This is a genomic window from Catalinimonas locisalis (assembly GCF_038039535.1).
GTDB lineage: Bacteria > Bacteroidota > Bacteroidia > Cytophagales > Cyclobacteriaceae > Catalinimonas.
In genome coordinates, this window is record NZ_JBBPHP010000027.1 from 1 (window position 1) to 57456 (window position 57456).

A 57456-nucleotide genomic window follows, 5' to 3' on the forward strand; every position below is an offset into this window, starting at 1 on the left:
ATCAAGTTACCCACATTTCCACAACTCAACAACAACTGATTCTTCTAAGAATATTCATATGTAACAAACCTAAAGGTTCCACGCTGGGCGGGTCTCGCCAGACCGGGTCTCGCCAGACCGGGTCACGCCAGACCGGGTCACGCCAGACTAGTCGTTTAGCGTAGCGTAACGCATGCCCGGATTCCAGCCCTCTTCCATTGACAAAAATCAGCATACCTACTATGAAGTAGCAATAATAGTTTGTGCACTTGTAATGATTAGATTACATTTAATAGAGAGCATACAGCAATGCTTAACAAAGTCGTAACCACCGCTAATCCTACAAGAGCAGACCTATGCAATACAACAAACTACCCTACTTGAAAAGACCAGCTAACTTTCTCTTCCTTATCAGTTTCCTCTTCCTCATGGGTTGCAGCCCTGGAGAAGAAAGCACAGAACAGCCACAACCTCCTAACATCATACTGCTGATGGGAGATGACCACGGCTGGGAAGAAACGGCCTACAACGGACATGCCTACCTGCAAACGCCGGTACTGGACGAAATGGTTGCCTCCGGACTTCGTCTGGACCGCTTTTACTCGGCTTCTCCGGTCTGTTCTCCCACCCGGGGCAGTGTGATCACCGGACGGCACCCCAACCGCTATGGTACTTTTACCCCTAACTGGTCTATCCGTCCCGAAGAAATTTCTATTGCACAAATCCTCCGAGATGCCGGCTATACCAGCGGACATTTTGGCAAGTGGCACTTAGGACCAGTGAAGGCTGATTCTCCTACCAATCCGGGAGCCATGGGCTTTGATACCTGGCTTTCACATGATAACTTCTTTGAGATTGATCCCGTACTTTCCCGCGACGGAGCAGCACCGGTCAAAATGGAGGGAGAGAGCTCGGAAGTGCTCATTGATGAGACCATCCGCTTTGTAGAACAGTCCCAACAGCAGGGCAAGTCCTTTTTTGCGGTAGTATGGTTTGGCTCTCCGCATGAGCCTTATAGCGGACTGGAAGAAGACCTGGCGCGCTATGAGGATTTGCCGGACAGCCTCTCCGAACACTACGTCACCCTCACCTCTATGGAAAGCGGACTTCCGGTGGAGCGCCCTCTGGACTCCGTACTGCAGGAGCGTTATGCGGAAATCACTGCCATGGACCGGGCCATTGGTAATCTGCGTGATTACCTGGCGGAGCAGGGCCTGCGTGAAAATACGCTGCTCTGGTACTGCGGCGACAATGGTGTACCGCCCAGCGGACTCTTCAATTCTCCCCTCCGTGGACAGAAAGCCCTGATGTATGAAGCAGGCGTACGGGTACCGGGCATTATTGAGTGGCCGCAGGGCATACCGGAAGCAAGAAGCAGCGCAGTACATGCGGTGACCAGCGATATGCTCCCCACCCTGGCCGAACTGAGCGGACAGCCGCTGCCCGATCGTCCGCTGGATGGGGTGAGCCTGGTGCCTTTGTTCAGAGGAGAAATGGATGAACGGCCCCAACCCATCTGCTTCTGGGATTTTGAACCCGGCCATATCCTGGCGGGTGATCCTGAGCCATATATTGATCCTGCGCTACAGCAGGGGACTACGCCCCTGGTCAAGATCATGGACGGGCAGTATACCCGCTCATTTCAGAACTTTCATCACCCTGAAATCAGCGAACGGGATTATGCCGGGGAACGGGCCATACTGGACAATCGCTATAAACTGGTCATTGACGGCGAGGAGGGAAGCGGCAAGGAACTGTTTGACATGGACAATGACCCGGCTGAGCAACATAATCTGATCAGCAGTGAGCCGGAGATCGCTAAAAGACTGGAACAGCAACTATTGGAATGGCAGGAATCCGTGCTCAGGAGCCTGACCGGTGCTGACTATGCAGAATAAACTCATTGTCCCAAATCTGCCAAATCTGTAGTGCGTTTGCAACGCGTACCTGCTTCCATCTGGCGCATGTTTGCAACGCCTGTTATTCCTAGAGGGTATCCGAAGCTTTCAGATTCATTCCCACAAACCCGCTCATGTTACCAAAGATTTTTGTAAAGCCCGTATATCGCGTCAAAGAGCGGCAAGAAGTTTTGTAAGGTGGGTAAATTGCTTAGAAAGTGGTATACAAAATTTTGTAATGTACTTTTATCGCTAATGATCGGTCTTACAAAAAATTGTAAAGCGCTCAAATTTCTCCGAACTGCATTACGACAAATTGTAATGTGCTTTTATTGCGCCAAAGTGTAATACAAAAAAATGTAGGGCACGTATATTCCTCCGATTCGGCTTACGAAGCTTTGTAGTATGCGAAAATTGCTACAATTTCAGTTTACAACAAATTGTATCCGGCTTTGGCGCTCTAGAAGGGTATTTAGAAGCCGCTCAGGCGACATCCTCGCTGCTTTCTTCGTCTTCCATCGTTTGTACCGTTCTTGCTGAGTTACTAAGCTTGGGAAATAAACGTTCGGCCCGGATTTTACCCAATTGTTTGCGGGCATCCAGGTAATTGTTCTCGTACAAACGCCGCAAAGTGGCCTGCGCGATTTCTTCTTCCGCTTCCGCCATCTTTACCTGCTTGATCATATCTTCGTAACCCTTAATGGCCTTACGGGAGGCAGTTACCCGATTGCGCAGCTCGGCTGCCAGTGGATAAAGCTCATGGCTGTCGCCCAGGTTCTCCAGCCGCATGGCGAGGCGCTCCACCATATCCGGCTCCTCCTGCAGATTCATGTTGACGATATGACCAAACTTGCCTTCGGGAAAAATCTGGTTCATGATGGCCTGGGCGGGCGATGCCCTGTCGTGTTCTTCGCAACGGCGGAACACCAGGCGCACCTGATCATCCAGTTGGTTATCGGCGGTGAGCAGATCGTCGTAGCGGTCTTCCCTTTCCTCCAGCTTTTTGAGGGTAGATTCATGCTTGTCGCGGAGGGCATTGTAAGGAAGCTGTATCTGATCTATCAGGAACTGCGTGCCCTGGTACTGACGGCAAAGCCGCATGTGACGGCGGGTAGCACTCAGGTGTTTGCGGGTACCATCCCTTTCATAAAGCAATTGAGCCATAGCATATGTAGTTATGTTGGTGGTTATACACTGTCACTACATGAATATAGCATTTCATACGCGTATGATACTACCTATGTAAGGTATTGAACGGAATTCAATGTTTTTTGAGGGGGCTAGGGGGGTGAGTGCTGTATCTGAGTTTTGCCGCTATACTTATCACAGCAGCTAATCTGCACTTTTAATATTGTAGGTATACACTTATATTTAGGTGTGGTATGCTATACTGCATGTATATTACAGTTTATAGTAACATAATTATTTAAGCATAATATTATAAAACATTGACAACAGAATATATTATTAAAAGAATTTATTATAAGTCTCGTATAATCGCTGATTTTGATCTATTTGCTATTAAAAAGCTTATTTCAGGATATAAATATTTTATTTTCTTAATTATCATTACCGATTTAGTTTATTTTCTATCAAAATATTTAGGTATTGAATCTGCAATTACTGTTGAGATCACTATTAAACATATTTTTATTATAAATACAGCTTTAGCTTTTTTTATTTATAGAATCTGGAAGAATTATAATAATCATAAATATAACTTTCCAGAACCCTTAAAATACCTTCAGGATATCAGTGAATATTCAGATGAAGATCTAAGAAAACTAGTTAAACAAGTAAACCGACGTCAAATTTTCATGGAGAGGCTGGTAGGCAGAATGATTGAATATCAGATCATAATACCAACATTTTTAATAATTATTATCGTTTATAAACTTTACGAAGTGTATTCTGAACCCAGTGTAAGGTTTAACTTTAGTTTTATCTTTTTTATGTCTGCAGTTTTATTTTCCGCGATAGGTTTTTTGTTAGGAGCGCGAATAAGTCCAAAATCCTTTAAAAAAGATCAAAATTCTATCATATATAGAGTAAGAAATATCATAATTGACTCGCTTGTTTTTTCAAATTTAAATCCTGGTTCAAATGAAATTAGAAAACCACGTTAATGATCTAATTAACAAGGAATTGGGCAAAATTGACAAATCCCCTTTTAGTACTAACGGTTTTGACAGTTATATTAAAAATGTAACTTCTTATACCATACAATTATTTACTCTTTCTAAATTCTTTGCAAAAAGTCAAGGAACAGAATTTATTACAGAAGGAGTTGTGAAGAAAGCAGCCGAAAAAATTCATAAATCTAGTAATGAAAAAGTTTTAAACCTGATATTATCTTTTGCAGGTCTACTACTTGGGTCGGCTATTTCACATATGGTTACACTTTCTATGAATAGTACTCTAATAAATACAAATAATATGATCTTTATTATGGGAACAGGATTAACAGGAGCTTTTCTATTCGGGTTTTACTTGTTTAAATAAAGAAATGTGGAAAATGCTATCGCCAATAAATAAAAAAACTAGGGCTCCTGCACATAATCAATAAACTATGTAAAGAGCCGTAATTTGAAAGAAAAAGCTATGAGCATTCAGTATTTCACCAACGAAGAAGGAAAACAGACAGCGGTAATCGTTCCCATAGAAGAATGGAAAAAGTTAAAAGCTGAACATGAGAAACTGCTCAATAAATTAGAAGTCTTAGGGGGATTACAGGAAGCCTTAAAAGAAGTGCAGGAAATCAAGGAAGGCAAAAGAAAAAAAGGTAGAACTTTAGGGTATGGACAGTAAAGAAAAATATATCAATCCATTTACAGATTTTGGCTTCAAAAAATTATTTGGGACTGAGTTCAATAAAGAATTATTGATTGATTTCTTGAACCAAGTGCTTGGCGATAGAGAGCGGGTTCAGGATTTGACTTACTTAAATACTGAGAATTTGGGCAATACAAAAATGGATAGGAAAGCCATTTTTGATCTTTACTGTGAAAATGAAAAAGGAGAGAAGTTCATCATAGAATTACAGAATGTGAAGCAGCAGTATTTCAAAGATAGAAGCATTTTCTATTCCACCTTCCCCATTCAAAGTCAGGCACCCAAAGGAAAAGAATGGGATTATTATTTAAAAGCAGTTTATACGATTGGAATTCTGAACTTCAGCTTTCCTGACCAGTATGAACAAGAGCGATTTTTGCGGGAGATTCAACTAATAGATAAGCAAACCCATGAAGTCTTTTATGACAAACTGACTTTTATCTATTTAGAAATGCCAAAATTCAGAAAAGAAGAGGATGAATTGATCAGTCAATTTGACAAATGGATGTATGTATTGAAAAATCTGCACCAATTACAAGACAGACCTGTTAAATTACAAGAGAAGGTATTTGAAAAGTTATTTTCAGAAGCCGAGATAGCAAAACTAAACTCAGAAGACATGAAAGCATATGAAGAAAGTTTGAAAACTTATAGAGATAACTATAGTATAATCGAAACTGCTAAGAAAGAAGGGATTTTAGAGGGAGCATCAAAAAGAGAGATTGAGATTGCTAGAGAATTAAAAACAAATGGAGTCTCAATTGATATAATAGAGAAAACAACAGGATTGACAAAAGAACAAATAGAAAAACTGTAAATCTTGAAACTCTTGTTTGACCCAACGGGAACAGACACAATATTTATCCTCAAAGAACCAAGTAGACTGTAATCCTGGAAATAATTCAAGGTGTCCCAAGCAGCTATCCGTTATCAACACATTACCCAAACCCTACCACCCCTATGAAAACCAACCCAAGAGAAGAACATCCAAAAGCCTCTGCTGAGCATACGAGTGCGGTGCAGTATTATCATGGTACTAAAGTTGATCTGAAGCCGGGAGATATGATTGCCGCGGGCTATCAGTCCAACTACGGCAGCCGGAAGAAGGCAAAGTATGTGTACCTCACCGCCACGTTGGATGCGGCGGTTTGGGGAGCCGAACTTGCCCTGGGCGAGGGTCCCGGCAAGATTTACATCGTAGCCCCCACCGGACCCATAGAAGATGATCCCAACCTGACCGATAAGAAGTTTCCCGGCAATCCCACCAAATCCTACCGTACGATGCATCCGCTTCGGGTAATGGGGGAAGTGAACGAATGGCAGGGGCATGCGCCCGAGCAACTCCGGGCCATGAAGGAGCATTTGGAGCGGCTTGCGGCAATGGGTATTGAGGCCATAGAGGATTGAGTTGGCATGAGGAAAGTAAGGCAGGATTTTTCATCTTTACACCCATAAAAAACTAAGCAGGAATGCAGCGCCTAAGGGCAGCTTGTGCTTTCCCTGTAGCCGGAACGTCAGCAAGCCGCTTGATACATGAAGGAAGCATATCAAAAGTATTATGAGGTCTATCTACAACAGTTCAGTCATTTGCGGACTGAAGAAATAGAATTTCTTCCTACAGGAGGGAGAAGTGCAAACGCAGATGGCCTATGCCTGCTATGGCCTGTTGAGAAGGTATTTCATCAATGACAAAGGCAATGAGATCACTACCGGACTTGTCAAGGAAAATGAATATGCCGCGGATAAGGCATCATTGCCATACCGCATACGCCTAACTTCGCGGTGGATGAAAGCTATATCAAAACGGGAGTCCACTACTTTTCTTTCCTGATCATAGAGCGGGTGAATAACTAAGGAAGGGAAATATCATCAGCGTATGAGTGAGATGCATTGTGCAACTGCTAAAATCTTCTTAATATCATATACATCAAGATGATTAGTAGTGCACCTGTCAAAGCTTTTATGGACAAAGGAAAAAAGATGATTTTAATCATAAGCCTGTCATTTTTAGCCTGCCTGCTCATATTTACGGGAGTGCTGTGGACATTGAGCTCCGGTAAACCAAAACCCTATTTAGACCCAAGTGGAAGTCCAATGGCGGGGAGTGTTTCAGAAAAAGTGTTTATGAACATTGGAGGCGTGAGGCAGGGTATGTTCATTAAAAGCAAAGATGCAAGTCAGCCGGTATTGCTGTACCTGCATGGAGGGATGCCTGATTATTTTCTTACCCAAAAATACCCTACTGGTCTGGAAGAAAATTTCACACTTGTATGGTGGGAACAAAGGGGCTCGGGTATCTCTTACAGCGCCAACATCCCCCGAGAAAGCATGACGCTGGAACAGATGATACTTGACGCGCTGGAAGTGACAAATTACTTGCGCAGGCGCTTCGGCCAGGATAAGATATATCTCATGGGACATTCGGGAGGAACCTTCATCGGAATACAGGTGGCTGCCCGGGCTCCTGAATTGTACAAAGCGTATATTGGTATTGCTCAGATGTCGGATCAGCTCAAATCTGAAAGAATGGCTTATGAATACATGCTTGAACAATACAGAAAAGAGGGAAATACTAAAATGGAGCAAAAGCTCAGGGCGGCGCCCGTGACAGACAGTCTACCTGATACTTACCTTAAACTGCGTGACCAGGCTATGCACGAGCTTGGAATAGGCACTATGCATGGGATGAATTCTGTAATCAGCGGACTCTTCTTACCGTCGTTGGCATTTCGTGAATATACCTTAGCAGAAAAGATCAATATGTGGCGGGGCAAATCTCAATCGGGTGTTAGTATACTATGGAAAGAAATGCTGGCTACGAATCTGATCAATAAGGTGCCTCAACTGGATATTCCTGTCTACTTTTTTTCTGGGATTTATGATTATACAGTGTGTTATTCTTTGTCAAAAGAGTATTTTGAGAAAATAAAAGCTCCAATGAAGGGATTTTACAGCTTTGAAAAATCGGCGCACAGTCCGCTGTTTGAAGAACCTGAAAAAATGCGAAGGATAATGCAGGAAGATGTGCTGAGAGGAGTGAATAGTCTTGCTGATTTGAAATGATATATTAAATAGTAAAGCTTAGCTGCTGATTTGCTCAACACCATGTCTATTTTTCAACAATCATAATGACTTTCTTGGAAAGACAGGTGCCACGATAATACTGCCGGATTTTTTCCAGAGCAGGAATCGGGCAAACCGATAATGAGCTGACAACAAGCTTCAGGATTAAAATTCACAGCATTAATTCACCATTACCTAAAGAATATGGGTATTATCAACTTTGAGACCTTTCTGATCGCGGGTATACTGCTCAATCTTACACCAGGGGCGGATACCATGTACATACTTGGGCGCAGCATTTCACAAGGTAAAAAAGCGGGCGTATTATCTGCTCTGGGTATTTGCAGCGGCGCTTTGATCCACTGTATTTTTGCCGCACTGGGCTTGTCTATCATACTGGCAAAGTCGGCCCTGGCTTTTGAGGTCGTCAAATACCTGGGAGCAGCTTATCTGGTATATCTTGGGTATAAATCCCTGCGCGCTAAAGCTACAAATCTGAAGGTACTGGCCAAGCAGCAGCCGGCAAACTATGCCAAAATCTATGCTTCCGGTATCTTTACCAATGTGCTGAATCCCAAGGTGGCCCTGTTCTTCATCGCCTTTATCCCGCAGTTTGTAGACCCTCAGTACGCAGAGAGTTCATTACCCTTTTTACTGCTCGGCCTTACCTTTCTCACTACGGCTACCATTTGGTGTTTGATTCTGTCGCTTTGCTCGGCCCGGCTTTCGGAGGGCATCAGAAAGCGCCCGAAGATCAAGCTGTGGCTGGACAGAGTCACCGGAGGAATGTTTATTGTATTAGGCCTCAAACTGGCATTGACTAGGAGATAAGCGTTTAATGTTATTTCTCCTGCTGATCTGCTTTAGCTTTAGACTTTGATGGCTTCTCACTTTTGCCATTAAAATCAGGGAGGGTTAAGTCCCGATGGTAAATGGTACGATGAGGGAAAGGGATTTCTATGCCCAACTCATCAAAGCGGTTTTTGAGTCGTCTGAGAAACTCTCTTTTCACCAGCCACTGCTTCAGCGGCTTAGTCTGCACCAGCACCTTGATGATGACGGCTGAGTCAGACAGTGCGTCTACGCCCAGCATCTCCGGTTCTCCGGTGATGAGTTTGCTAAATTCCGTTTCCTGCTTCATCTGATGGGCTACTTCCATAATGACTTCCATTACATGGTCCACATTCTCCTTATAGGCGACTCCCACATCCAGAGCCACCCTGGACCATCGGTGCGTTAGGTTACTTACGGTGGTAATTTCTCCATGAGGGATAAAGTGGGCTATACCCTCCAGATCGCGCAGTACAGTAGTCCGCAGACTGATATCTTCCACCACTCCCGATATCTGGTTGATTTTGATGACATTGCCTACCCGGTATTGGTTTTCGGAGAGGATCATAAATCCGGAGAAGAAATCTTTGACCAGGGTTTGTGCACCGAAGGCAATGGCCAGGGAAAACACGGCTGCTCCACCCAGTAGGACGGAAACATCTATGCCTAACTCGGATAAAACAGCCAGAAACCCAATGAAGAGTACCAGCACCGTAAGTCCGCTGCGTATGGCCCGACTCAGGGTCTCTACCCTTTCTTTGCTATCCTCTTTGGACTTGAAGCGGCTGAGGCTAAGGCCTTTGAGTATGCGTACCGTAAGCCAGCGGGCTCCAGCCCACAGCAGAAAAAGGAGCAGAAGAGTCAGTCCGATACGAGGGCCGGTGTTGATGACAAAAGAATATAATCTGTGGGGAGATAAAGGGCTACGCAGATATTCCAGCCAGCGGTTTTGCCGAGTGATATTCAGGGTGGCATCGGCAACAGCTTCTGCCAGAGGATCTTTCAACACATTCAGATTATCTATACGGGTTTGCAGAGTAGCCAGCAGGACAGTGTCTTCAGCGATATCACTTTCTACGCTAGTCATAAAAGCCTGTGCCTGATTGATTCTATCCTGGATGGCGGCCTGAAGTTGTTCTGCCGAATCACTTGCCTGTAAAGTACTGAGGTTGTTTTCCAATGCTTCAATAGTAGCTTTCCATTGTGTAAGCTGATCCTGAGAGCTTTGTGTCAATGACATCGCAATGGAATAATCATCCTGGTTGATGGAGAGCAGTTGTTCTACCAGAAACCAGGTTTTTTTGGCTACTTCAAATTTGGCTTTCAGTATTTCCAGCTCTCGTTCAGCCTCTACTATGCGCCAGTTATACTCTGTGTTGACCTTGTCAAAAGTGATCTCTTCTTCATAAAGCGTAGTATCTGATGTATTGGCTGAATCTAAGAGTGTGGATTGATTATCATCCTGCAATAGTTTTTTTTCGGTAATTTCCATGACCATGGCGGGAGTACCTTTCATGGCTAAGGAGAAAGCTTCCTGCTCCTTGTTAATTTTTCGTTGCAGTACTTTCATTTGCTGGTGAATAGAGCGTCTGCGTTTCAACATATACGCCAGACCATCCTCCAGTTTTTTCCACTCCTGCTCTACGGTAGCGAGGGCAATACCGGGATCAGGAAGGTTCATGAGCGAATCTAACCTAATATCTGTCTGATTGAACTGTATGGCAGTTCTCTGAAAGACAGGTTCCAGTTGAGCACTGTCCAGTTTTAACTTTCTTAACCTACTCTTGTCCTTGATAATCAATTGACTAAGTCCCAGCAGAAAAGCAATATCAGACTGATTTGTTGCTTTTACGGAAAAAGTATCGCTTTGAAATAGCTGAGCGTTATTATCCTGTGCATTGACCGCATTCAGTGAGTAAAATAGTATGGTCAGGCAGATGCTTAGGAATTTTTTTTGAAGGCTGGGGTAGGTAATCATACAAAAAAAAAATTACTGTTAAACTTGAGGAATGTTATTCAATACAACCACTGTTTAGCTAGGTAGTTTTACTAATTTAGTGAATATATCTTTACCAAAAGAATTGCCGGGAAGAGATAATAACTGTTGTTGCAGTAAAAAGAGATCAGGTAAATAAGCAGGCTGATTGAAAAAATTACTTATTCTGAGTTAGCCAAAAAAATAAGTTTGAGAGCTTTCTTAAAGCGTTGATTGACACATGGTTTCCTGCTAAATTGCTTATGGTTTCTAGATAAACTATTGATCATTTTTGAAATGAATATACCTGTTCCCCCCGCTTTGCTGTTGATTGACATCCAAAAAGGTATGGACGACTTAGCCTATTGGGGTGGTGAGCGTAACAATCCTAATGCGGAAGAACAGGCGGCGAGATTGCTGGCTTTGTGGAGAGAAAAGGCCTGGCCACTTTTTCATATCAAACACAACTCTACCAATCCTGAATCCAGACTGGTGAAAGGTAAACCTGGAAATGAAATCAAAGAGCTTGTTAGACCTTTGAACAGCGAAACTGTGATTGAAAAAAGTGTTAACAGTGCATTTATCGGCACAGATTTGCAGCAGAGACTAGATCAACAAGGAATCAAAACGCTGGTCATTGTGGGGCTGACGACCAATCATTGTGTATCTACCACTACCCGTATGGCAGGCAATCTCGGCTACGAGACTTATCTGGTATCGGATGCTACCGCTACTTTCAACAGAGTAGGAGTAGATGGTAAGCAGTTTTCGGCAGAAATTATGCATGCAACCGAACTGGCCAGCCTAGAAGGTGAGTTTACCAGGGTGCTTTCTACCGAGGACTTATTGAGGTTACTGAAAGCCTGAGAAGAGTACTATTTATAGAAATATGCATCAGGCACCTAAGACTGGTAATTTTTAGAAAATTGCTTTAGCAGAAGAGGGCTGGATTAGGTATAAATCTCTTATCTTAAGTGTTTTGAAAAACTGATTTGACCCACAGTGCAACAAATCACGCTTAGTATGGAGGTTTTTCAGATCACAACCTAAACAACCTATGCTCAAAAAGACAATTAAGTCGCTCCTGCCCGGTATTTTTTTGTTTGGATATACTGTTGGTACCGGCAGTGTGACCGCAATGGCAAAGGCGGGTGCTGACTACGGCATGTCTTTGTTATGGACAGTGTTTTTGTCCTGCCTCATGACCTTCTTACTCATTCATCTGTTTGGCAAATTTACCCTGCTTACCGGAGAAACGGCACTGGCGGCATTCAGGAAGCACATTCACCCTTTGGTAGCTATATTTTTTATCGTTACGCTCACTGCCCATGTTTCAGGGAGCATCATTGGTGTAATGGGAATCATTTCAGACGTTTGTTATGAGTGGTCTAAGTTTTACGTAGCAGGGGGAATCGCTCCGGTATATTTTGCATTATTTTTTATTGGGCTGGTGTATTTCATTTTTTTGCTGGGAAAAACCTCCTGGTTTGAAAAAATTCTGGCAGTCATTGTGGGAGTGATGGCAATATGCTTTTTGCTTAATTTTTTGATGTTTTCACCACCTCTCAGAGAAGTTGCTCAGGGAATGGTACCCAAAATTCCTGATACCGGACCCCATGAAAGTGCTTTTCTGGTAATCGCCTCTATGGTAGGTACTACGGTATTTTCCGGTTTATTTATATTGAGAACAACCCTGGTCAAAGAAGCAGGCTGGACAATGAATGACCTGAAGACACAAAAAAAGGATGCGCTATTTTCGGGTTTTATGATGTTTTTGGTGAGTGCTGCTATCATGGCTGCGGCAGCAGGAACACTGCACACCCAGGGATTGCCATTGATCAATGTTTCGGAGATGATTAATATTCTGGCACCTACCACTGGTACTCTGGCAGTAACAATATTTACTCTGGGCATCATTGCCGCTGGTATATCTTCTCAGTTTCCCAATGCAGCTTTACTACCCTGGCTTCTGGACGATTATTACCAAAGGAAACCCAATCTGAGAAGAAAAAATTATAGATTAATCGTATTATTGCTTTCTTTGCTGGGGCTGATCGTCCCGGTTTTTGACGCCCCGCCCATAGCGGTCATGATCACCTCACAGGCATTTGGAGCTTTAGTGCTTCCCGTCACAGTAGCATGCATCATGATCTTAGGAAACAAGGCTTCTTTGATGAAAGAGCATAAGTTTTCTGTGGCGCTCAATATTTTGCTGGCAGCCATATTGATATTTGCCATCCTCATGAGTTATATGAGCTATCAGGGGATTTTCGCCAGCCTACAGACTCTATAAATTGCACTAACTTTTAGAAGGTGCCGTCCCATATAGATCAAACAAAAGATAAAATTCTCTTTCCTTACTTTTGAAGAGAAGCTATAAAAACTCTAATTTGAACCCAAAAAAATAGCCTTATGAGTCAAGCTAATTGGAAAACAGTAAAGGAGTACGAAGATATTACTTATCGCAAAGCGGATGGCGTAGCCCGCATCGCTTTCAACCGACCGAACGTTCGCAATGCCTTTCGTCCTAAAACCGTAGGAGAATTATTTGAAGCCTTTCTGGATGCCCGTGAAGATACTTCTATCGGCGTCGTGTTGCTGTCGGCAGAAGGTCCATCTACCAAAGATGGTGTCTACTCCTTTTGTAGTGGAGGGGATCAGAAATCCCGCGGACATCAGGGCTATGTGGACGATGAGGGTATGCCTCGTCTCAATATTCTGGAAGTACAGCGACTGATTCGTTTTATGCCCAAAGTGGTCATTGCTGTGGTGCCTGGCTGGGCAGTAGGGGGCGGGCATAGTCTGCACGTAGTTTGCGACCTTACACTGGCCAGTAAAGAGCATGCGATTTTCAAACAGACCGATGCCGATGTCACCAGCTTTGACGGAGGCTATGGCTCTGCCTATCTGGCGAAGATGGTGGGACAGAAGCGTGCCCGGGAGATATTTTTTCTGGGAAGAGACTACTCAGCACAGGAAGCTTATGATATGGGAATGGTCAATGCGGTAGTGCCCCATGAAGAACTGGAAGATACTGCTTACCAGTGGGCACAGGAAATTCTGGAAAAGTCACCTACCTCTATCAAGATGCTCAAATTTGCCTTCAACCTGACCGATGATGGTATGGTAGGTCAGCAAGTCTTTGCCGGAGAAGCTACCCGCCTGGCTTATATGACAGACGAAGCCAAAGAGGGAAGAAATGCTTTTCTGGAGAAGAGAAAGCCTAACTTCAAGGATATCAAATGGATTCCCTAAGGGAAGCACTTAATTGGAAGCGGTCATTTTTGTAGGAATACAGGGGGCAGGGAAGTCAACATTTTACAAGCAGCGTTTTTTTAATTCGCATGTGCGCATCAGCCTTGATCTGCTGAATACACGGAATAAGCAGCGCATTTTTATGGAAACCTGCTTTTCCACCCAGTCCAGATTTGTGGTAGATAATACCCATCCGACCAAAAGTGAGCGGGAAGTGATCATTCAAAACGCTAAAGCGAATGGTTATACAATAATCGGATACTTCTTTGATAGTTTTGTAAAAGAAGCCCTGGCAAGAAACGAGCAGAGAGAAGGGAAAGAAAAAATACCGGTACCCGGCATACTGGGCTGCTACAAAAAGCTGGAACGCCCAGACTATGCGGAAGGATTTGATATGCTTTATTTAGTGAAAATTGTGGACGGTAAGTTTGTCGTTGAAACGCTGGAAAGATGAAATCTACGAGCTTAGCAGGAGCAGAAGAAGAAAGAACGAGCGTATTATAACAAAAATATATCAAGTGTTTTGAAACCAGAAATCAACAACCGGAAAGCCGGAGGACTGACTTTTCATTCTCAACTGCATACTGTAGAGCCTTATCAGGCATTTGGCCGGACGGGTAAAATCATAGGAACTTTCGCCATTCACTAACTGGATTTTGACAGACGGAGGAACAACTACTTTGGTAAGTGTTGAAGAAAGTCTGTAAGGTTTTTTCCCTTCTTTGAGGAAGAAGTCGTTTCAGACAAATCTGATCGCTGGTATGGAGAAAAGTTTGTAGGAATTAAAACTTGCCAGCGAAAGACCTGAAAATCAGGTAGCGCTGGAGTTGGATAAACTTCTTTTCTTATTAGAGCAGCCTGTCTGGCCTAAGTTGTTTAACTCATTTCATCACGAAGTTCCCGCTTCAAGATGTAGTCGGTTTGGGCATCATTGCCCAGCATAAATGTATAAGAGCCAATCTTGCTAAAGCCATTTCTTTCATACAGACGAATAGCTCCCGGGTTTTGACTCCATACCCCCAGCCATGCAAAATCCAGCCCTCTCTCTTCGGCCATTTGGACAATATTATTCAGCATCCATTGACCCAATTGCTTTCCCTGGTACTGCTGGAGCACATAAAGTCTGCATATTTCCAGAGCCTTTCCATTTCCAGAATGTGTGTTAGGCAAACCAAATTTCAATTTGCAGTAGCCAACAGTTTCTCTCCCATTCTTCAAAAAATAGAAATCCGTGTCAGTATCCTGAAGTTCTTCTAAAAGCTGTGCTTCACCAAATGCCTGTTCAAGATATATTTTCATATCCTCTTCAGTATTGACACTGCCAAAAGCATCCTGAAAAGTTTTGATGCTAAGGGCTTGCAGTTCTTTCAGATCATGAGGATTAAGCAGGCTAAGTTGTAAGTTTTGTTTGTCAATTCTGAGAGCGCTCATGTGAAGATAAGATAGCTTTGGTTAGTCAGGAATAAAATTGGATGTCATGCCTGAAATCAGATTTTTATTAAAAGTAATCAAACCTGGATTTTAAGCCATAAAACTTTACGGAATATATCTCCCTAAAGGTTTTATCATACTGTTTAATGATCAAATCAGGGCTGACTGAGTAAGTACAAAAAATTCAGGGAATTCGCTGAAAAAGATAAGTGTAACCTATTTCAAGGTTACATAAAGTCAGGGCACATAGACTAATTTTTAGGAGATTAATCAGGAGATAGATAAGATCTCAAATTGGATGCTTATATTTAGTTAATGTGCTGTTTGTCAGAAGTATAAAGAGTTAGAGTACTCAAAATATGAGTAAAAGGAAGATCAGCTTATCAGTTTATTTAATTTAACCGTAACGCTATGCTCCGCCTCACTTTACCCCTCTTGCTGCTACTTTGTTGTGGCCTTTCCCTGCATGCTCAGTCAAAAGTTGATAGCTTACTCACTTTGCTGAAAGCAGGCTCTCCCGATACTATAAAAATTGATACTTATTTGTCACTGCATCAGGCACTGGTTGTTGAAAATCCTTCCCAATCGGAGACTTATCTGCAAGAGGCTATCCAACTCAGTGAGAAAATAGATGATAAAAAGTGGGTATGCAGATCTTATTTGATGCTATGTCGCTATTCTTGGAAAAAAGGTCAGTTAGAAAATGCAAAACAAGCACTGGGTGAAGTAGAAAATCAGCGTCAATTCTTTAGAGAGGATAAAGTTGAAGCTACTTTTTTTATGGAAAGTGGCATTGTAAATCATCTGGAAGGGAGATACGAACTGGCTGCCAGTTTCTATTTGAAAGCCATGCCTATCTATGAGGCATTGAATGATACAGAGGGAGTAGCTAAATGCTACAATAACATTGGAAATGCGTATTGGGAATTGGAAAAGCTTGATTATGCCCTGGAAAATTATTTCAAAGCGGTAGACTTGTTAGAAAATCAAGAGGAAAAAACCGGAAGCATTTTAGGTAATATAGGATTAATCTACAGAGCTAAAAATGATTTTGAAAAAGCATTAAGTTATTATCAGCGCTCTTTGCAGGTGAACCAGAAGTATGGTCATAAAATGGATGCTGCCATTGATCTGCAAAATATAGGCGTATTGTACAAAAGAATGGGAGATATGGATACCTCTCTCAAATATCTGAAGGAGTCCAATGATTTATCAAGAGAGATTGACGATCAGATTGGTGTGCTATACACTGATCATGGAATTGCCACTATATACGGAGAGTTAGGTCAGTACACTCAGGCATTGGCAGGATTGGAAGAAGCTTTACAACTAGCAAAACAGCTGAACAGTAAAGAAGAAATAAAAAATCTGTATGAAAGTTTTACAAACACCTACGAAAAGATGGGGCAGTATGCACTGGCACTTGAGTACAGGAAAAACTTTGAAGTGTGGAAAGACAGCATTGCCAATGAAAAGCATGTAATCCAGATCAAAGAGCTGGAAGTAAAATACGAAACGGAAAAGAAGGACAAGCAGATCATCCTGCTGGCCAATGAAAAAGAACTTCAACAGAAAGAAGCCGAGCGGCAGGCCGGTCTGAAAAAAGCCTCTATGGCCGGCTTGGTATTGCTAAGTCTATTGACCGGCTTGCTGGTTTACATCTTCCGGCAGCGCCTCGGCCATCAAAAGCTGCTGGCAGCCAAAAACGAAGAAGTGAGAGAGGCAAACTTTAAACGGGAGATGAGCGAACTGGAAATCAAAGCCCTGCGGGCACAGATCAATCCGCATTTTCTCTTCAACTGTATGAACTCCATCAATCGCATGATCCTACAGGGCGAAACTGAGGCGGCTTCCTCTTACCTCACCAAGTTTTCCAAACTGGTACGCCTCATCCTGGAAAATACCGAAGCCACACGGGTGTCGCTGGCAAATGAACTGGCCATGCTGGAATCTTATATCCAACTGGAAGCCCTCCGTTTTAAAGGAAAGATCAATTACAAAATACTGGTAGATGAATCCCTTGAACCAGAAAATACATATCTTCCCTCTATGGTTTTGCAGCCTTTTGTAGAAAATGCGATATGGCATGGACTGATGCACAAAGAAGATCCTGGTACCATCACGATTGCCATTAAAGAGGAAGATGACCGCCTGCTATGCACCATTGAAGATAATGGGGTGGGTAGAGAGAAAGCCCAGGTGCTGAGGGAAAAGTCGGTGTACAAACAGAAATGTATGGGTATGAAGATTACCGAAGATCGGCTGCGTCTGCTCAGTAAAGAGCGTCTGGAGCAGTTGATCAGTATCACCGACCTCAAAGATTCGCTGAATCAGGTGCTGGGCACCCGGGTAGACATTATGGTTCCAATGGCCTAACAAATCATGATACGAGCAATCCTCATTGATGATGAAACCGACGCTCGGGAAGCCCTCAGCATAGCGATAGAAAAGTATTGTCCGGAGGTTGCCATCCTGGGAGTTTATGATCATCCACAAAAAGGCCTCACAGCCATTCAGGAGCTGCAACCTGACCTGGTATTTCTGGATGTGCAGATGCCCCATATGTCGGGCTTTGATTTGCTGCAGCAGGCATCTCCCCTCAGCTTTGAGGTGATCTTCGTTACTGCCCATGATCAGTACGCCATCAAGGCGATCCGCTTCTCTGCCCTGGACTATCTGCTCAAGCCGGTAGATGTAGATGACCTGATGCATGCAGTGGCCAAAGTAAAGGAGCGTTTGCTGCAAAAAAACAGCGCTCCTCAGTATCAGTCAGTACTCAACAATATACAGTACCGATCCAGAAAGATAGACAGACTGGCCGTACCTACGCTGGAAGGCATAGAGTTTTTTGAAACTGATGATATCATTTACTGCCAGGCAGATGGCAACTATACCCGTTTGTTTTTAAAGGACAGTCTGAGCAGACTCATCTCCAAAAACCTCAAAGACTTTGAAAGCCTGCTGGCAAGCTCAGGCTTTTGCCGGGTGCATCATTCCTCCCTCATCAATATGAAGCACATCCGCAAATATGTGAAAGGTGAAGGTGGCTATGTGATCCTTACGGACAATCATCACGTTGATATTTCCCGTCGCAAAAAAGAAGAGTTTTTGGGCCTGCTGAATAAGCTTTAAGCTGCTGAAGGCACTACTATACCCAGCACTTCCAGAAGTTGGGGGTCATCCTTCAGGGCCACCCGGGCTACCTTTGTATAGTCACTTACCCACCCTTGCAAAGCTTTTAATGCTTCATTTCTTTTCTCCGTTGCCGACTGGGCATCTCCGGCATTGTACCTGTTTTGCTGATAAGTATTCGCCAAAGCTTCTGCCATAGCCTTTCCCCGGGCGAGTTCTTCTGCCTTCGCTCCGTGCTTCTTCATGCCAGCCAGCCCTTCTTCCCCCATACTGTTGTAAAAGCTAAATACCTGGCTGCTCCAGCCTGCCCAGTCCTTTTTCCTCAAGCCTTTCAGTTGTAGTTGTGACTCCATATAAGCATCCTTTCGAAAAGCAAAGCGAGCTATCGTCAGATGCTCCATATATAAAGCCTTAAGTTCCTTTATATCTTTCTTCATCCGGGCTGTAAGTGCATTGCGTTTGCTGTAGCAGTTTTTCTTTTCATCCTGCCACGTGCTGAACTGCTCCAGAAGGCTTTGACCTTCCAGCATGCGAACCTCTGAGTAACCGTATCGCTCCATTTGCTGCTTTATCTTAGGATGCCTGCTTGCATTTACAATCAGGGTATGGTACTGTGCCATTCGGGCATCTAGAGATCTTTTTATCATGAGAATTAGAGTTGAAATAAGGAAATAAAAATAGGACTTTGCATGCATTGTAACCTGCTGTTTTGGGCAGTACATTAACATGGGTAATATTTGTACTCCATTTTATCCTTTTCTTTACCTGACACGGTGGTTATCAGGTGTCATGCGGGCTTGCATGATATCTTCTAAGCAGCTGACCATACACATTGCGGGCTAACTTACTATTTGGGAAGCAACTTACCATCCTCTGCGCAGACTTACAGAGTTATAGAGAAGCAGCTGAGTATGCTCTTCGCAGGGCTGCAAAGTACACCAAAGGTAGGTGAACGGCTAAAGTACTTTCATATTTACCACCTGTAATTGAAAAACAACCAATAGTACACCACTACCCGCCAGTTGCACAATGGTGCTTATTTTCTAAATAAATGACTAATACCTTTATCTACATTAAACCCTTAAATGATAAAGATCATGAAAACACTACTCTTAATTTTTGTCTGTTTAGAAACCATCACACTTGTGATTCACAACAATGTAGAAAGGACACTTCCAACTACAGACTTATCTGATAAAACGATTATCCATTCAGTTGAGGTAGACCATACATGGAAACCTGCTAATACCACAGAGGAATTCTTTGAATTAATAAGCAACCCAGATGCAGAAATCATCAGGTCTGTTGACGATTTTTTGAAAAGGACACAACAAGAAGGGACTGTCTATGCCAAACTCAATAAGCGGGTAATTCAAAAGTTTACCAAAGAGTTGAAGTTTAAAAATGGGGGGCTTTCCTCAGCACAATATGACATTATTGAAAAAAGCCTCTCTAAGCGGGACTATGAAATTTTTTGGGAAGGCTTTGGCCTATCCTTAGATTTTGTACAGGCTGATGATCACGGTGGTTATGCCTGTGTAGGAGTGGGTGATTGTGCTGTGAATCAAACACACATTTGTACTAGCAATTGCTAATCAAATTAAGGAGAGCGTCTAACTACATAGTCATGAAATCTGTATGTAAATCCTTAAGCCTGCTCAGCCTGATTCTGCTTAATGGTATGGTTTGGATAGCCGCCTGTGAATCTGATCTGATCACAGGCGATGATGACGATCAGGACAATGATCCTAAACTTCCGGCTGTCTTTGACCCTGATCAAGCTTTGGAACTTTTCAGCTTTGAAGGTGCATGGAAAGTTTCCGGAAATCTTCCCGCCGCCCCGGCTGGTCAGCTCAAAATTAGTGTAAAAGATACCATTTTTATGCCCATTGGTTTTCCAGTAGGCGAACGCCTGGTCGTGAGGCATAACGGATTGTATGATATCAGTGGTTTTTTCATTGCCGTAGAAAACAGTTCCTTTTACTATGATGTTTCGGTGGTAGAAGCCGAAGCGCAGGACTCTACTGATGTGATATATCTCAGCCTGGATGAAACAGAGGGATTTGACTGGGAAGGTTTTCCACTGATCTTACTACCGCATAAGGACGGGATACCCTTAGATGAGTTTATCAGACAAGTGGAAATTGAAAAACCTGGGGAAGATGCAGAATCCATCACCGTCCCTACCAGCTTTTCCCTTGACCTCGTGCATTGGGAATGGAAGGTTACCCTACAGGAAGATCCTGCTAATCCCAGAGGAAGAGGTATTAATGTAACGGCAAAGGGGCTCAAAAAAATCAGCACTTACCAGACAGGAGGGTGCTGCAACGATGACGGTACCAGCACCACCGTGGCTAATGATCCTTATTGTTTCAGTAAATACTCGGATGGTACCCCTAATCTTGTTTGGAGAAGTATTGATGTGTCTCACTTTTTTATGTGGGCTTACGATATTTTATATCTCTACGATGATGGTACTTTCCGGCAGGCCAGTTTGAGCACCCAAACCAATTACCGCCCTTCGCTTTCCGATTTCTGCAACAACGATCCTACCTATGATTTTGATATTTCAAAATTTGTTAATACAGGTACCCATGATTTCACCCCTGGAGCTACTTCTATCAACTTTACCTACAATCCGACAGATCCACCTGTATATGGAAAAAATATTTATGGTGGAGAAATAATATACTCCTCCCATAACATGGCTATTAGTTTCGGTAGTGAAGGAGCAAAATGGTGGTTCTATTACAAAAGACCTTCCAACGGAGTACCTCTTAACACTCAATTGTCATTGGAAGGGTGGGATTAAACAGCCCTCAAATTTCTGATTATAAATATTCAAATTTTAAAAAATTACCATGAAAACTAGAAAAAGCAACCTTTTAAAGGCCCTTGCGCTATGTGCCGGAATGCTCATTCTTCCTGCCTGTGACAAAGATGATGATGAAGATGATATGAAGGATGATAATCCTTGTGAGCAGTTGGAATGTCAGAATGGTGGTACTGCCATCAGAGATGTGGAACTGGGTGGATGCCGATGTATCTGTCCGGCAGGCTATAGTGGAGAAAACTGTGAGACTCAGGCTCAGTAATGAGCCACCTCACACTCCGCCAGCCTTTTTTCTTATCCCTTAAGAAGCTGATGTTTTTATCAGTGCTATATATGTACAATCCTAAAATTTTACAACCATGAAAGCTAGTTGTCAAAGTCTCGTTTCACAATTTATCAACGTAATTGGTGGTTTTATTGATGACTACCAGGAACTCAGGAAAACTGCTGCCAAAATTTTTGTTGACACCATCATTCCCGGAAAACCCGGATCGGAGAAAGAACTGGACAAACTCATTGATCAGGCCATTGATCTGGAAACCAAGTTGTTGAAATCTTATGGCGTAGCCGTAGGGCAGGGTAAGGGTAAAATAGGTCCGAGATACCTCATTATCCCTACCAAAAAAGTAACGGGTGACCTGCTGACCGAAAGAACCTTTGCCGTAGCACCTTCTCTGTTTGATAAGGTAACAATTACCATTAAGAAAACCGGAGGAAAAGCTGGTGCTGACATTGCCGCCTGTGCCAAATATGCCAATGGTGCTCATTTCAATGAAAAGAGGAAGTCCATCGACAAGGGTAAAGATAGCCAGGGAGATTCCGTAAAGTTTGTCTTCACCGACATGGCAGAAAAAGCGCTTACCATTCACCTGGTGCAAACAGGTTTCCCCACAGATACCTGTGACTATTATCTGACGATGGAAGGGGAATTTGATCAGAAGGAAATGGAAAAGTTAGCGCCCAAGGGAGCTACTCATGGAGCCGTAAGAGCATCATAGTATCGGTTAATGGTTTCTTATCCTTTCCTAAACTTATTATAAAGGATGCTGAACGCAAACTATCAATCTATCAATTAGGCATTGACAGAATGGTCAGTACTCTTTGGTAGCAAGCATGAGGAGCATTTATTTCTAAAAAAAAGTAAGAGCATAAGCATAGCGTTTAGCATGCTTTGGGGATGTGAACTTTTAACAACTTAAAAAAAGGCAAGCTTTTTTGGGCTTGCCTTTCATTTTGCTGTAGGGGAAGGAGTCGAACCTCCACGGAGCGGTTAGCGCTTTATCAGCATTTGTACCGTTGTCTCCACCCCCGAGACGGGAGGGCATGTCTGCCAATTTCATCACCCTACATTATAAAATTGATAACGTATCATCAGTATCTTTACAACAAACGTAGTGATTAAGTTCATTTAATAAAAATTTTTTTACAAAAAAGTTAATTTGTTGTAATGGTTAATTATAAATGTCCTTTATTTTGGTTTAAACAGCTTTTATTAAAAATATAATCTTAAAATTTTTTTAGCTTAATGCTCTCTTAATTGACTTCAAAACAAAATTTTTCATTAGACTGTCAGAAGTTTTAATTCCAGTAAGCTTGCTGCTTCATAGGTAGCAAAGCATTTTAAGATATCAATTGAGTATGCGATTAGCATCCGAAAGGCTCATTTACAAAAAGTTTACCCACGCTGAGTTTCCTGCTTATGCAAGCTGGTATATGAATGAGGAGGTGATGAAATACATCACAGGTAGAGCATTGAAGCTTGAGGAGACTAAAGTAAGGTTTGCCAAAGCCATGGAAACCAATGAAAAATATCACGAAGTTGGTCTGTTTAGTGTAAAAAATAAAGATAACCTAACCTTCGTAGGTATCGCCAAACTGGTGTATATGGATGAGCTCAAGGCAGAGATAGGTTATGGCATGTTGCCCGAATTCTGGGGTAAGGGCTATGCTTCAGAAATATTGAGTACGCTGGTAGAGTATGCCAAAGTAGTACTACACTTGAGAGAATTAATTGCCGTCGTTGACCCTGATAATATAGCTTCTCAAAAGGTGCTGGCTAAACAAGCTTTTAGTTTTTTAGAGACTGGGACTGAAAATAATAATCCTGCCGAATATTATCATCTGCTACTGTCAGAGAAAAATCCTTCAAACAATCATGATTCTGCCTAAGTTTGCCTTCTATAGCTTTCTTTCATCAAGCTTTATTTAAACAGCACACGTAAGCACTATATTGAATATTCCGAACCACATTACAGCATCCGTTTCATGAACTATCAGGAGGTAGAAACTATTGCTGCTTTCAGGCAACTATTGCGCAAAACTTCAGTCCTCAAGCAGTTTGCATTTCAGAGTCTGGACTTTAGCGAAGTACAAGATTTGTTGCATCATGTTAATTTTGTCAACTGCATTTTTCTGGGCTGCCATATTCCAGAAGGTATACTCAAATATTTACCAGAAAGTAACCTCATATTCCCTCATCTGAATGTTCCCTATAATTCCTACATCAATAAGCTATATACCAGGGAAATGCTCTATGAAGGCTACGAACTCGGCAGGCCTGATTCTTATGAAGAAACATTTGATCACAGGGTATATACTCATTATATGTCTAAAGGTAAAGAAGCGCATGATATTGGAGAAACGCTGGCTCGCAGACTGCATGATCATTCCGTTACCGATGTCCTGAATGATTTTTTGAAAACGGTAGATGAGAAAAAAGTCATTGCGATCATGGGTGGACATGGATTGAGCAGAAACAGTGAAGATTACTTTGTAATTGCCAGACTTAGTAAACAACTTACAGAAATGGGGTACCTGATGTTGTCCGGAGGAGGGCCGGGTGCTATGGAAGCTACTCATTTGGGCGCCTGGCTGGCAGGTAGATCGTTAGGAACTATAGACGCCTCTATTAAGATCATGTCTAAGGCACCTTCTTATCAGGATAAGCTTTGGCTGGACACTGCCTTTGAAGTGCTACATACCTATCCACGTTCAAGGTACGAGAGTATTGGCATTCCTACCTGGCACTATGGCCATGAGCCTGCCACACCTTTTGCTAGCCGAATCGCTAAATATTTTGCCAATAGTGTACGGGAAGACGGCCTGCTTACCATTGCAAAGGGAGGGGTAATATTCGCACCTGGTAGTGCCGGCACGATTCAGGAGATATTTCAGGATGCTACCCAAAACCACTACCTCAGCTTTGGATATGCCAGCCCCATGATTTTCCTGAATCAGCAGTATTGGACAGAAGAACGTCCTATCTATCCTCTGCTCAAAAAGATGTCGGATGAGGGAAAATATCAGCATATGATACTCGCTATTTGTTCAGACCGAAAAGAAGTCATTAAAGTACTGAAGGAATTTAATACACGTTAAAGTGAATCTATACTCAAGAATGATCTGCAGGCTATTCTTAGTTTTTACCATTAATATCTCTATGAGAAATGCTTACATTGGAAAATAGTACACAAGCTACAATATGGTTTATTTTACCTAAGTGAAAAGCAATTGTTTTTATTAGGTATTATTCCTAAAGCTAATTGTCAAAAATATCTTTATGCCCTATCTTAATCGCAAATAATTTTATTCAAATCATTTTTTTTATCAATCAGCACAGCTCTTCCCCCATGAAAATTCCAAAACAACTTCAAAAAAAAGGTGAGCAATTGGCATCGCTAAAAGTACTTGAAGATGGGTTTACCGGATCGGAGCTCAACTCTTATTTGTTGCATCTGTTTCAGCAGAGGACTGCAAAAGTAAGCCCTGCTCACCTGCTCAGGCAATTTAAGAAAAATCGCTTTGTCAAGATTTCAGATGTCAATCCTCTGGCATACAAAAAATTAGAAATTGAATGGTTAAGCAATGCTGAACAACAAGGGTTTGTATTGCAGACCTTGTCTCCGCTTGCTCCTTTAGGAACTTGCTCAGTAATAGGAGAGGTAAATCAGAACAATGTGGTAAGTGCTTCTCGTGGCACAGAAGCGGTATCCGATGCAACCAATGTATTGGCCTTACAAGTTGCTAAGGAGCAGAAAAGTACTTCTGACAAAAGAGATGTTTTGAAATATGCTGTTACGCATCGGCAGGTAAGAGGTCAGTCTTTTAATAACCCTGCCTTTAGTGCGCATTTTGGGGTTTTCTGTATGGTAAGTGGAGGATACGATACAGGCAGCTTTAGCTTTGAGCTCAAGCAGTTGACTGATCATTTGAAGTTTCACTACACAAAGTTGGCAGAAAAGTTCGGGCAGGAGAGCTTACTTGTTAAGTTTTTTCTGAAAAATCAACAGCATCCCTTTCATGACTTTTTGAATGATCAGCTTCATTCTTTACCCTTCACTCCTCAGCTTATTTATGAAAAAGGAGGGGGTGACTATTATCAACTGATACAATTTAAAATTTATCTTAAGCAGCAAAAAATGGAAATTGACCTGGCCGATGGAGGCCTGGTAGACTGGACACAAAAGCTGCTTTCCAACAAAAAACATCGGCTCTTCATCAGTGGGTGCGGACTGGAACTGGTACACAAATTTTTGAACCATGAAATCTATTAAAAGGACCTTTCTAGTGGGACTTTCTGCTCATGAGGCTTTTCATAAATTCATAAAAGAGTTGGGAGAATGGTGGCCCCGGGAGTATAGCTGGTCACAGGATAAACTGGAGAGCATAAGCATTGAGGCTCGTAAAGACGGACTTTGTACCGAAATAGGTCCCCATGGTTTTCGTGCTGACTGGGGGAGAGTGATAGAAATTGATGTTCCTCAGCTTATCGTTTTCAAATGGCAGATCAGCCCTCAGCGCGTCCCCGAACCCGATCCTTCCAAATCCAGTGAAGTAAGCATTAAATTTGAAGAGGTGCAGTCCGATAGTACAAGGCTCCTCTTTGAACACCGGAATTTTGAAAAACACGGGGAAGATGCTGAGGAATACAGGCAGGCCATGGACTCTGAGAGAGGCTGGGATTATATCCTTGCTTTATTTTTGAAATATGCTGCACAGCATTGAAGTTATTTCTAGTTCACTATTTTTGGATGCACCAAAATTGGTCAGGCTATTCAAGCAAAGTGAGCATTATTTTATATATTATCACGTTGAGGAATGAGAAATATTGATAAGTAGAATTGCCTTATTTATCAAAGAACAACCTATACCATGCGCTTGATTAAGACTTATATTTTTCTTTCAATAGTATTGCTGGGTAGCACAGCTGTTTTTTCTTCCTTCTTTCTTCAGCAGGAGTCAAAACAGACAAGCCGGGAAATGATCATCAAAGCGATCTCAGGCTTACAATATGATACCGTTCGCTTCAAGATGTCTCCCGGTGAGACCATAAAAATTACGCTGATCAACACCGACGAAATGGCGCACAATATGGTCGTTACTGAGCCGGGCAGGAGAGAGGAAATTGTGGATATGGCCCTTAAGTTGGTAAGTGAGGCACAAAGCAAAAATTTCATTCCTGATTCAGAATGGATACTGGCTTCTGCCCCTGTCCTTAATCCAGAGGAGCGGTACAGCTTTACTTTTACAGCACCTGATCAGGAAGGCGTTTACCCTTACGTCTGTACCTATCCGGGACACGGAGCAGTGATGTACGGAGCGATTTACGTAACCAATAATATGATGCCCCCTCTGGCTAATGACGAAAACATTCCTCCCCAGAGAAGAGGGCAGAATGCAGGTAAAGCAATTAGTGAAGCCATACATCCTTATCCCCGTAGTTTTCCTACTATGTACCGAGCCTTTCTGCCCGATACCGGACCGGCCAGCATAGCGGTGGGCATGACCAATCAGTTGAGCTACTGCTGGGATGCCGGAACCTGCCGCTTCCGCTACCTATGGAAAGGTGGCTTTGTGGATATGACCAGAGCCTGGAGTGGCAAGGGAAAAGAACGGGCTGATATTGTGGGTACAGTTTTTTACCGGGAAGAAAATAAGGCGCCTTTTCGGCTAGGAAGCAAAGATCATATTCCTACGCATAAATTTCTGGGCTACCGCATGGACAATAAGTATCCTACCTTTAACTATATGCTGGATGATGTAGAGGTGAGTGAGAGAATTACACCTACCCTGGAGAAGCCAGGTATGAAGCGAGAGATGCAATTCAAAAACCTGAAAGAACCTGTATGGTTTGCCAGGCCTACTCAGCAGGGTGTTGAGATTTATGTTAACAAAGGGAAGTGGGAGGGAAATTTCCTTAAGCTGAGCCCGGAAGAAGCGAGTGAGTTTACCATTACGATCACCGAAAAGAAACCTGAGATCTGATCTATGTACGCGAGATTTTATTTATTCATTGTGGTATTTGGCATCCTGTCTTTCTCCTGTGAAAATGAAGAAGAAGAAGAACGGCTGAGTGATTTTTATACGATTGAAGATATTCCGCTACCCAAAGGGCTGATGCCCGAGGTAGGTGGTATGGATTTTCTGCCCGACGGACGACTGGCAGTAGCTTTCCATAGGGGAGAAGTGATGCTCTATGATCCAGATTCAGCCAGCTGGAAGCTGTTTGCCTACGGCTTACACGATCCTTTGGGTTTGCATGCTCTAAACAATCACGAAATGCTGGTGATGCAGCGGCCAGAACTCACCCGCCTGAGAGATACTAATGGTGATGGAGAGGCAGAGGAATATCTTACTGAAACAGATGATTTCGGTATCTCTGGCAACTACCATGAATTTGCTTACGGACCTATACCCGACGGAAAAGGAAACTACATCATTGGTTTGAATACTGCCTCTAATAATGCGGGAGTGTGGGATGAGACTAGGGGGGCTTACAATCCATTGGGACATACCGAGAAAGGGATGTATTCACCAGTACCTTACCGTGGCTGGCTGATGAAGCTCACGAAAGAAGGAAAGCTTGAACCCCTGGCCTCCGGTCTCCGCTCGCCTGATGGTATCGGCTTTGACCAGGAAGGGAACCTCTTTGTCACAGATAATCAGGGGGACTGGCTGGGTACCAGTAAACTCTATCATGTGGAGCAGGATAAGTATTACGGCCATATTGCCAGCCTGGTATGGAAAGAAGGCTGGGAAAAAGATTTGAGTACTATTTCTGTAAGTACATTTGACAGCATGCGTACCAAAGCGGCCGTACTCTTTCCTCACAATATCATGGCGGACTCTCCCACACAGCCTTTGGTGATTCCTGATAGTATAGACTTTGGTCCCTTCGGTGGACAGCTACTGGTGAGTGAAATGGATTATCCCCGTATCATGCGGGTGATGCTGGAAGAAGTACAGGGAGAATTACAGGGAGCATGTATAAGTTTTATGGATTCCAGCGGACTCACTCTGGGTAACCATCGTATGGAGTTTGGTCCTGACGGAAGCTTATGGGTTGGTAAGACTGCCTATGCCTGGGTAGGAGATAAGGGTATTCAACGTATACGCTACAATGGGGGTACGCCTATGGATGTGCTACGTATGAATGTAACGTCCAATGGGTTTGACCTTACTTTTACACGTCCGGTAAATCTTAAGCTGGCTTCTGATCGCAATAATTATCGCATCAATCGCTACTACTATCAATATCATGCGGACTATGGCTCACCTCGGACCGATGAACAGGCAGTCAAGGTAGATCATGTGATGATTTCAGAAGACAATAAGAAAGTATCTCTGGTACTGGAGGAAATGGTGGCCGGCTATGTGTATGACCTTGAGATTAATAGCCTCGCCTGTGACCAGGGCGTTCCCTTAATCAATAAACGTATGTTTTATACGCTCAACAATCTGCCTGACTGATAGTGCAGGAAAAGTAGCTGCGGTTTTTTTTAAAGATTACCTTCTGGCAAGAGCTACGATATCCCGCACTTCCAGAATGTGTTTTTCGTAGCCCTTTTGGGTAGCATGAATCATGGCTTGGCCAAGCTCCTTGAGTGAGCAAATGTATTTGGGAGCGATTTTTCTTAAGATAGGCGTGAGCCAGTTGATGTACTTATAGTATTTGATATTTTTCATACCCTTAGTAGGTTCCAGAAATCCCGGGCGAAAGTTATATACTGCTTTGAAAGGCAGTTTCATCAGGTCGTTTTCTGTTTTCCCTTTTACCCTGGCCCACATAATCTTTCCCTGCTCTGTACTGTCAGTACCCGCCCCTGATATATAGCAGAATGTCATCTCTGGATTATGCTTTGAAAGTATCTTTGCAGCATGCATAGTAAGCTCGTAGGTGAGATGATAATAATCAGCTTCTTTTTTGCCAACTGAGGAAACGCCCAGACAAAAAAAGCAGGCATGGTAGCCAGTAAGCTGATCTTTAATAGGAGAAAGGTCAAAAAAGTCAGTATGAATAATTTCTTTGAGTTTGGAATGACTTACTCCACAGCTTTTTCTGTTGATCACCAATACTTCTTCTACAGCTTCATGCTGTAAACATTCAATCAGCACACCTTCGCCAACCATGCCGGTAGCGCCAGTGATGATAACTTTTAGATGATGCTGATCAGGGTAATCCATAAAACCAGTGATTAGAGAGAGGGATTATGCATGCTTCCTCCTGCCTAAGATACGCTTTTTTTGCTTTATCATTTTTTTCAACTTTCTCTTCTTGAACTTACCAAGAAGAATGATCACAAGGATGATCATAAAAAAAATTAACCATCCGATGATTATGATATTAGAGAGACTCATGTGACTTATTAATGCACTTGCTCTCCATTTTACGTAAGAATACACTCACAAGACAGTAAATGTAATGTAGTTTAGTAAATTAAACTATTGCAATATTTTTTAGGCTATTAAGGAGTTAATCGTTTTTGTATAGTAATAATTTGTCTCTCTTAAATTGCATCTAAATCCATTTCATGAGAGTGAATTGAATGAAATAAATTCATGATCATCCTTTTGAGTCTTTCAAGGTTAAATGATGATTTTACTGCCTTTCAATTGATATTAATCAAAGTATAAACACTTATTTATTTTTAGGTTTTGACAGTGTTCAACTTAAAAACCTATACCTTACAAAATAATACTAAGGTTTTACACGTAGTTCTCTTATCCATTACAACTTAACAGAACTTCAGGTATGATACGCTCAATCTTTCCAATAGCTGCTTTTTTACTTTTATGGATACCCAGTTCAATCCTCTATGCCCAGGAGAGTAAGCTTAATTCCTTTGCAATAGAAGGTAGTATTAATGCTGATACGGGTACGCTAGTATTAATGCCTTTATATGATACAGACTTCTACCCTGAGGATGTTGAAAAGGTTCAGGCCAGAGTCGAAAATAATAAGGTTCACTTCAGTGGAAGTATGCCTTATCCCATGGGCTTTACCCTGCAATATGAAAATAGCTATGCTTCCCGGCTCTTTGTCGTAGAACCCGGACAACAATCCATTACTATCAATCTTGAGGCGAATAGAGAAGTGCCAGAAGTAACTAACCAGGCAATGCGAGAATATCAAAATGATTATTTGAAAGCCTTTGAAACGATAACCCAAAGAAGAAACCGATATGACGAAAGGCGGGCCAGCCTGCGGCAAAAATATCAGGATGATATACCTGATGAGGTTGCGCTTGAACTTGAAAAGGAATACAAAAGTATATATGCCCAAAGTGACAGCCTGCTGATGCAATATGTAGCTGATCATCCTGATTCCTATCTGGCACTGTGGAAACTGGTGGAGCTTTTCGGTTTTGTAGGATATGAAGATATTTATGTCTCAGCTTATGCGCACTTTTCGGATGCGCTAAAAAATACCTATACGGGAAAAGTGCTGGGCGAGAAGCTACAGGTAGCAGCCAAGCTTGCGCAGGGAAAACCCTTCCCCACTATGGAGACAGTGGATACCGACTTGCAGGAGTACCTCATCAGCTATACAGATTTCACCAAAAATCAGTACACTTTTGTAGACTTCTGGTATAGCAACTGCAGCCCCTGTATTGCACAGTTTCCACACCTGCGGGAAACCTATGAGAAGTATCGCGAGCAGGGTTTTGAAATCGTAGGCATCTCTACCGACCGCATCAGGTACCAGGACATGTGGATGAAAGCCATTGAAAGATTTGAATTGGTATGGCCGCAGTACTGGGACAAAGATGGCAAAGAGTCCGCGGCTTTAGCCATCAATAGGTTTCCCACAAACTATCTGCTGGACAGTGAAGGAAAAATCATTGCCAAAGACCTGCGGCCTGTAGAACTGGAGCAATTTCTGGCAGAGAATATCAGATAATGGCGCTCTGCCGAAGACGCTAAAGGGTTTCGCAGAGTATCTACTTACCGCTTTGCTTTTGATATGCCTCTACCTTTCGGAACATATCCCCAAAGATGGGGTCACGATGTAAGTAGGTTGCTACTCTATACAAAGGTCGCGTATTGTCAAAGCTGTAGGTCTGCTGATCGGTGAGTATGGGGGTATGCAGGAGTTCAGTTTCAAACCAGTTGGAATTGATCACATAAGCGACTGCCGAAATATCCCAGATCACCTTTGACCAGGCATAATGCTCTTCATGATAGTCCTTAAATATCTCTACCAGATAATCACCGATGGCTCCCTGCCCCAGCAGATGCTTTTCAATCTCCGGTACAGTAGTGAGCAGGTGTGAAGTAACCGGCTGCGTAGGTAACTGTATCAGCGGAACACCGGAATCAAAAATTACCTGCGAAGAAATCATATCCTGTTGCAGATTAAACTCGCTGGCCCTGCGCCACTGCAATCCTTTGCCTCCCAGCCAGACCACTACAATCTTGTTAATGATCTCCGGTTCCATCAGAATGGCTGAGGCTACATTGGTAGGCGCACCTACTGCCAGCACGTATAGCGGTTCGCTGGAAGCCATCGCTCTTTCTACCAGATCTTTGGCGGCATCACTTTGGATAGGTTGGTCTACGCTTTGTAGAAAAGCATCGGAGCCTTTGTACACAAAATTATCGGGAGACTTACCCAGTTTATCCAGCAGGCGCAGTATCTCCTCATAACTTTTCTCCATACCATCGGCCGGACTGGTGGAACGATTGTTGAGATAGGGCGCGGCATAAATCGCTTCTACATCAAGCTTGTCGGGTGAGAGTAAAGCATAGACGACCGCAAACTGATCATCAATCTCATTATAGGTATCAGTATCCAGCACCATCCGGATCTTTCCCTCCGGTGCCTGCAGGCGTTCCAGACGGATCTGATCAGAGAGTTGGGGATACGATTGTGCTGAGGAAAATGAATAATGAAACAGTAAAGCAATGGAAATCAGTACAGTAGTGAATTGTGCCTTCATAAGTATAGTATAGGTTGTGTAGTATGGTAGAATTATTAATGCGTATTCAAAATAAAGAAATTATCCGCTAATCCTATGGCATCCTGTATAGCTTTTTTTGCCTTAAATTCGCCCTTCATGAAATACATAACATTGCGCATTGCTGCCTTGACTATCTTACATTAAAGGCAAAAGCGATTAAAACACGCTTCATCGCATTGGCCCATTGACAGATCAACAGTGATATATTACATGAGCGAGCAGAAAAATGACAGATGAATGGTGATCTATTACATGTGCGCGGGGAAAACATACAGATGAACGTTTATCTATTACATGAAGCATGAAATAAATAGCATATCACCGTTTATCTATGAGTTGTCAGATGAAATAAAGTATAGATAACCGTTGATATATAAGTTGAACGGTCAAATAAACTATAGATAAGCCATTATCTATGAGTTGAACTGCCAAACAAACAATGGATAAGCTCTTATCTATGTTCTGTACGACGAAACGAACCACAAATCAGCGCTTATCTGTGAGTTGGCACAGCAAAAAAGCTACAGCAAAGCCCTTTTCTATGGGTTGAAGTCTAGGAAAAGAGATAGCGTGACTATATATGTAATCAATGGGAGCCTCTTGAGCTACCATGTAGCGCCTCCCTCATTACCCAGTAGGCTCACATGTGTTGAAATCAACTTGCCGCATGGCTTATGCTATTTATAGCTTAACCATCAAGCTGAAAGCTTGATGCGTATATATCATCCACAAGTTATGCTTCGCTAAACTTGCGGGAGGGAGGCTATACAGTTTAAAAAAGATCTAAAATCTATTAGATTGGTACTAAAGATGCAATGTAGATAAAGTGCATTGTGCACATTATACAGATGTTCTCAGCAATCAAAAAAACAAGCAAAACGCAACCTGAATGAAAAAATCACTTCCAATTTTAATCTCTATTCTAATATTAAGTTGTCAGAATGAACCAAAGGTTAATATTCAAAAAATAAAGTTTGAATTAGATAGTATAATGGTATTAGACCAAAAACATAGGAATGAATTAAATTCTTTATATTTAGAGTTTGGCCTCGAATCAAGTGAGTTTCAAGAAGTATTTGTAAAACAACATTTGATTGATTCAATGAATGTAATTTATGTGGAAAGCCTAATTAAAAAATTAGGTAAATATCCAGGTAATTCATTGTTAGGACATTCTACTGGCAAGGTAGCATTCTTTGTTTTGCAGCACTCATCCGAAGAAATTCAGCTAAAATATCTTGACCTAATATTAGAAGCAGCAGAAAGTAATGAACTCGATAAAGGTTCTGCTGCTATGTATCATGATAGGTGTTTAATGTATAAGGGAGAACCTCAAATTTATGGTACGCAAATACGTAGTAGAGAATTTCTTGATAGTTTAATTGGTGAGAACAAACGAGAATTTTATTTGCACCCAATTAAAGATACCGTAAAAATAGATTCGGTTAGAATGTGGAATGGTTTAATACCACTTGAAGAATATTTAATTTCATTTGGCTTAAGTAGATGGAATTGAAAAGCCGGCTGAGAACATCAGCTATCCACAACCGGTCCGAAAATAGAGCGTAATCGTTCATCGCTCCAACGACAGAAAATTACAATTTAAATGAAAAGCGCAAACAAGGCCCGGTAAGATGGCTAGCCTTGGCGTTAGCCACGAGCGGAATTGAATTGAAATGATTATCTTAGCTTTATGACTGACATAGATATATACATCAAACTGGCAAGCCTACCCGATGACCAGAAAAAAGAGGTTGGTGATTTCGTTGAATTCTTAAGATCAAAAACAATTGCTGTTGAGAAGTCAAAAACTCAAAGAAAAGCAGGATTAGCGAAAGGACTTATCCAAATGAAGGAAGGGTTTGATGATCCTTTGGAAGATTTTAAAGAATATATGTAATGAATCTATTAGTGGATACCCACGCAGTCATCTGGTTTATCACAGAAGATGATCAGTTGCCCATAAATGTAAAAAAACTAATTGAAGATGCTACAAACACTTGTTTTGTGAGCATCGCATCGCTTTGGGAGATGGGAATCAAATACTCACTAGGCAAATTAGACTTAAAAGCTGACTTAAAAAGAATATTTGAGCTGATTGATCAAAGTGGATTGACCATATTGCCCATTACACCTACACATATCCTGACGAACTCATCCTTAAATTTTCATCATCGTGATCCATTTGATAGATTAATCATAGCTCAGGCTAAAAGCGAAGGATTAACATTGATTTCAAAGGATGATGAGTTCAAAGATTATAACATTAATCTGATTTGGAAGTGATGAAAGCTAGCGCTGAACAAAACACATCCGGAATCCTAGCAAAATGAACTGGTATAATTGTTGCACTAAGTAGTGATATTGAAACTCAATACTAATTAGGCAAACAATCCCGGCCTGAGATTGGCATTGGCCTTCAGCGAAGCATAAATCTTGCCCCCCTCCCGCAAGTTTAGCGGAGCATAAATGTGGTAAACATGCCGTAAGTTTGATAACTTACACATCTTCTACAAACTGCATTTACAAAATCAGAGATCAGACTAAAATATATTGTTCCCGTCAGCCACACGATTAAGTGAAGCAATAGATTTGGTTAAAGAAAATGATATGAGATTCATTATACCAACATTTTTACTCCTACAGGTTTTCACTGCCTTCAATGTATCTGCTGTTCCATCTGATTCTACAGCCATCATTGCCGAATGGTGTAGGCAACAACGTATTTTTTTTGAACAGGCTAACTACCGTAAAGCTGCACTATACTATGATTCTCTGGATAATGTATTTCCCGATACAGTGGCTAACGAAATACCTGACTTTGAATTTGGTATCAGCGAGCCTATTGCACCCTTCGGCTTAGTAACACCTGAGCCAATTGATTATAAAGTTTGCTACATGGGGAACATTAGTTATCAGAAACTAGCGGAACAGGCTGACTCAAAAGAGCAACAGAAATTTAATCAACGGGCTGAACAAATATATGATAAGGGCGTGAGGCTGTATGGTGCATTACAAATGATGCAGGAACTACATAATGATAAATTGTATGAGTCATACGAGAAGCAACCGCACCCAATCCCTGATTATGCTACATTTTATGCATCTATTGAAAACAGTATAAAGTATCAGGCAAGTTTAGTTGAAGGCAAAGTATTTATTCAATTTATCGTTGAGAAGGATAGTAGTATAAGATATACTCATATAGTCAAAGGAGTTCATGAATATTATAATGAGCAGGTAAGCAAATTCATGAAATCTAGCCAATGGGTGCCTGCTCAACTAAAAGGAAAACCCGTAAGGTCAATCTTGACGATTCCTATTCCAATTAAGAATGACCGTTGACCATTACCCTTTTCTTAAAATATTCATTCAGGTAGGTGTTTAGCGAAGCGCCACACATATTCCGAATGTACTTTCTTGCCTATCCTCCTCCCGCAAGTTTAGCGAAGCATAACTTGTTCTAAATATGCAATACGCTATAACCCAATCTAACCATAACACTATAACACCCTAACACCAGAAGCCGACTCAAGTATTTTGCTCCCTCCACCTCACACAAGATTAAGCGAAGCAGATCCTCTAGTTACAAGACTTAATTTATCCCTCAAGCGACCAAACATTTCTATGCAACAAAGCCTTACCTCTCTATTTACATATAAAATAAGAGATGTTTGATCATAAAAGCGGAGCTTACCTACTGACTGATGATGTCAAATTATATTATGAAACGCAGGGCAATTCCGATAACCTACCCTTACTCTTTCTGCATGGCGGGCTGAGGCATATGGCAACGCTGAACCCTCTGGCTCAAAGTCTGGCCGAAAATTATTACCTGATTGGCCTGGACAGCCGGGGACAGGGTAAGTCCGAACTGGGTACACGTCCTCTTACCTACCAAATGATGGAGGAAGATGCGCTGAAGCTTCTCAATCATCTGAACCTCAACAAAGTATCTATCCTGGGGCATAGCGATGGAGGCATCATTGCCTACCGCATAGCTGCCCGCCATCCTGAACAGGTAGTTCGACTGATCACCATCGGCTCCAGAGCAAAAGTGGAGCAGGGCAGGCCCAACTGGCAGGAGTTTATGCAACTGGAACCTAAGCAGATGGAAAAGAATATGCCTGAGCTGGTAAAAGATTATCAAAGGCTGAGTCCGAATCCCCGCCTTGATCAATTGTGTGTGATGTTTCGCAGTTTATGGATGGATGGCTCGGATAGCGGTCATCCGGGAGAAAGAGTGCAGTCTATCCTGGCACCCAGCCTGCTGCTTCGGGGCAGCGAGGATGATTTTCTATCTTCCGAAGCGCTGCGCGATAACCAGACCATGATACCCAATAGTGAAATGGCCGAAATTCCCAATGCAAAACATGATGTAGCATTGGAGAACCCTGACGTTGCGAACGCAGTCATTCGGAAATTCCTGAAAGCTTAATGGAATAAGTCTGGTGGTTCTTAGGGCACAAGCGAGACGCTTGCGCTGGTTTAGGTGTAATATATTTCTGCGGTCAAATTCTGGAGTGCTTTTAGTGAAGTGCAATGCGTTCCTCCTCATCCTTGATAATGCATAATGTAGTAAGTCAGGTAATTCTTAGGCCACAAGCGTGATCACCCAATCCAACCCTAACACTATAACACCCTAACACTATAACACCCTAACACTATAACACCCTAACACTATAACACCCTAACACCCTAACACTATAACACCCTAACACTATTGCACCCCACTTTTATGACTTAACTGATGGAAAAACGGCTTGCTATGCCTATTTTTAGGAATTCACCTAACCTAACATAGCATGAAAGTATTCTGGATAAGCCTATCCCTGATATTATATTCTGTCTCCGCACTATTTGCACAGGACCTGAAGCTCGTAGCCGAACCTGCTGAGCTGACACTGGACGTAGAGAATACTGCGCAGATCAATGCCAAAGTGGTAGATGCCAATGGCAACGAAGTGCCGGGTCAGGAAATCTTTTTCTACTCCCGCAAAGGCAAAGCAGTAGAGGTTGATACCACCGGAAAGGTGATCGCTCACCAGCCGGGAGAGCATCAGCTGATCATCATCACCCCCCGCACTGCCGACGGAGAGCGCCTGCGTTTGGACTATCCGGTGAAAGTCAATTATCCGCCTATCAGTGAGATCAACATAGAAGAAGTGCCTTCCGAAATCTATGCCGGAACTATCCTTCCCCTCCAAGTAACTGTGATGGATGAAATGGATATGGTGAGAGAAGAAGTTCAGCTAAGCAGCAGTAGCAGCGATCCTGCCGTAGCTTCTGCTGATCCCTACCTCAACCTCAAAGCGCATAAGCCCGGCAAGACTACAGTAACTGTGACTACCGGAGGAATTGAAAGCAAAATCAATGTAAATGTGGTGCCTTTTCCTGCCAGCGAAGTTAAGCTGGAAAGTGATATGCAGGAAGCCCGTACCGGTGATGTATTTCACTTCAGCGCCAAAGTAGTGGATGCGAAAGGCAATGAGATTAGCGACGCACCCATTACCTACTCTTTTGAGGGCAAAGCGGATGATGTATCCAGCAGTGCCTCCGGCCTGATCAAGCAGGATGGGCGTTTTGTAGCCGATGAGGCAGGTATGTACACCATCATGGCTGCTTCCGGCCCATACGTAGCCCGCCAGACCGTCAAGATCGTGCCCCGTGATGTAGACCGCAAGATAGAGATGGTAGGGCAGGGCTCAGTAGACGATAAGCATACTTCCGACTTCTGGGTATGGGAAGGCGTAGATGGCCGTGACTATGCGGTGACCGGAACCTGGGGTGCCGATGGCAAAGCTTACTTCTGGGATGTGACCAACCCTGCTGCCATTGAGCGCATTGACAGCATACAGGTAGATGCCCGTACTGTTAACGATGTGAAAGTGTCAGAAGATGGTACGCTCTGTGTCATTAGCCGTGAAGGTGCTTCTAACCGTAAGAATGGTATCGTCATCATTGATGTAACCAATCCCCGCGAAGTGGAAGTGATCTCTACCTTCACCGAGAACCTTACCGGTGGGGTACACAATCTTTTCATCTCCGAAGATCATGTGTATGCGCTGAGTGCTGGTCAGAAATACTATGTCATCAATATCCAAGACCCTAAGAAACCTAAGATTGTCAGCAAGTTTGAACTGGAAACCCCCGCACACTCCATCCACGATGTATGGGTGCAGGATGGTATCGCGTATTCTTCCAACTGGTCGGATGGGATTCAACTGGTAGATGTTGGGAATGGCATTGCTGGAGGTTCACCGGAGAATCCTCAGCAGTTTGCAAGCTATGCCTATCCCAGCGGAGCCAATCATGCGGCATTCCCATTCAAAAGTAAATCTACCGGCAAGTTTTATGTGATCGGAGGAGATGAAATTTTCCCTTACGGTTTGGATGTGAACAAGGAGAATATGGCGGCTGGATTCCTGCACTTCATTGACTTTAGTGATATGGACAATCCTGATGAAATTGCCCGTTTTGAGGTGCCCAATGCCGGTTCGCACAACTACTGGGTGGATGAAGAGAATGAGCTGCTCTATGCAGCTTTTTATAATGGTGGCGTAAGGGTAGTTGACATCAGCGGAGAGCTGATGGGCGATCTTTACAAGCAGGGCAGAGAGATTGCCTGGATTATTCCCGGCGATCCCGATGGCTATATTCCCAACGCACCCTTTACCTGGGGAGCGCAGCCTTACAAAGGCCATATTTTCTACTCCGACTGGAATAGCGGACTTTGGGCGGCCAAGCTGGAGCCTGAAAAGCCTGAAGAAACCAAACTGGAAAGCCGATAGATAAGAAACTTCCTCTTCAGTGTCCCACACAATGGAATTGTCGTAGAGGACACTGAAGCTTGGGAAAGCCAAATATTAAATAGTGAAGAAGTATGAAAAAGTTATTCATAAGTGCAGCCATAATCCTGATGAGCATTCATGTTGTGCAGGCACAGGATTATTATGTATATGTTGCAGCCGAGTCGGAAGATGAGGTGGCGCTGATCAAATTTGATGGAGAGAAGGCGGAAACCATCAAGCGCATTCCGGTTGGGGTGTGGCCGGCAGAGATAGAAGGCCCGCACGGGATGACTGTTGCGCCAGATGGCAAGCATTGGTATCTGTCTATGGCGCATGGCAATCCTTATGGTTATCTCTATAAGTTTGAAACCGGCAGTGATGAGAAAGTAGGAGAAACCACTTTGGGATTATTCCCTGCTTCTATGCAAATCTCTCCGGCCAATGGTTTACTCTTTGTCGTGAATTTTAATCTGCACGGTGATATGGTGCCTTCTACCATTTCGGTAGTAGACCCCGAAACGATGAGCGAACTCAAGCAGGTGACAGTGGGTACCATGCCGCACGGCTCCCGCATCACGCCCGATGGGATGCACCAATACTCAGTAGGGATGATGTCAGGAGAACTCTTTGAGATCAACACCATGACACTGGAAGTATCTCGTATTCTCAACCTGGATACCAATGAGGCCATTGATCCGAAGATGGAAGATGCTCATGCTATGCACGAAGGTCATGACATGGGAGGTAATAACAAGATGGCTTCCATGAGTGATATGGCAGCGATGGATCATCATCATTCACCTACCAAACCTACCTGGGTGATGCCTCATCCCACCAAGCCGCTCGCCTACGTAGCCGGTAATGGCTCGGATGAAATCCTGGAGATTGATCTGGATGCATGGAAAATCGTTGACCGATTTAAAGGAGGTAAAGGGCCATATAATCTGGACATCACTCCTGACGGCAATAAGCTTGTCGTAAGCTATAAGAGTGATGGTAGTACCGGTGTATGGGACCTGAAGAAGAAAAAAGAAATCGCCCGCATAGAGAATATGCGCAAGGTGACGCATGGGGTAGCTATGTCGCCCGACAGCCGCTATGCTTTTGTTTCCGTAGAAGGCATAGGAGGGGAGCCGGGTACTTTGGAAGTCATTGACCTGAAGAAAGGAAAGCGTGTCGCTTTCGCAGAATTAGGTAAGCAGGCCGGTGGTATCGCCTTCTGGAAGATGGAGAAGTAAAAAGTTTACCCTGAATTTATTTCAGGGTCTAAGTTGAAGATTAAATTCCGATAAAATGGATTTACATCAATATGTACTCAGAGGTAAAGTCATTCATCAGATGAGTGATGATGAGTTCTTTCAGTTTTGTGTAGATAATCCTGAACTCAGAATAGAGCGCAATGAACAACAGGAAATTATTATTATGTCACCAACAGGAACTATTTCGGGCTTCAATAGCAGTGAATGCTTTGGCCAGCTCTATCTTTGGAATAAGCAAAGCAAATTAGGAAAGACTTTTGATTCATCTACAGGTTTCCTGCTGCCCGATGGTTCGGTACGTTCTCCTGATGCCGCCTGGGTCTCCAATCAGCAGTGGAGTCAGCTTACTGCCGAACAAAAGAAGAAGTTTGCTCCTCTCTGCCCTGAGTTTGTCATTGAAGTAAAATCAGATTCTGATAATCTAGGTGATTTGCAGAAAAAGATGCAGATGTGGATCAGTAATGGCTGTCAGCTGGCTTTCCTAATTGACCCAGAAGTGAAGCAGTCATTTGTATACGATAAAGATGGCACAGTACAACAGTTAAAAGGTTTTGATAAACAATTATCCGGTAATGCCGTACTCCCCGATTTTCTTCTTGAGCTTACTGAGTTGGAGGATGTATAAAGCTGGAAGATAGGAGACGGAAGTTGGAAGAAGTTTTTCCCAACACTCCACTCCCGACTTCTGACTTCCCACTTCCAGCTTCTTACTCTTCATCCAAATCAACACTTAATGCACAAAATATCTACCATACGCAATTTCCTTGCTCTATCATCCTGCCTCTTTGTCCTCTTCTTATCCTGCTGCCAGACTCCGGAGACCAGCGCTTCTGCTTCTGTATTAGATGGGAAAATAATCTGCATTGATGCCGGTCATGGAGGTACTGCTGAGATAGATTCCTATAGAGTCGGAATAGGAGGAGAGCGGGAAGAGTGGATTAATCTCAGGGTAGCCAAATACCTTAAAGAATTACTGGAACAGGAAGGGGCCAGGGTGGTGATGACGCGCAATGAAGATGTGCAGGTGGGCTTACAGGAACGGGCACAAATGGCTATAGATCAGAAGGCTGATGTTTTTCTTTCCATTCATCATAATGCTACTGCCGATACTTCAGTTAACTTTCCTATCATTTACTATCATGCCAATGCTTCGGAGAATAAGGCCAGTGTACAACTGGCTCGTAATGTGGGCAAGCAAATACAAGTTGCGCTGTTTCCACAAGACAGCCTTATCAGCATCACATCCGATCACACTATCTTTCCCAGGGCAGGTACAGGTGTTCTGCGGCATAGTTATGGGATTCCGGGCATCATAGGTGAGGCCTCCTTCTTTACCAATCCTTCGGAAGAGCAGCGCTTAACGCAGGAAGCTTATAACCAGAGAGAAGCCGAGGCCTATCTCCAGGCTTTGATTGATTTCTTTGATGAAGAGATTCCTCCGATTGAAGAGAAGTACAGTCACATCAAAATCCCACCTTTTAGGGTCCTTCAGGAAGCCGAACGTATGAACCCTACCGCTCGCCTCTGGTTGCAGGACTATCAGCAGGGCAGAGCTTTGTATTCGGTAGGTAAATTGGATTCAGCATATCAGCTTTTGACACGTTCTGTCCGTAGTTTTCCCGATTCTTATGTAGCGGGTGATGTGCATCGTTTAAGGGCAGAAATACTATTGAAGCAAGGCAAAACTGAAGAGGCAGATACCACTTTCCAGAGGGCGAAGGAATATTATGTTGATTAATAAAAAAGAAGAAGCAAGTTTCCCTGCTTCCTCAATTAATCTATGTTGAATGTTTAAAAAAGCGTTTTATTGTTTATAAAGGTATACTGCTGAAGCACCTTCATAATCAAGATCAGCTTTTGGAGGCACGTTGCAATACTCTCCAGGGTAATTGAAAATCAATAAGCGTCCTCCTCCATTGGCACGCTCAGCAACATAAAGCATTTTATCGCTGCCTATAGAAACATCAACCGGATTACCCAGCATAGTTTTGTCTCCTTCCAGGTGTAGCTGATGATCCATGGAGATGGTATCCTTATCAGCGGTTTCCATGATGATCTGGCTAAAATCAGGAATTACATGTACGCCTCCATCAATGTCGCTGGCGGCATCACCTACGTCAGTGAGCACCATAATGTCCTGCATCACGTCATAGTCTATTCCGTGGGTTCTTACAATACCATCAATTACCACCGACTTACTTGGCAAAATCCATCCTTCAGGCTGACTCAGGAAGTCCTCAAAGATCGCCAGCATATCGGTATTGTCTTTTATGGCATAAAGCGTACCTTCTTTGAGTTGAATTCCCCATAGGTTAAATTCTACTTCATAAACCCGGTCCAGGGTGATGGAATTCTCTCCGATTGTATACACAAAGAGCTTGTTCATATCATCTACATCTTCGGCTACAACAAGCTTGTCTCCGCTTACGGTAATTTCGCGTCCGTTGGTAAAATCAGATGTACTGCTGAAGGCTGGAGTAACATCTTCCTCTCCCATAAGCTCAGAAGCATTGGTGTATGCATTTACCTGACTTTGCGTACGCGAGAGTTGGTATACAATATCTTTTTCAGCGTCATAATAGATACCATCCGCATCCATATTTCCAGTGCTGGCAGTGGTAATATTAATGTCTGATAGGTCCTCCACCTCAAAAATGCTGAAGTTTCCTCCGGTATTTGTGGAGGCAAAAAGCCACTTGCCGTCCATAGGCATCTTATCTTCCTCATCTTCTTCTTTATCCTTAATATCATCTACAATGTTATCAAGAATGTCCTGTCCTTCTTTACAGCCGGTAAAGCTGATGGCAGATAAGATGAAGAAAAAAATGGCAATGAAACGAAAAGGGGATAATTTTGATGTACGTGTTTTCATAGTTCGTTGTGGTTTAGAAAAGAAAAAAAATGAATTTCTATACCTACGAACTCAAAACCTTAAGTGGATTGCCTGGTCTCAAATAAATTGATGAAAAAGTAAAGAAGTGCTTTTTAATTACCGGTATGAAATGATCAGATGATGGGTATAATCCTATCTGATCACCACTTGCCAGCATAATCAAGAGTGTTTTGACTATTATTCTGCAAGTATTGATAATTAGTTCTGACAATCTGGCGAATGTGCAGATAATCATGGGCCAGCCAGTTGACCAGAAAGTGTCTGGCGGTTCTTTCTCCAATTTCAGGGAGCTGATAAGCATTATCCCATGCTGGATTTTCTAATGACTTTAGCCACTGTAGAGAAGCTGCTCTTTCTTTTAGAAAAGACTGGAGCTTTTCCTCATAATTTTGTTCCATATACTTTCGTTCCGTGACCCAAACCTTTGGGTCAAAGGGCGGTGGAAGGGTATTAGGGTGGTCAAAGAGATGTTGAATTCTACTTCTGAAGTCTTCTTGTTCTTCATCCAGCAGATGGCAGATGATTTCCAGCAGGCACCATTTGTAGACAGTAGGTTTCCATCGGTATGCTTTTTCAGATTTGTGACTTAGCAATTGAGCGAAGACCTCTTTGTTTCTGGCCAGTTCATGGATAATAGAAGCATGTTCCATGGTCAAAAAATTATAGCTCTTTTTCAGGGGTGATGCGTAAGATCATGTCAGGATTGTTCAGTACTATGTACAATGCACCATCAGGGCTTGTTTTGATGTCCCTTACACGACCCAGGTTTTTCAGTATCATTTCCTGGCTGATGACCTCTTCATCTTCAATGACCAGCCGGCGGAGTTCTTCATAGGCTAATGCACCAACCAATAAGTTATTTTGCCATTTAGGGAAAAGGGGGCTGGTATTAAACTCAATGGGACAGACAGCGATGGAAGGCGTCCATTGGGTAATAGGTTGTTCCATACCCTCCTGATGGGTCTTTTCAGACACGATCTCACCACTGTAATCTATGCCATAGGTGATTACCGGCCAGCCATAGTTATTGCCCTTACGAAGAATATTCAACTCATCTCCTCCCATCGGTCCATGCTCGCTTGCCCATATCTCACCGGTAACTGGGTGCTGGTCAATACCCTGTACATTTCGGTTGCCAATGGTGAAGATTGCTGGCAGCGCCCCTTCTTCATCCGCAAAAGGATTATCATCAGGGATGCTTCCATCTGTTTTGATTCTAAATACTTTTCCGGTAGCTTTTCCCAAATCCTGAGAAGCCATGGCCTGGTCCATATCTCCGATTGTAAAATAGAGTAAGCCTTCCTGGTCAAACATTAATCTACAACCCCAGCGGTTTCCTCTTTCTACCAGCAGAGAGTCATGGACCTCAAACAATGTTTGCTCTTCCGCCCATTGGTGATCTTTGATCCTGGCCCTTACTATTTTGGTCATGGCTGGTGCATTTTCGTCCTCCAAATCACCATCTGTATGGCTATATGCCAGATAGACCCAGCCATGATTACTGTAATCAGGGTCAAGAGCGATATCCATGTAGCCTCCGGTTTTTTCCTCGTAAGTTGGAGGCAGTCCTTTGATAGCCTGCTTGTCCAGTTGTCCGTTGATCATCCATTGCAAATTTCCTCCTCTTTCGCTGATCAATGCTTTCTTTTCATCAACAAACTCAATAGCCCAGGGTGTAGTGATGCCTTCTATTACCACTTGCTCAATATTTAGTAAGTAATCTTCAGTATTAATTTGCTCAGGAATAGAACGACGGGCAGAGGGTGGCGTTTCCTGAGCTTCAATGACAAAATCTACCACTGCATTAATTTCTTCATCATTCAACACCTTGTTCCAGGCAGCCATTTCTGTACCCTCAATTCCATACTTTACATTTTTGATCAAAGCGCCTTTGCCTCTACCATAAATCCAGTCGGTTTTGATCAAAGCTCCGGCGGAGTTGCCCTGTAATTGCGCACCGTGACAACCCGCGCAATAGCTTTTGTAGATTGAGGCACCATCAGTCGCGGATGTCTGCTGAGCAATGATTGTAAAAGGAATAAGGCAGACTAAGGGTAGGGCTATTAAGGTTTTCATTGGTGGCAGTATTTAACAAATAACAAACAGTAAGATTAGACCTTTGTAGGTACACTATGAAAAAGGAATGTACGAGATTTACCCTATCGTTGCAAGGAGATTATGTGATGCCATAATTCAGGAACATTAAAAAAGCTGTACCCACTGGCCAGAGTTTCTGCCAATAGATACAGCTTAATAGTACAATTAATTTAGAGACTTACTCTTTTTCAATCTACCACTGGTAGAAAGCAGCCTGCGTTCTTTTCCCCCAGGAAGTGATCATTCTGGCCAAATTTGGTGCTGAAGATTTTTGATGCTCAGGAAGCAAATCATGGCTTACCTGTTTCACACCTTCAATTGTATACAGTGCTTCCGGTGCGATGTCCTCCAGGTTTCGCAGGAACGTTCTGACTTTACTCCGCTTACATACCGTAAACAAAATCTGGGTATTCCCCGACTGGTCATTGGCCTCTACCATAGAGTAGCGATATCGGTTTACTGCCAGATGTTCTAGCAAGGTATCCGGAATTTTCTTGCTTATGATCCGGATTACTACACTACCATAGGCCAGTTTTTCCTCTATACGCATCCCGATGTAGGTTCCGGCAGCAAAGCCAGCCGCGTACATCACATAGGCTGCCATATTACTGGCGTCCTGCATAATGCGGGACAAAGCCAGAATGGTGATCAGCGCTTCAAAAAAGCCCAGTATGGCCGCGAACTTTCGTGCATTGTTGACTACAAACATCAGCTTGACGGTAGCCAGCGTTACGTCTGATACCCTCGCCAGGAAAATCATCAGGGGTAAAAAAACGAAGTCAAAGAAATCAAATTCAATCATGTAATTACTCTTTTTGTGGTTTACTCTTTTCCGGATTTACCTGAATAGATTTCAGGATTAAGCCGGTACTTTTTGTGGTTTTTTGGATTTACTCCGAACCTAAGCTTATCATAGACAAGCTTGATTCGGAGTATTATTCTGCGCTCTTTTTGTGGTTTAAAGCACTAGCCTTAACAGGCTTCCTCTGAACTTGAAAAGCAATACATCACATATACCTTAAGGTCATTAGACCTTGGGCATACTTTCTACAATAAATTGGATGAAGGTTATTATCAACCGGTTAGGTATATGTTCTCAGTATATTGCTTTCAGGCAATCTTTAGTTTTCTATGCTGAATCTTTATATGAGATGTCGCAGATAGGGTTTATCTGTTCCGGTTTTAATAATTTAAGGTTTAAAAAAATATTATCAGTATCCGTAGTGCTGAGTTTTGATGACAGCACTTTGATTTATCTATTGATTATTCCTGCCCGCCTTAGCTGCTAAGAATCTCTGGTTACTCTCTTTTTGTTATACCTCAAATAAATAAGGTAAACGGTTTTACTCTTTTTGCTTTAATCATAGGACGTTCGCTTGCTGCTTTCATCTCCATTTCATGCCCTTTGATATTGCTAAGTTACGAAGAAAAACAATATCCGTTACATTTATTTTAAAAATTGATATGAGAGGATATGAATTTTCTATTGAAAAAACATATTTATTGAAAATGAATTAATTAGTTGTGATTTTGTATTAAAACGAATGGTAAATCAAGGGTTTGATCAACAAATCTGTAAAATACTCGCCTTAGCATTGTAAGAATATCAATTAAGCGATTTGTAAGCTTTTTTTCGTTTTTCAAGCAGTTTCTCTATAGAAAAATCAAAAAATAACAGTTGTGAAATGAGCTTTAAAGTGAAAGACAAGGATTTTGAAGGGACCATATTAAAAAAATAGCTTTCAAAGCTTAACTTGTAGTACTTGCTTCTGCATCTAATTGAGCGCTATTACTTCCTTCTGTAGGAAAGAGGCAGGCTGAGCCTGTTCCCATACTCACTACGGTTCGCATTGCCTTATCAGTACCCACATCCAAAAATTGGATACTTTCTCTAGGTACATGATAGATATTGCCGTTGGTGGGGTTGGGGGCTGTAGGCACAAAAACTGTGAAAATATCCTCTGAAACTTCTTCGGTCACAAAGCCAGTCATGAGCACGCCTGTTTTAAATGGATCAATGAGTACTACCTGACTGAAAGGCATTTTCTTAAGCCCGGTAAATTGCTGCACCGTATCTCTTACGGTAGTATAGAGGGGAATTTGACTAAGATAGTTTCTTTCAAAATAAGTAAAGTAAAACTTTCCCGAACGATAACGAATTGTTAGCCCTACGCCAAACAGAAAGAGTAGGAGGACAATAAGAGAAATGATATTTACCCACCAATGTGGAGTCTCATTACCAGAGGACAGGATTGCACTAATGGGTACCAGAAGATTGAATACAAATCTGAACAGTAAATAAAGCGCAAAAAGAATGATGGCTAGCGGTAATACAAGTAATGCACCATCTATCAGGGTTTTCAAGATAAATTCTCGGTCCCACTTATTTTGCTGCTGAGCAATAAATTTTTTAGTAATAGTTGTATGGGTAGTGCTCTTGGTTTTATCAGATGCTTTGGCTTGTGAAGCATCTGAAATGTTTTGTTGAGGCTGATCCTTGTCGGATTCATCCTGATCTTTGTTTTGCATTTTTCCTTGAGTTAAGCAGATTCACAATTGTTAAAAAAATCACCTTTCTTTTCCTGAACTTTAGCCCTTCACAGAAGGTGTGATATAAATATAGGAAGCTAAAAAATATCTTCTGTAAAAATAATAAAAAGCATTATAAATGATGGTGGCTTATGATCACTGGATTTGAATGCTTTTTTTGCATGGTAAGCTGTCCAAAAGATAAAACAAATAACTTACTCTCTGGTTTTATTTCCTGGTAGATTTTTTTAGGCCATCAAATTTTTTTAACTGATATGAAAGGAAGGTCAAAGCGCATCCTTACCTACTTTGCTTTAATCGTAGCAAGCTTATCTTTCTTTTTCTGGGGACTCGTACAGGCCCAAGGATTTTTAGTGCCTCTTTCCGTTGCTGTCTTACTTGCGATGGTAATACTACCGGTCTGTAGATGGTTTGAAAGAAAGAGGATCAGTCGGGCCTTGGCCTCCCTCTTCTCCGTATTACTTATTATGTCTTTCTTTGTGCTCCTGGCAATGGTAGTGGGTAGCCAGGTAGAGAGTCTGGCAGAAGACTGGCCTAAAATCAAGGAAAGGATGCAGCCAAAAATTGAGCAGCTGCAAGAATACATCGCTGAGAAGACAGGTATATCCGTACAGGAACAGGAAGCAAAAATAGCCCAGACTATTCCAGGGGATTCTTCAAGTTCTGCTCAAAATCAAGAGGAAAGTAAAAGTACCACACCTCAGGATAGTACGCAACAGCAGACCCAGGATACTGGACAGTCTTCAGCGTCAGGTGGGGGGAGCAGCAATACAGGTTCTATACTGAAAAGTGCAGGCAGCTTTGTAGGGAAGTTATTCGGATTTCTAGGTACCTTTCTGCTAACCTTTATCTATACTTTCTTTTTTCTGCTTTATCGCCGCAAGTTCAGACTCTCGTTACTTAAAATGGTGCATGAGCATAAAAAAGAGGTAGCGCATAAAATTCTTTACAAGTCCACCGAAGTTTCGCAAAACTATCTTTCGGGCAGGCTTATTCTGATTCTATTTCTGGCCATACTCTATACCATAGGGCTTAGCATTTCCGGAGTACGTAATGCTATGCTGATTTCTCTGCTGGCTGCTGTGCTCTCCTTAATCCCTTATCTGGGCAATGTGATAGGTTACGTACTGGCAGTAGGTATGGCGCTTTTTTCGGGAACTGGAGTAACCGGTGTCATTGGAGTAAGTATTACCTTTACCATTGCTCAGTTTGTGGAAAGCTATATATTGGAGCCTTACATTGTAGGGGATAGGGTAAATCTCAATCCAGTAGTGACGATCGTTGTAGTAGTATTGGGTGAAGCCGTATGGGGCATTATTGGAATGCTCATCGCCATTCCTGCCCTCGGTGTGCTAAAAGTAGTTTTTGATAATATTCCCTCGCTTCAGCCTCTGGGTTATTTGTTTGGTTCAGAAGACATCAGCAAGGAAGACGATGAAGATAAAGATAACTTCTTCTCCCAGGCAAAGCGCTGGGCATTGAAGCGATTTAGGTAATAATGACCACTTAATTCATAAAAGCTTAAAACAAGCGCAAAGTACCACTGGGGCGGAAAGCAGAACGATTGTATTCCGGCATCTTGCCCTCTCCTAAATATTTGTTTCGGGCGATATGAAAAAGCTGGTTGATACTTTCTGAAATAACACCATCCCCTTTGATACGTCTGCCAAATTGTGAATCGTTCAACTGCCCTCCGTGCAGGTCTTTGATTTGCTTCTCTACTTTTGCCGCCCTTTCAGGAAAGTTTTTGTGCAGCCAGTTTAGGAATATGGGCCCAATAGCTCCGTTGAGCCGCACTACAGTATAGCCTGCAGTCCTTGCTCCGGCATCAGCAATGCTTTTCATGATTTGCGGTATCTCATGATCATTCATCGCGGGAATGATAGGCGCGATCATCACACCGCAGGGAATACCTGCAACAGATAACTTTTCCAGGGTAGCCAGTCTTTTGGCAGCACTGGCAGTACGAGGCTCTAGTCTGGAGCGCAGCTTTTCATCCAGTGAAGTGATGGAAAAGTAAACATGCACCAGTCCCTCATCTGCCAGGGGTTTCAATATATCCAGGTCTCTCTCTATCAGGCTGTTTTTGGTGATCATGCCAACCGGATTGCCGAACTTGAGAAATACCTCCAGTAGCTTACGGGTAATCTTAAGCTCTCGCTCAATAGGCTGGTAGCAATCAGTATTTCCTGACAAAGCGATAGGCTGACCCTGCCATGACTTTTTCTGGAGATGTTGTATCAGCAACTGAGGTGCATTGGGCTTGGCTACGATCTTGGTCTCAAAATCCAGTCCGGCACTAAAACCCCAATACTCGTGTGAGTTGCGGGCATAACAGTAAATGCAGCCGTGTTCACAACCCTGATAAGGATTGATAGAAAACATATTTCTCAGATCAGGGCTATCGCTGTAGCTGACCACATTTTTAGGATGTTCAATAAATACCTGCCGCTGAGGATTTCGCAGATGAGGCTCGTCCAGCCCTTCTATATGCTCCTGTACCAATTGGTGTTGGTCAAACTTATTGGGTGCATTATACTGTGCACCTCGTCCTTTCAAATAGTCTTCTTGCATGGTTTAGTTTTCTACCAATGTACTTAAAATAAGTATAAATCATAAGTTTTTACTTATGAATTCTTATAAAAGGTATGTCTGGAGCTGAAACACTAGTGAAACTAACAGAATGTTGTTCTGTAGGGCGAAGTTATTTTCTTCCGATTCGCTTGAAAGTTAGATAAATTATCTACCTTGGGTGAGAGACTCTTCTTATGTGAAGGCAAGGTGCAGGCTTAATTGCAACATCCATTCTAAGACACAGCCGCTAACCTTAAAATCCATTATAAAGCCTCATCAATTCACTTAATCTTCAATCGTTGACAATCCAGGAAGAATGAAAGCTACTTCACGCAATTTTCAGATGGTTTGTTAAATGTATCAACTTAAATATCACGATTATGTCTAAAGACAAAGGTGCCAAGAAAGATGTCAAAAAAGCTCCGGAGAAGAACCTGAAGGAAAAGAGAGCCGACAAAAAAGCGAAGCGTAAGGAAAAGCAGAGAGAGCAATAGTCCTTCATTACTGTCATACCTTAATACTTTGAAAGATATACACCTGATGCGTGTATATCTTTTTTTGTATAAATCCGGAGAAATTGACTAAATGCATGATGTTCAGCACATTTCTTCCAAACTTACTTTAATGATCGGGCTTTCAAAGCGTAATATGAGTTTCAATAGTGCTGATAAAGTAAGTATCACTGTTCCAGAAGCTGTTCACAGTAAAATACAAGCTGTTTGAGATCTTTCTCGCTGGTAAAATCAATCTTGTTTTGATTAACGAAGTTGCGAATCGTTTGCCGGTATTCGGGAAAGATCTTCCAGAGGTTAGATCGTATGGCTGGATAGAAGCGGATATTCTTGTCAATGAAGTAATAGCTTTCCCGGTAACTGAGACGAAGATCTTCCTTGCTCGGAAAATTATAAAACTCATACAGACTTTCGGATACGGTACGATTATCCTGCTCAAACACGAAGTCCTGATTAAAGGTCGGATCAGTATCCACATAGCCTTTGATCATCTGCATATTCCTGTCAAAGATCTGATAATAACGGAAAATGCCTATGCTAAGCACGGGTGACTCTACCACTACCTCAAGATACTTATGCTGCTCGGGGTTGTAGAAAAAGCCATAATCTCCAATGGACACATACTCCACCACTGGTTCTGGTGCGATAGAGAAAGTATCACCTTCCACCCCTATAAACTGTATTTCACCATAGAGATGGTTGTAGTTTAGTTTAGAACTGGCTGACTTACCATTGGCAAAAATAACGGTCCCCTCCTGAAAGTTTTCAAAGCGGTAGATATCCTGATAGGAGATTTCTTCAGTAATAATTTCACCTTTCTGTATGCTGTAGGAAGATGGAGTTTGGGCAGAAAGGTACTGTAGGGTGGTGAACAGGCAGGAGAAGAGTAAAGATATTCTCATAACACGTAAAGTAGCAAGGTGATCAAAGTCTCAGTTTTGTCTTGCATCATCACAACTCAAAAATAGGTCAGTAAATGAGCAGACAGATGAGCTGAACCAAAGGTTATGGGTACTTAAATTAACTGATTATTAGCACAAATGTTCCATGCACGGGCACTACGCTGTTTACTTCAACTCTTCAACCATATTATTACATACCGCATGAACGTAGTGGAAAGGCAAAAACCCTAGGGAATTACGTAAAAGCAGTCTTACTTTTACGTAATTCCTATGGAGGTGACCGCAAAGTAGTCTTACTTCTTCATGCCCTCCGTGGTCTTAGCCTTTAAACCCTACGTCCGCTACGTAATTCCCCTCGGTGAGTGCCAAGAAGTAATATGGCTTTACGTAGAAAACAGCGGAGGGCGCGCATAAGTCGTACTACCTCTGCATGCTTCCCTTCGGATTTCCTCTCAAAGTGTCGTAGTCTTACGTAGAAAAGCTTGGGGAGGAAACCTCTGCTGTGTAGTAGCTAGCTGAGTGATCAAAGGATTCAGCCACCAGCAGTGAAGAAGAGAGCTGCTTGTGACTGATTTTATTGATCATTACGGATAAAGTAGCCCAACTTTCCGATGAGCCAGCTCAGTTGGATAAAGGACAAAGGACAAGACAGAAGACCGAACCATGGAGTTATACTTCCTATATTGATGAGAGTGGAACAGGTATGCGGAAACTTATACTGGAAAGGGAGAAAAAATATAGAATTATGCTTAATTTTATATAGGCTTAGCTTTAAAGGAGGCACACCACTGCTTGAAGTGACAACATTAGTTATTAGTATTTTTTATATTAAAGAGTATGGCAATAATTATTGACGATAAAGATATACAACAGGCTCAAATGACAGAGAAAGAGTTGAGGTTAGAAATTGCAGTAATGCTCTATCAGCAGGGAAGATTTTCTTTGGGTAAAGCCAGTGAGTTTGCAATGATGAATAAAATTTTATTTCAGAAAGTGCTTGCCAAAAGAAAGATTGCTGCAAACTACGATGAAGAAGAGTTAAAAGCAGACAGAAAAACACTAGGCTTTTGATATGATCGTAGTAAGTGATACTACCGCAATCAGCAACCTGATCCAGATCAATGAATTGAACATTTTAACATCATTATATCAAGAGGTAATTATTCCCCCCACTGTATTTGATGAATTATTGGTACTGGAAGATTTTGATATTCCGGTGAAAGAAAAGTTGAGTGAAAGCTGGGTCAGAGTACAAAAAGTAAATGTGAATATATACAATAAGCTGATCAATAAATACGGTGGTCGTCTGGACAAAGGTGAGGCAGAAGCAATAGCGCTAGCCAAAGAGATAAGTGCGGATTATTTGTTGATAGATGAGAAAGCGGGTAGGGTTGTCGCCCGTGATATTCAACTCAACATCATTGGAACCATTGGCATATTGTTAGATGCAAGGAAAAAGGGACTGATCAATAGCATAAAAAACAAAATGGATGACTTAAGGGATATAGGTTTTTGGATAAGTGATGGATTGTATGAAGAGATTATTAAGCTTGAACAAAGGTTGATTTAGCCCCCCCCTTCAGTGAGCGCTTCGTACCGAAGCTAATACATCAACCATACCTATAACTCATGATGTGAGGGCATGATCAAAAGCAAGGGACTCCAGTAAACCATAGGCACTTCACTATGCGATCAGCATGATCAAAAAGGTAATCATCGCAAGAAGAATCCAGGCTAGTATCTCCCCTTTGAAAAACGCAATGAGCCAGTTCCAGTCATTTTTCATGTGGTAAGATGATAGGTTTATCCTTTATACGGCAATAGGTCAGGAGTAGTTGGGACCACCTACTGTTTTCAATCTTTAGCTGCTTATGCGGTGATATAGTACAAGAGCGGAAGTTTTACGCTATCTTAAACCTATGAATTACGCTCCCTCTATGGGAGAAGATACTTAAATTGCTACCTATGCCGGGCATCTTATATACATCCTTGATCCTCGTGCTGACATTAAGCTCCGCTCAGATTGTTTTTTCCCAGCCGCAGCCTTCAGTTAATGGAGAAAGTGCTCAGCATTTTTCCAGACCTATTTACCTGTATACTGACAAATACCCCAGTTTTGATGTACTCATGCAGGAGTTCAGTGGAAATCTGGTTTATATTGATATCTGGGCAAGCTGGTGTAAGCCATGTCTGGAGGAATTTGCTTACTATGAGGAAGTGAAGAAAGTTATTGAGGATGAGCCAATCAAACTGCTCTTCATTTCTATTGACCGGAGTAAGCATATGCATAGATGGAAAAGAAGGATTGAAAAGTATGCGCTTTCCGGTTACCACCTGATAGCCAGTTCTGCCCTGCAAAAGGACATGTGGGAGCTCATTCAACAGCAGGAGAACAGGGTGGAGATACCCCGCTACCTTATCGTAGACAAAAATGGCGAGATAGTTAACAAACAGGCGGCCAGGCCCAGCCAGCCTGACGCCTTAAAAATAGCGATTGAAGAAGTACTACGCTTCGAAAGATAGAGGTATGCTAAGGAAGATAATATTCATACTAATTTGTGCTCTACACGGCTTAGCCTGTGAGCATGAATCAAACACCGTTTCCCAGTCAGGCCTTAGAGGTAACTGGGCCTGTTTTGATTCGGTACTTCGTTATACTGAAATCTATGTAGACGGCCATGACATTCATGTGCATACAGGGACTTATGGCAACCTCCCATCATTTCAGTACGAGCTACGTAATAATTCTATTTACAGTATTCATCCTGAGAGTGGAGAGCATATGTTTGTCGGTATCCGAAATGAAAAGGGAAACTTTGAATTTGACTATGTAGATGGGAAGATCACGCTCAACCATCGTTTATCTCCGGGAGAAAGTGAATATTCTCTGGAAAAGCTGCTGAAGGAAACCAAAGCTTCCAGTTCCAGGAGTTTGTATGATCAATACCTAAAAGACGCCGGGATACGTGAGGTAGCTTTTAAGAAAAAGATACTGTCTCCCGAAGCATTTGAATACTGGCAGCATCCACCCGCCAATGCATTTGATAACAGCTTTGAAGAGATTGAACCAGTGCTATTTACTGAGTGATTTCTTCATGCAGGTATTATTTTGAGGAGGCAAATAGCTAAACGCATCATTGGAGAAGTCGGTGAGATTCCGTTTCTTTAAACATATATCTTGTATTACCGAATACTTACGATATGAAGATCAGGCGAGTTGTACTGCAAAGGCTCATGGGGTTTACCCTCAGCCTAATGTTTACCGTGCTAAGTATACATAACTTTTTTGAGGCATGGGGGGAGATGATCCTCTGGAAGATGGTCTTTTCAGTGATCGGCTTCATGGGTTTCTTCTGGATAGGGAGCATGGCTTATCAGCAATTATTCAAACTACTGGCGGAAGATGAATGAACAGACTACTTTACCAGCGGATGATGCAATAGCCAATACGAGGCTGAGTCTCACACTGGCAGAGAAATTCCTGCTGCTCATCCACCATCCTGAAAAGTCGCGCTATCTCATTAGCGAACAGATGAGAAATGTAGGCTTGATAGGCGCCCTGCTGCTGGACCTGGCCTACGAAAAGAAGATTGTGGTAGAAAGTGATAAGCTAAGCGCTACGGCAGACAAAACAGGTTTATCTGCCACCCATCAGGAAGTACTTTCCAGGCTATTAGCCTATGAGCGACCTAAAAAGATCAAACGCAGTATTTCTAAATTATCCGGAAAGAGCAGTAGGTACCGACATGCCTTGCTGGCGAGTTTAGAGGAGAAGGGCTTGCTGCGCATTGAACATAAGAAGTTTCTGTTCATTCCCTACCTCAGAACCTATCTGCTAAAGCATGAAACAAGAGATGGACTTCTTCGGGAAATCAGAGGAGTAGTATTTGAAGATCAGAACATTCAGCCTGAGAATGCTGCGCTGCTCGGACTGCTGGAAGCCTGCAAGATGTACAAGCTGATCTGCTATGAAAGAAGCGAAACCAAATATTGCAAAGCAAGACTAAAGGAACTTGTACAGGATGATGCCATTGCTAAGGGCGTAGACAAAGTGATCAAAGCCATGCAGGCCGCGCTGATTGCTAGCCTGGCCGCTACTACTGCGGCTACTACCGCTACCACTGCTTCTCACTGATGGAGAGATACTCTCTGAACTTACTTCCACTACAATGTACTGCTAAATCTTAGTTGATATTTGGAATAAGCCTGTTGCATTTGTTAGATTGAGGCTGCTTACAACCTAATACTCATGAAAACAAAATGCCTGGCCTCGCTTATTCTTTTTCTTTTATGTGTGCAACCTCTCTCTGCCCAGGAGGCAGATAGCGTTTTTTTTACTACCGGATTCAGAACCGGAGAACTTACCGATACCAGTGTTGTGGTCTGGACCAGGCTGTGCAGTCAGGCCGAGCCGGTACCCATTAAGCATGAGCAAAATGAAGCACCATTTCGTGATCCTATCAATTTTGATAATGAAATGCCGGTCTCTGAAATGGATGGAGCTGTAAGAGGAAGCTTTGGTCAGGTAAAGGTTGTCTTACATTCGGGTGACAGTGAGATAGCCACGGATTGGGAATACGTTTCTGCTTATAGGGACTATACCTTCAAAAAAGAATTTGGCGGACTTCAGGCCGGTACTCGCTATGAAATACAGCTTCTGGGTAGACGTAGCGAAGATGGACCTGTCACAGAGATCAATGGTCATTTTACCACTGCACCTTCCCATGATAAACCTATTCCGGTGCTTTTCACTTCCTCCACCTGCCAGTATTTCTGGGACTATGATGATCCGGTAAGAGGCTTTAAAATCTATGATCAGATGCTTACCCTTGAGCCGCTCTTCCACTGCCAGACCGGCGACTATGTATACTATGACAAGCCGGGACCTATGGCCTATACGGTAGAAAAAGCCAGGCATAAGTGGCATGCTATTAATGCCTGGCCTTCACTGTTGGATTTTTATGCCGTTACCCCATTGTATATTCAGAAAGATGATCATGATCTGACCTGGAATGATGCTTCACCGGCCAGCTCACCCTTTGGAGAGATCACCTTTCAGGATGGGCTGGCCCTATGGTATGAGCAGACACCTACCATCATTGAACGGCCTTACCGTACGCATCGCTGGGGTAAAGACTTACAGATCTGGTTTGTAGAAGGCAGAGAGTATCGCAGTGATAATGATAAGGAAGATGGGGCAGACAAAACGATATGGGGAGATGAACAAAAGGCATGGTTTACCCGAACAGTAGAGGCTTCTGACGCTACTTTCAAGATACTGATGTCGCCCACGCCAGTAGTTGGCCCTGACCGGGCTACAGGTAAGAGTGATAATCATTCCAATGAGGCTTTTTCCTTTGAGGGAGAATGGCTGAGAAACTTTCTGGCAGCGCAGGAGAATATCTATGT

General features: G+C 42.6%; 58 protein-coding genes (1 of these 58 only partly in view). 44 read left to right on the top strand and 14 right to left on the bottom strand.

Translation table 11 applies throughout. The features are described 5' to 3' along the window. Positions 1-25: 25 nt before the first annotated feature. Positions 26-214 (bottom strand): hypothetical protein, encoded by a 189-nt coding sequence (locus WJR50_RS23585; protein WP_341295760.1) that lies wholly within the window; start codon positions 212-214, stop codon positions 26-28. A 121-nt stretch (positions 215-335) separates the two neighbouring features. Between WJR50_RS23585 and WJR50_RS23590 the strand changes: the two genes are divergently transcribed. Further along, positions 336-1877 (top strand): sulfatase family protein, encoded by a 1542-nt coding sequence (locus WJR50_RS23590; RefSeq protein WP_341295761.1) that lies wholly within the window; start codon positions 336-338, stop codon positions 1875-1877. 483 nt (positions 1878-2360) lie between these two features. Here WJR50_RS23590 and WJR50_RS23595 read toward each other — a convergent pair whose 3' ends face one another. Then, positions 2361-3041, bottom strand: coding sequence for a hypothetical protein (locus WJR50_RS23595; RefSeq protein ID WP_341295762.1), 681 nt, complete (start codon positions 3039-3041; stop codon positions 2361-2363). A gap of 284 nt (positions 3042-3325) precedes the next feature. Between WJR50_RS23595 and WJR50_RS23600 the strand changes: the two genes are divergently transcribed. From WJR50_RS23600 to WJR50_RS23635, 8 genes are all read left to right on the top strand, one after another. Then, complete coding sequence (locus WJR50_RS23600; protein ID WP_341295763.1) at positions 3326-4003, top strand: hypothetical protein; 678 nt, start codon at positions 3326-3328, stop codon at positions 4001-4003. Then, a complete protein-coding gene (locus WJR50_RS23605) occupies positions 3981-4379 on the top strand; it encodes a hypothetical protein (protein WP_341295764.1) in 399 nt (132 codons plus the stop codon). The genes WJR50_RS23600 and WJR50_RS23605 overlap by 23 nt, the downstream gene beginning before the upstream one ends. Before the next feature lie 99 nt (positions 4380-4478). Continuing rightward, on the top strand, positions 4479-4685 hold the full coding sequence (locus WJR50_RS23610) for a hypothetical protein (protein ID WP_341295765.1): 207 nt from the start codon (positions 4479-4481) through the stop codon (positions 4683-4685). Further along, positions 4675-5526, top strand: coding sequence for an Rpn family recombination-promoting nuclease/putative transposase (locus WJR50_RS23615; protein WP_341295766.1), 852 nt, complete (start codon positions 4675-4677; stop codon positions 5524-5526). The genes WJR50_RS23610 and WJR50_RS23615 overlap by 11 nt, the downstream gene beginning before the upstream one ends. Positions 5527-5669: 143 nt before the next feature. Then, positions 5670-6116, top strand: coding sequence for an NAD(+)--rifampin ADP-ribosyltransferase (arr, locus tag WJR50_RS23620; RefSeq protein ID WP_341295767.1), 447 nt, complete (start codon positions 5670-5672; stop codon positions 6114-6116). A 223-nt stretch (positions 6117-6339) separates the two neighbouring features. Then, positions 6340-6540, top strand: coding sequence for a hypothetical protein (locus WJR50_RS23625; protein ID WP_341295768.1), 201 nt, complete (start codon positions 6340-6342; stop codon positions 6538-6540). A gap of 101 nt (positions 6541-6641) precedes the next feature. Next, the gene (locus tag WJR50_RS23630; protein WP_341295769.1) at positions 6642-7772 is read left to right on the top strand and encodes an alpha/beta hydrolase; all 1131 of its coding nucleotides are present in this window, start codon (positions 6642-6644) and stop codon (positions 7770-7772) included. 204 nt (positions 7773-7976) lie between these two features. After that, entirely contained in the window at positions 7977-8603 is a 627-nt protein-coding gene (locus tag WJR50_RS23635; protein WP_341295770.1) for a LysE family translocator, read from the top strand. Between the two features lie 10 nt (positions 8604-8613). On the opposite strand, the gene WJR50_RS23640 is transcribed toward WJR50_RS23635, so the two are convergent. Further along, on the bottom strand, positions 8614-10581 hold the full coding sequence (locus WJR50_RS23640; RefSeq protein WP_341295771.1) for a mechanosensitive ion channel family protein: 1968 nt from the start codon (positions 10579-10581) through the stop codon (positions 8614-8616). Positions 10582-10875: 294 nt separating this feature from the next. On the opposite strand from WJR50_RS23640, the gene WJR50_RS23645 reads away from it, so the two are divergent. From WJR50_RS23645 to WJR50_RS23665, 5 genes are all read left to right on the top strand, one after another. Continuing rightward, the gene (locus tag WJR50_RS23645) at positions 10876-11445 is read left to right on the top strand and encodes a cysteine hydrolase family protein (RefSeq protein ID WP_341295772.1); all 570 of its coding nucleotides are present in this window, start codon (positions 10876-10878) and stop codon (positions 11443-11445) included. Positions 11446-11635: 190 nt separating this feature from the next. Next, positions 11636-12871: an Nramp family divalent metal transporter gene (locus WJR50_RS23650; protein ID WP_341295773.1), complete on the top strand. Its 1236-nt coding sequence runs from the start codon at positions 11636-11638 to the stop codon at positions 12869-12871. 119 nt (positions 12872-12990) lie between these two features. After that, entirely contained in the window at positions 12991-13833 is an 843-nt protein-coding gene (locus WJR50_RS23655; protein ID WP_341295774.1) for a 1,4-dihydroxy-2-naphthoyl-CoA synthase, read from the top strand. A 13-nt stretch (positions 13834-13846) separates the two neighbouring features. Next, on the top strand, positions 13847-14287 hold the full coding sequence (locus WJR50_RS23660) for an AAA family ATPase (protein WP_341295775.1): 441 nt from the start codon (positions 13847-13849) through the stop codon (positions 14285-14287). A gap of 69 nt (positions 14288-14356) precedes the next feature. After that, on the top strand, positions 14357-14482 hold the full coding sequence (locus WJR50_RS23665) for a hypothetical protein (protein WP_341295776.1): 126 nt from the start codon (positions 14357-14359) through the stop codon (positions 14480-14482). A 227-nt stretch (positions 14483-14709) separates the two neighbouring features. Here WJR50_RS23665 and WJR50_RS23670 read toward each other — a convergent pair whose 3' ends face one another. Next, entirely contained in the window at positions 14710-15264 is a 555-nt protein-coding gene (locus tag WJR50_RS23670; protein WP_341295777.1) for a GNAT family N-acetyltransferase, read from the bottom strand. 411 nt (positions 15265-15675) lie between these two features. On the opposite strand from WJR50_RS23670, the gene WJR50_RS23675 reads away from it, so the two are divergent. Next, complete coding sequence (locus WJR50_RS23675) at positions 15676-17640, top strand: tetratricopeptide repeat protein (RefSeq protein WP_341295778.1); 1965 nt, start codon at positions 15676-15678, stop codon at positions 17638-17640. Between the two features lie 6 nt (positions 17641-17646). Continuing rightward, the gene (locus WJR50_RS23680) at positions 17647-18396 is read left to right on the top strand and encodes a LytR/AlgR family response regulator transcription factor (RefSeq protein ID WP_341295779.1); all 750 of its coding nucleotides are present in this window, start codon (positions 17647-17649) and stop codon (positions 18394-18396) included. Here the strand turns inward: WJR50_RS23680 and WJR50_RS23685 are convergent. Beyond that, complete coding sequence (locus WJR50_RS23685) at positions 18393-19043, bottom strand: PQLLE family protein (protein ID WP_341295780.1); 651 nt, start codon at positions 19041-19043, stop codon at positions 18393-18395. The two genes, WJR50_RS23680 and WJR50_RS23685, sit on opposite strands and share 4 nt — an antisense overlap. A gap of 450 nt (positions 19044-19493) precedes the next feature. Here WJR50_RS23685 and WJR50_RS23690 point away from each other — a divergent pair, with 450 nt between their 5' ends. The 10 genes from WJR50_RS23690 (at position 19494) to WJR50_RS23735 (ending at position 28978) form a co-directional block, all read left to right on the top strand. Continuing rightward, the gene (locus tag WJR50_RS23690; RefSeq protein WP_341295781.1) at positions 19494-19991 is read left to right on the top strand and encodes a hypothetical protein; all 498 of its coding nucleotides are present in this window, start codon (positions 19494-19496) and stop codon (positions 19989-19991) included. A 32-nt stretch (positions 19992-20023) separates the two neighbouring features. Then, on the top strand, positions 20024-21208 hold the full coding sequence (locus WJR50_RS23695) for a hypothetical protein (RefSeq protein WP_341295782.1): 1185 nt from the start codon (positions 20024-20026) through the stop codon (positions 21206-21208). 49 nt (positions 21209-21257) lie between these two features. Beyond that, positions 21258-21491: a hypothetical protein gene (locus tag WJR50_RS23700; RefSeq protein ID WP_341295783.1), complete on the top strand. Its 234-nt coding sequence runs from the start codon at positions 21258-21260 to the stop codon at positions 21489-21491. Between the two features lie 97 nt (positions 21492-21588). Then, entirely contained in the window at positions 21589-22227 is a 639-nt protein-coding gene (locus tag WJR50_RS23705) for a hypothetical protein (protein WP_341295784.1), read from the top strand. A gap of 640 nt (positions 22228-22867) precedes the next feature. Next, positions 22868-23398, top strand: coding sequence for a GNAT family N-acetyltransferase (locus tag WJR50_RS23710; RefSeq protein ID WP_341295785.1), 531 nt, complete (start codon positions 22868-22870; stop codon positions 23396-23398). Positions 23399-23494: 96 nt separating this feature from the next. Further along, on the top strand, positions 23495-24607 hold the full coding sequence (locus tag WJR50_RS23715) for an LOG family protein (RefSeq protein ID WP_341295786.1): 1113 nt from the start codon (positions 23495-23497) through the stop codon (positions 24605-24607). 251 nt (positions 24608-24858) lie between these two features. After that, the gene (locus tag WJR50_RS23720) at positions 24859-25782 is read left to right on the top strand and encodes a hypothetical protein (protein ID WP_341295787.1); all 924 of its coding nucleotides are present in this window, start codon (positions 24859-24861) and stop codon (positions 25780-25782) included. Then, positions 25769-26233: an SRPBCC family protein gene (locus WJR50_RS23725; protein WP_341295788.1), complete on the top strand. Its 465-nt coding sequence runs from the start codon at positions 25769-25771 to the stop codon at positions 26231-26233. The genes WJR50_RS23720 and WJR50_RS23725 overlap by 14 nt, the downstream gene beginning before the upstream one ends. 147 nt (positions 26234-26380) lie before the next feature. Further along, complete coding sequence (locus WJR50_RS23730; RefSeq protein WP_341295789.1) at positions 26381-27493, top strand: plastocyanin/azurin family copper-binding protein; 1113 nt, start codon at positions 26381-26383, stop codon at positions 27491-27493. 3 nt (positions 27494-27496) lie between these two features. Continuing rightward, positions 27497-28978, top strand: a complete 1482-nt coding sequence (locus WJR50_RS23735; RefSeq protein ID WP_341295790.1) for a DUF7133 domain-containing protein — start codon at positions 27497-27499, stop codon at positions 28976-28978. A 36-nt stretch (positions 28979-29014) separates the two neighbouring features. Here the strand turns inward: WJR50_RS23735 and WJR50_RS23740 are convergent, their stop codons facing one another. Beyond that, positions 29015-29692: an NAD-dependent epimerase/dehydratase family protein gene (locus WJR50_RS23740; RefSeq protein WP_341295791.1), complete on the bottom strand. Its 678-nt coding sequence runs from the start codon at positions 29690-29692 to the stop codon at positions 29015-29017. A 568-nt stretch (positions 29693-30260) separates the two neighbouring features. Here WJR50_RS23740 and WJR50_RS23745 point away from each other — a divergent pair. Continuing rightward, entirely contained in the window at positions 30261-31409 is a 1149-nt protein-coding gene (locus WJR50_RS23745) for a redoxin domain-containing protein (protein WP_341295792.1), read from the top strand. Between the two features lie 40 nt (positions 31410-31449). Here WJR50_RS23745 and WJR50_RS23750 read toward each other — a convergent pair whose 3' ends face one another. After that, entirely contained in the window at positions 31450-32448 is a 999-nt protein-coding gene (locus tag WJR50_RS23750; RefSeq protein ID WP_341295793.1) for a nucleoside hydrolase, read from the bottom strand. 910 nt (positions 32449-33358) lie between these two features. Between WJR50_RS23750 and WJR50_RS23755 the strand changes: the two genes are divergently transcribed. From WJR50_RS23755 to WJR50_RS23795, 9 genes are all read left to right on the top strand, one after another. Further along, positions 33359-33985 carry a DUF6624 domain-containing protein gene (locus tag WJR50_RS23755; protein WP_341295794.1) on the top strand — a complete coding sequence of 209 codons (627 nt, stop codon included), beginning with the start codon at positions 33359-33361 and terminating at the stop codon, positions 33983-33985. A 177-nt stretch (positions 33986-34162) separates the two neighbouring features. Then, positions 34163-34369 (top strand): type II toxin-antitoxin system VapB family antitoxin, encoded by a 207-nt coding sequence (gene vapB / locus WJR50_RS23760; RefSeq protein WP_341295795.1) that lies wholly within the window; start codon positions 34163-34165, stop codon positions 34367-34369. Beyond that, positions 34369-34755, top strand: coding sequence for a type II toxin-antitoxin system VapC family toxin (locus WJR50_RS23765; protein ID WP_341295796.1), 387 nt, complete (start codon positions 34369-34371; stop codon positions 34753-34755). Before vapB ends, WJR50_RS23765 begins: the two co-directional genes overlap by 1 nt. A 324-nt stretch (positions 34756-35079) precedes the next feature. Next, positions 35080-35814 (top strand): energy transducer TonB, encoded by a 735-nt coding sequence (locus tag WJR50_RS23770; RefSeq protein WP_341295797.1) that lies wholly within the window; start codon positions 35080-35082, stop codon positions 35812-35814. Between the two features lie 325 nt (positions 35815-36139). Then, entirely contained in the window at positions 36140-36907 is a 768-nt protein-coding gene (locus WJR50_RS23775; protein WP_341295798.1) for an alpha/beta fold hydrolase, read from the top strand. A 367-nt stretch (positions 36908-37274) separates the two neighbouring features. Then, positions 37275-39260: a hypothetical protein gene (locus tag WJR50_RS23780; RefSeq protein WP_341295799.1), complete on the top strand. Its 1986-nt coding sequence runs from the start codon at positions 37275-37277 to the stop codon at positions 39258-39260. Between the two features lie 92 nt (positions 39261-39352). After that, the gene (locus tag WJR50_RS23785; RefSeq protein ID WP_341295800.1) at positions 39353-40498 is read left to right on the top strand and encodes a YncE family protein; all 1146 of its coding nucleotides are present in this window, start codon (positions 39353-39355) and stop codon (positions 40496-40498) included. A gap of 55 nt (positions 40499-40553) precedes the next feature. Further along, positions 40554-41144, top strand: coding sequence for a Uma2 family endonuclease (locus WJR50_RS23790; RefSeq protein ID WP_341295801.1), 591 nt, complete (start codon positions 40554-40556; stop codon positions 41142-41144). 108 nt (positions 41145-41252) lie between these two features. Continuing rightward, a complete protein-coding gene (locus WJR50_RS23795; RefSeq protein WP_341295802.1) occupies positions 41253-42257 on the top strand; it encodes an N-acetylmuramoyl-L-alanine amidase in 1005 nt (334 codons plus the stop codon). Positions 42258-42323: 66 nt separating this feature from the next. Here WJR50_RS23795 and WJR50_RS23800 read toward each other — a convergent pair whose 3' ends face one another. From WJR50_RS23800 to WJR50_RS23820, 5 genes are all read right to left on the bottom strand, one after another. Continuing rightward, positions 42324-43391 carry a hypothetical protein gene (locus tag WJR50_RS23800; RefSeq protein ID WP_341295803.1) on the bottom strand — a complete coding sequence of 356 codons (1068 nt, stop codon included), beginning with the start codon at positions 43389-43391 and terminating at the stop codon, positions 42324-42326. Positions 43392-43552: 161 nt separating this feature from the next. Then, positions 43553-44062 (bottom strand): DinB family protein, encoded by a 510-nt coding sequence (locus tag WJR50_RS23805; RefSeq protein ID WP_341295804.1) that lies wholly within the window; start codon positions 44060-44062, stop codon positions 43553-43555. A 10-nt stretch (positions 44063-44072) separates the two neighbouring features. Further along, entirely contained in the window at positions 44073-45488 is a 1416-nt protein-coding gene (locus WJR50_RS23810; protein ID WP_341295805.1) for a PQQ-dependent sugar dehydrogenase, read from the bottom strand. A 214-nt stretch (positions 45489-45702) separates the two neighbouring features. After that, positions 45703-46311: a DUF2179 domain-containing protein gene (locus WJR50_RS23815; protein ID WP_341295806.1), complete on the bottom strand. Its 609-nt coding sequence runs from the start codon at positions 46309-46311 to the stop codon at positions 45703-45705. A 947-nt stretch (positions 46312-47258) separates the two neighbouring features. Then, a complete protein-coding gene (locus WJR50_RS23820; protein WP_341295807.1) occupies positions 47259-48038 on the bottom strand; it encodes a DUF502 domain-containing protein in 780 nt (259 codons plus the stop codon). 275 nt (positions 48039-48313) lie between these two features. On the opposite strand from WJR50_RS23820, the gene WJR50_RS23825 reads away from it, so the two are divergent. After that, on the top strand, positions 48314-49555 hold the full coding sequence (locus tag WJR50_RS23825; protein WP_341295808.1) for an AI-2E family transporter: 1242 nt from the start codon (positions 48314-48316) through the stop codon (positions 49553-49555). Positions 49556-49580: 25 nt separating this feature from the next. Here the strand turns inward: WJR50_RS23825 and WJR50_RS23830 are convergent, their stop codons facing one another. Beyond that, positions 49581-50633, bottom strand: a complete 1053-nt coding sequence (locus WJR50_RS23830) for a PA0069 family radical SAM protein (protein ID WP_341295809.1) — start codon at positions 50631-50633, stop codon at positions 49581-49583. Positions 50634-51312: 679 nt separating this feature from the next. Further along, positions 51313-52047 carry a hypothetical protein gene (locus WJR50_RS23835; protein WP_341295810.1) on the bottom strand — a complete coding sequence of 245 codons (735 nt, stop codon included), beginning with the start codon at positions 52045-52047 and terminating at the stop codon, positions 51313-51315. 837 nt (positions 52048-52884) lie between these two features. On the opposite strand from WJR50_RS23835, the gene WJR50_RS23840 reads away from it, so the two are divergent. The 7 genes from WJR50_RS23840 to WJR50_RS23870 all read left to right on the top strand — a co-directional run. Beyond that, positions 52885-53118: a UPF0175 family protein gene (locus WJR50_RS23840; protein WP_341295811.1), complete on the top strand. Its 234-nt coding sequence runs from the start codon at positions 52885-52887 to the stop codon at positions 53116-53118. A gap of 1 nt (position 53119) precedes the next feature. Beyond that, on the top strand, positions 53120-53617 hold the full coding sequence (locus tag WJR50_RS23845) for a PIN domain-containing protein (protein WP_341295812.1): 498 nt from the start codon (positions 53120-53122) through the stop codon (positions 53615-53617). A gap of 395 nt (positions 53618-54012) precedes the next feature. After that, positions 54013-54570: a redoxin family protein gene (locus WJR50_RS23850; protein WP_341295813.1), complete on the top strand. Its 558-nt coding sequence runs from the start codon at positions 54013-54015 to the stop codon at positions 54568-54570. 4 nt (positions 54571-54574) lie between these two features. Next, a complete protein-coding gene (locus WJR50_RS23855; RefSeq protein ID WP_341295814.1) occupies positions 54575-55135 on the top strand; it encodes a hypothetical protein in 561 nt (186 codons plus the stop codon). A 113-nt stretch (positions 55136-55248) separates the two neighbouring features. Beyond that, entirely contained in the window at positions 55249-55458 is a 210-nt protein-coding gene (locus WJR50_RS23860) for a hypothetical protein (RefSeq protein WP_341295815.1), read from the top strand. Next, positions 55451-56182, top strand: a complete 732-nt coding sequence (locus WJR50_RS23865; RefSeq protein WP_341295816.1) for a GOLPH3/VPS74 family protein — start codon at positions 55451-55453, stop codon at positions 56180-56182. The genes WJR50_RS23860 and WJR50_RS23865 overlap by 8 nt, the downstream gene beginning before the upstream one ends. Before the next feature lie 114 nt (positions 56183-56296). Further along, positions 56297-57456, top strand: the 5' portion of a protein-coding gene (locus WJR50_RS23870) for an alkaline phosphatase D family protein (RefSeq protein ID WP_341295817.1). It continues 265 nt past the right edge of the window; 1160 of the gene's 1425 nt are visible here — the first part of the coding sequence; it begins with the start codon at positions 56297-56299; its stop codon lies beyond the right edge, outside the window.

Excerpts from the sequence above, each read along its gene's own strand:
- WJR50_RS23690 (WP_341295781.1), top strand. The coding sequence starts at position 19,494 with ATGAAAACACTACTCTTAATTTTTGTCTGTTTAGAAACCATCACACTT.
- WJR50_RS23815 (WP_341295806.1), bottom strand. The coding sequence starts at position 46,311 with ATGATTGAATTTGATTTCTTTGACTTCGTTTTTTTACCCCTGATGATT.
- WJR50_RS23705 (WP_341295784.1), top strand. The coding sequence starts at position 21,589 with ATGAAAGCTAGTTGTCAAAGTCTCGTTTCACAATTTATCAACGTAATT.
- WJR50_RS23805 (WP_341295804.1), bottom strand. The coding sequence starts at position 44,062 with ATGGAACATGCTTCTATTATCCATGAACTGGCCAGAAACAAAGAGGTC.
- WJR50_RS23685 (WP_341295780.1), bottom strand. The coding sequence starts at position 19,043 with ATGATAAAAAGATCTCTAGATGCCCGAATGGCACAGTACCATACCCTG.
- WJR50_RS23700 (WP_341295783.1), top strand. The coding sequence starts at position 21,258 with ATGAAAACTAGAAAAAGCAACCTTTTAAAGGCCCTTGCGCTATGTGCC.
- WJR50_RS23790 (WP_341295801.1), top strand. The coding sequence starts at position 40,554 with ATGGATTTACATCAATATGTACTCAGAGGTAAAGTCATTCATCAGATG.
- WJR50_RS23825 (WP_341295808.1), top strand. The coding sequence starts at position 48,314 with ATGAAAGGAAGGTCAAAGCGCATCCTTACCTACTTTGCTTTAATCGTA.
- WJR50_RS23785 (WP_341295800.1), top strand. The coding sequence starts at position 39,353 with ATGAAAAAGTTATTCATAAGTGCAGCCATAATCCTGATGAGCATTCAT.
- WJR50_RS23845 (WP_341295812.1), top strand. The coding sequence starts at position 53,120 with ATGATCGTAGTAAGTGATACTACCGCAATCAGCAACCTGATCCAGATC.
- WJR50_RS23835 (WP_341295810.1), bottom strand. The coding sequence starts at position 52,047 with ATGAGAATATCTTTACTCTTCTCCTGCCTGTTCACCACCCTACAGTAC.
- WJR50_RS23740 (WP_341295791.1), bottom strand. The coding sequence starts at position 29,692 with ATGGATTACCCTGATCAGCATCATCTAAAAGTTATCATCACTGGCGCT.
- WJR50_RS23830 (WP_341295809.1), bottom strand. The coding sequence starts at position 50,633 with ATGCAAGAAGACTATTTGAAAGGACGAGGTGCACAGTATAATGCACCC.
- WJR50_RS23730 (WP_341295789.1), top strand. The coding sequence starts at position 26,381 with ATGCGCTTGATTAAGACTTATATTTTTCTTTCAATAGTATTGCTGGGT.
- arr (WP_341295767.1), top strand. The coding sequence starts at position 5,670 with ATGAAAACCAACCCAAGAGAAGAACATCCAAAAGCCTCTGCTGAGCAT.
- WJR50_RS23800 (WP_341295803.1), bottom strand. The coding sequence starts at position 43,391 with ATGAAAACACGTACATCAAAATTATCCCCTTTTCGTTTCATTGCCATT.
- WJR50_RS23820 (WP_341295807.1), bottom strand. The coding sequence starts at position 48,038 with ATGCAAAACAAAGATCAGGATGAATCCGACAAGGATCAGCCTCAACAA.
- WJR50_RS23610 (WP_341295765.1), top strand. The coding sequence starts at position 4,479 with ATGAGCATTCAGTATTTCACCAACGAAGAAGGAAAACAGACAGCGGTA.
- WJR50_RS23775 (WP_341295798.1), top strand. The coding sequence starts at position 36,140 with ATGTTTGATCATAAAAGCGGAGCTTACCTACTGACTGATGATGTCAAA.
- WJR50_RS23715 (WP_341295786.1), top strand. The coding sequence starts at position 23,495 with ATGAACTATCAGGAGGTAGAAACTATTGCTGCTTTCAGGCAACTATTG.
- WJR50_RS23595 (WP_341295762.1), bottom strand. The coding sequence starts at position 3,041 with ATGGCTCAATTGCTTTATGAAAGGGATGGTACCCGCAAACACCTGAGT.
- WJR50_RS23855 (WP_341295814.1), top strand. The coding sequence starts at position 54,575 with ATGCTAAGGAAGATAATATTCATACTAATTTGTGCTCTACACGGCTTA.
- WJR50_RS23840 (WP_341295811.1), top strand. The coding sequence starts at position 52,885 with ATGGCAATAATTATTGACGATAAAGATATACAACAGGCTCAAATGACA.
- WJR50_RS23810 (WP_341295805.1), bottom strand. The coding sequence starts at position 45,488 with ATGAAAACCTTAATAGCCCTACCCTTAGTCTGCCTTATTCCTTTTACA.
- WJR50_RS23675 (WP_341295778.1), top strand. The coding sequence starts at position 15,676 with ATGCTCCGCCTCACTTTACCCCTCTTGCTGCTACTTTGTTGTGGCCTT.
- WJR50_RS23850 (WP_341295813.1), top strand. The coding sequence starts at position 54,013 with ATGCCGGGCATCTTATATACATCCTTGATCCTCGTGCTGACATTAAGC.
- WJR50_RS23750 (WP_341295793.1), bottom strand. The coding sequence starts at position 32,448 with ATGAAGGCACAATTCACTACTGTACTGATTTCCATTGCTTTACTGTTT.
- WJR50_RS23670 (WP_341295777.1), bottom strand. The coding sequence starts at position 15,264 with ATGAGCGCTCTCAGAATTGACAAACAAAACTTACAACTTAGCCTGCTT.
- WJR50_RS23635 (WP_341295770.1), top strand. The coding sequence starts at position 7,977 with ATGGGTATTATCAACTTTGAGACCTTTCTGATCGCGGGTATACTGCTC.
- WJR50_RS23765 (WP_341295796.1), top strand. The coding sequence starts at position 34,369 with ATGAATCTATTAGTGGATACCCACGCAGTCATCTGGTTTATCACAGAA.
- WJR50_RS23630 (WP_341295769.1), top strand. The coding sequence starts at position 6,642 with ATGATTAGTAGTGCACCTGTCAAAGCTTTTATGGACAAAGGAAAAAAG.
- WJR50_RS23640 (WP_341295771.1), bottom strand. The coding sequence starts at position 10,581 with ATGATTACCTACCCCAGCCTTCAAAAAAAATTCCTAAGCATCTGCCTG.
- WJR50_RS23585 (WP_341295760.1), bottom strand. The coding sequence starts at position 214 with ATGCTGATTTTTGTCAATGGAAGAGGGCTGGAATCCGGGCATGCGTTA.
- WJR50_RS23645 (WP_341295772.1), top strand. The coding sequence starts at position 10,876 with ATGAATATACCTGTTCCCCCCGCTTTGCTGTTGATTGACATCCAAAAA.
- WJR50_RS23755 (WP_341295794.1), top strand. The coding sequence starts at position 33,359 with ATGAAAAAATCACTTCCAATTTTAATCTCTATTCTAATATTAAGTTGT.
- WJR50_RS23725 (WP_341295788.1), top strand. The coding sequence starts at position 25,769 with ATGAAATCTATTAAAAGGACCTTTCTAGTGGGACTTTCTGCTCATGAG.
- WJR50_RS23695 (WP_341295782.1), top strand. The coding sequence starts at position 20,024 with ATGAAATCTGTATGTAAATCCTTAAGCCTGCTCAGCCTGATTCTGCTT.
- WJR50_RS23680 (WP_341295779.1), top strand. The coding sequence starts at position 17,647 with ATGATACGAGCAATCCTCATTGATGATGAAACCGACGCTCGGGAAGCC.
- WJR50_RS23770 (WP_341295797.1), top strand. The coding sequence starts at position 35,080 with ATGAGATTCATTATACCAACATTTTTACTCCTACAGGTTTTCACTGCC.
- vapB (WP_341295795.1), top strand. The coding sequence starts at position 34,163 with ATGACTGACATAGATATATACATCAAACTGGCAAGCCTACCCGATGAC.
- WJR50_RS23605 (WP_341295764.1), top strand. The coding sequence starts at position 3,981 with ATGAAATTAGAAAACCACGTTAATGATCTAATTAACAAGGAATTGGGC.
- WJR50_RS23780 (WP_341295799.1), top strand. The coding sequence starts at position 37,275 with ATGAAAGTATTCTGGATAAGCCTATCCCTGATATTATATTCTGTCTCC.
- WJR50_RS23745 (WP_341295792.1), top strand. The coding sequence starts at position 30,261 with ATGATACGCTCAATCTTTCCAATAGCTGCTTTTTTACTTTTATGGATA.
- WJR50_RS23865 (WP_341295816.1), top strand. The coding sequence starts at position 55,451 with ATGAATGAACAGACTACTTTACCAGCGGATGATGCAATAGCCAATACG.
- WJR50_RS23720 (WP_341295787.1), top strand. The coding sequence starts at position 24,859 with ATGAAAATTCCAAAACAACTTCAAAAAAAAGGTGAGCAATTGGCATCG.
- WJR50_RS23735 (WP_341295790.1), top strand. The coding sequence starts at position 27,497 with ATGTACGCGAGATTTTATTTATTCATTGTGGTATTTGGCATCCTGTCT.
- WJR50_RS23860 (WP_341295815.1), top strand. The coding sequence starts at position 55,249 with ATGAAGATCAGGCGAGTTGTACTGCAAAGGCTCATGGGGTTTACCCTC.
- WJR50_RS23795 (WP_341295802.1), top strand. The coding sequence starts at position 41,253 with ATGCACAAAATATCTACCATACGCAATTTCCTTGCTCTATCATCCTGC.
- WJR50_RS23590 (WP_341295761.1), top strand. The coding sequence starts at position 336 with ATGCAATACAACAAACTACCCTACTTGAAAAGACCAGCTAACTTTCTC.
- WJR50_RS23615 (WP_341295766.1), top strand. The coding sequence starts at position 4,675 with ATGGACAGTAAAGAAAAATATATCAATCCATTTACAGATTTTGGCTTC.
- WJR50_RS23655 (WP_341295774.1), top strand. The coding sequence starts at position 12,991 with ATGAGTCAAGCTAATTGGAAAACAGTAAAGGAGTACGAAGATATTACT.
- WJR50_RS23710 (WP_341295785.1), top strand. The coding sequence starts at position 22,868 with ATGCGATTAGCATCCGAAAGGCTCATTTACAAAAAGTTTACCCACGCT.
- WJR50_RS23650 (WP_341295773.1), top strand. The coding sequence starts at position 11,636 with ATGCTCAAAAAGACAATTAAGTCGCTCCTGCCCGGTATTTTTTTGTTT.